A 57,671-nucleotide genomic window follows, 5' to 3' on the forward strand; every position below is an offset into this window, starting at 1 on the left:
TGTGGCAATGCGATCCCCTGTGGCAATGGAATCCTCAGTGGCAATGGGAACCTCTGTGGCGAGGGGATTTATCCCCGCTGGGCTGCGCAGCAGACCCAAACCTTGAGGACCGGTTTCTACAAGCAAATCGCGTGTACCGGTTTTACGACTGCTGCGCAGCCGAGCGGGGATGAATCCCCTCGCCACAGTCATCATCTCAGTCAAAACCGAGTGCTCCCTTTGATCCGCACCGTGGCAATGGGATTCCCTGTGGCAATGGAGTCCTCAGTGGCAATGGGAACCCCTGTGGCGAGGGGATTTATCCCCGTTGGGCTGCGAAGCAGACCCAAAACCTGAGAACCGGTTTCTACAGGCAAATCGTGTGTACCGGTTTCACGACTGCTGCGCAGCCGAGCGGGGATGAATCCCCTCACCACAGTCATCATCTCAGTCAAAACCGGGTGCTCCCTTCGATCGATGCCGTGGCAATGGGATCCCCTGTGGCAATGAGATTCCCTGTGGCGAGGGGATTTATCCCCGTTGGGCTGCGAAGCAGACCCAAACCTTGAGAACCGGTTTCTCCAGGAGAATCGCATGTGCCCGGTTTACGACTGCTTCGCAGCCGAGCGGGGATAAATCCCCTCGCCACAATCATCATTCCAGTCAAAACCGGGTGCTCCCTTCAATCGGTACGGCTTTGATCGTGGCGCGTGGGCCTGATGTCGGCCCCGGCGCTGGCACGCCTTGCGCGGCGCTTGGCAATTGCGGCGCCTGCATGTCGGGCATCGCCCAGCTGCGTTCCGGCTGCAAGCCGCCCTGGGCGCGGCGCATGAAGTCGTAGCGGTTGAGGGTGATGCTGCGCCCTGCTTCGCTGTCGCGGATGATGTACGGGCGCAGGAACACCATCAGGTTGGTCTTGGTGATCGCCCGGCGTTCGTTGCGAAACAGCGCGCCGATCCCCGGCAGGCTGCCCAGCCACGGCACCGCATCATTGCTCTGGCTGTAGCCGTCCTGAAGCAAACCACCGAGGACCATGATCTGCCCATCGTCGAGCAGAATGCTGGTATCAATCGCGCGCTTGTTGGTGACGATGCCCGCCGCAGTCACGCTGTTGGACGCGCGCTCATCAATGCTGCTGACTTCCTGATAGATATCCAGCTTCACCGTGCCACCCTCGGAAATCTGCGGGCGTACGTTGAGCTTGAGGCCGACCTCTTCGCGGGTCACGGTCTGGAACGGGTTGTTGCTGGTGCCCCCGCCGCCAGTGACGTAGCTACCACTGACAAACGGGATGGTCTGGCCGACAAAAATGCTCGCCGCTTCGTTGTCCAGGGTCAGCAGGTTCGGCGTCGACAGCACGTTGGTCCCGCCCTTGCTCTTCAATGCCCGGGCCAGCACTTTCAGGTCGAGAATCTTGCCGATGCCGGGAATGTCGACCGTGCCGTTGACGTAGCCAAGGTTCAAACCCTGCGGCAGCACGTCGATGCTGTTCTTCGCACCGGTGTTGAGCCCCGCGCCACCCAGATTGGCGCCGCCGATCACGCCCTTGCCGCCGAGATCACCGGTCTGCCACTGCACACCGAATTCACTGGCATCGTCCTCGCCGACCTCGACAATCAGGCTCTCGATCACCACTTGCGCACGGCGCTGGTCGAGCAAATCGATGACCTCACGCAGATTGCGATAAAGCGGCTCCGGCGCGGAAATCAGCAGCGTGTTGGTGGTGGCGTCAGCCTGAATCGTCACCCCGCCGGCGCTGAAGGCAACGTTCTGTTCGCTGCTCTGCGTACCGCCACTGCTGCTGCCGCCACCACTACCCTGCGCATAGCTGCCGCCGCTTGCGCCGCTGCCAGTCGTCGTTGAAGTGCCCGTGCTCGGCGTGCTGCTCTGGCCGTTCTGCCCGGCATTGCCGCCGGTGCTGCTGCCCATCGCGCTGAGCACCGACCGCGCCGCGTCGCTGCTGCCGCTGTCACTCTCGCCGGTGAGCAAACCGCGCAACGCCTGCGCCAGTTTCGCCGCTTGGGCGTTGCGCAGATAAACCACATGCAGATTGCTCGGATTGCTCTGCGCGTTGTCGAGTTTGTAAATCAGATTGCGCGCCAACTCCGTGCGCTCGGGGCTGCCGGCACGGATGATGATGGTGTTGGAACGTGGGTCGCCAATCACCGCGATTTTCTGCGTCGGATCATTGCCCGGCGCGTCGAGCAAGTCGGCCACCATCGGCGCGATGTCGGCAGCGATGCCGTTCTGGATCTGCACCACGTCGGTGTCGATCGCGCTCGGCGTGTCGATGCTCTCGATCAGTTGCGCAACGCGGGTGAGGTTCTCGGCGTAATCGGTGATGACCACGGTGTTGTTGCCCGGATAGGCATTGATCGGGTTGTTCGGCGAAACGATCGGGCGCAGCACCGGGATGAGGTTCACCGCGTTCTCGTATTGCAGGCGAAACGTGCGCGTGAGCATGCCGTTGCCGGCCGGTTTGTCGGCGCTGTAGATCGGCCCGCCGAGCAGTTTTGCATCGGCCTCGGGAACCACCTGCGCCACACCGCCGACATCGACCACGCTGAAGCCTTGCATGCGCAACGCCGCGAGCAGCATGTCGTAGGCCTGACGGGCCGGCACCTGACCTTCCGAGACCAAGGTCAGATTGCCCTTGACCCGTGGATCGACGAGAAACTGCTGCCCGGTGGCCCGCGACAATGCACGCACCACCGCCTGAATATCCGCCTCGACAAAATTCAGCGTCACCGGTTGCTCGCCCAACGGATTGCGCGGGCTCGCATTGCTCGGCGCAACACCAGCACTGCGCCCACGCTGACTGATGTTGTGCAACGGCTTGGGCACCGGCCGCGCCTGAGCCTGCGCCCGTTCGCGATCGGCCACCGCATCGCCGCTGCGCTGGGTGTTGGCCAGCGGCCGCCCGAGCTCGCTGTCGACCAACAGCGGCGGCTGATTCTGCGGCGCCGTGGTGCTGTTGCACGCGCTCAATGCCATCAGCAACAACGGCAGCGCCAGACGTGCCGGTTTGCAGCGTGACTCCTTCATGAAGCTTCCTTAGCGCCCTGCGCCTGATCCATGCGAACGGTGCCTGACAATGTGCCGGCGGTGACATCGGTCGAGGTTTCGTTTGCGCGTTGCAACTGCGCTTCGACCACCTGCAGAGAAAGTTGTGACGGCTGGCTGAGCAGCCAGTCGAGCAGCGCATCGGCCGGCGCGGCGTCGACATTCAACTGCCACGCGCCGTCCTCCGCCGCGTGTAATTGGTAATGCCCGGCGAGCCCCGCCGCTTGCAGACTTTGCTCCAGCGACTGGCCAACGTTCTGCCCCAGCGGCCTCACATTGACGCTGCGCAACAGCACTTCCAGTGCTTCGGTCTGCGCGCGCAACTTGGGCGTTTCGCTCTGCCAAAAAGTGATCCTGGCCAATGGCGGCTTGACCAGCATCAGCCAGATCAGCAGACCGACAAGCACCAGCGCCATGCCGCCGACCATGCGTTTCTCACGCAGCGCCAACGGCTGCCAACGCGCCTGCAACTGGCTGCTGAAGCGCTGCCAGCGCGCACGGTAAATCGCCAGCGTCGCCCTACTCATCGTCTGCTCCGCTGTCGTCGTCTTCGTTGGTGTTGGCGCTGGACTCATCGCTCGGGCGCAGTGTCCAGCCTGCGTCATCGGCAGTTACGCTGATGCCGGCCTGGGCCAAGGTGCTTTGCCAGTCCTTGTCGTTGCCGCCACGGTTTGCATCGCTGAGCAGCGCCAGCTGCAAGACGCCGTCGCGATAGGTCAGGCGCTCGACACTGCCGGCCATGAACGGCATGCCCGTGCCGGCCTGCAACACCAGCCGATTGAAGTTCTGCGCCGGGTCATCGACCGCGCCTTTTTGCCGCTCCTCCAGTTGCTGACGCGCCTGTTGCAGCGGGTTGAGAATCACCGGCAATTCGGGAAAGGCCTGCTTCACCCGCTGACTCATCTGCGCCTTGAGCTGCTGGCCCTGCCGCGCTTCGCGGGCGGCGTACAGATTCAGGCCGACCACCCAGACTGCCACGGCCAAAGCCACACACCCGACAGCGCGACCCCAGCCACGTTGCTCGCCGCCGCTTTGCTGCAGCCCCCCGTGCAAACCCCAACCGGGCAATGGACCGATCCAGCGTTGTGTCGCGTCAGCTTCAAACGATGCCTCATCAACTTCGTCACCGAGCAACGGCTCAACCTGCGCACTGTTCAAACTCTCGCGACGGAGCAAATGCCCGTCCGCCACACAAGCGACAACCCCCGGCAGCACTGGCAGGCTGTACGGCGCCGGATACAAACCGCGCAGACTCAAACCCGCCTGCTTGAGTACCGCAGCCAGACGCTGCAAGTGCTGCCGCGAGACCCAGGCAATCTGCACCTGCCCGCTCGCATCGCGAGAGCTGTGGCCGATATGCATCTGGCTGCTGTCACCAAGCATCAGCGCCTGCGCCGCACACTGCACAGCTGCCGCCGTTTTGTTCGCGGGCAGTGGCGGCAGATCAATGCTGGCGAGCAGGCTGTCGGCCGGATGCAGAAAACAGAGCAGCGGTGGTTGCTTCGGCCGTTGCCCCAGCTGACTCAAAGTGAGCCGCTCCTCACGGATGACCTGCCCCTGACGATCCAGCCAGGCGCAGCTCACTTCGCTGTGCAACTCCAGCTCCGCCAATGGCGGCAACGCGACGCGCAACTGGCTCATGCGCCCACCCGCGACCAGATCACCTGCGGCAGCCGATCCTCGCTGCGGTGCAGCAAAGCATCGAGGCTGACCCGGCGCTGATCACGCCGCGCTTCACCGCGCAAACGAAACCAGTCACTGGTGATGCCGACCTTGACGCTGCTCATTTCCAGCTGCGGCATGCGCAAGCGGTTCACGAAATCGCCGCGATTGATAAACCAGCGCCCCGCGTCACGCTCGGCAATCAACGCCGTCGCCCGCTCCAGCGAAAGCCCCGGCACATAAGCCGCCAGCACCTGCGCCGTGGCGGTGTTGCCGTTGATCCACGTCGTCGCCGGAATCACCGTCACGTACGGCGCCAGTTGGCCGATCAGCGCATCGGTCAAGCCTTCGACGCTGCGCAAATCATCCAGCGTGCGCAGCATCGGCACCTTCGGCGGTGGCGGTTTGTGATCGGCATCGGGCGAAGTGGCGCGGCCGCTGTCGAGACCTGCTTTGCCCGTCGCGCCAATCTGTGCATTCAGTAGATGCGGATAACCGGCAATCACGCGCTGACGAATGCGCTGCCCGACAACGGCGCTCACACCGATCAACTCGCACAAGCGCTCGAACGCCTGCACTTGCGCCTCATCAATGCGCTCATTGGCGACCAGATTGCGCAGGTTGAACTTGCCCTGCTCGTCCTCCAGTCGCCCGGCAAAACCCGCCGCCAACAACGGCTGCGCCCAAGGCTGATCGCGCCGGGTCAACGGATCACGCAGCCGCGCATCCCAGAGCAACTGCCGGCTGATCTCCAGACCACCCTGCGCGACCCAACGCCCCTGCACCCGCTGCTGATCGGCCTCCAGCGCCCGGGTCGCCACGCTCTGACGCGTCAACATCCCCGCCGCAATCACCGCCACCACGGCGGCAATCAACAACGCGCTGATAATCGCCATGCCCCGTTGCTTCGCCCCGTTGAGCGAACCTGTGTTCACGGCTGGCCTTACAACTGCCAGGAACCGATATCGGCATTCACGCCATCGCCGTCCGGCTGGCCATCGGCGCCGAGGGAAAAGATATCGACCTCACCGTTCGCGCCCGGGTTGAGGTACTGATAAGGCCGGCCCCACGGGTCATTGGGCAAACGCTCCAGGTACGAACGCCAGTTGCTGTTCTTCGCATCCGCCGGCCGCTCGACCAGCACCTTCAGCCCCTGATTCATGCTCGGATACGTGCCGTGATCGAGGCGATACAACTTCAACGCCTGCATCAACCCACCAATATCCTGCTTCGCCGCCGTCGCCCGCGCCTGATCCGGCCGGTCGAGCACCTTGGGCACCACCATCGCCGCCAGAATCCCCAGAATCACCACCACCACCATGATCTCAATCAAGGTAAAACCCTGCTGCCCACGCGGCATGCGCGGCGACTGACTGAGCGTGTTCAAAGGTGCGATATCCATCTCGACATTCCCTGGCTTGATCCGAATTCGACGCGCAGTGTTGCAAGAAGATATGTCAGGGATGTTGAAAATCCTCGGGTGTTTCCGTCGTCAAGCCGTCAAGGACGGGGGTTAGCGTCGAGGGCTGGGTTTTGGTTTTGGGCCATGTATGCGCGCGCGAACGCGAGAGGAAGGATTCACCCTGATTGAAGTGCTGGTGGCACTGGCAATCATCGCCGTCGCCATGTCAGCCGCCGTGCGCGTCGCGGGGTTGATGACGCAGAGCAGTGGGGTTTTAAGGGATCGGTCGGTGGCGATGATTGCCGCGCAGAGCCGGATGGCTGAGCTACGGCTGGAAGGTCGATTGCCGAATGGGGTGAAGGCTGTTGAATGTGATCAAGGACGGCTTATGTTGCGCTGTGAACAGGTGATCGCCAGCGCAGAGAATGGACGGTTGCTCAAGGTTGGAATCCAAGTATTTGATCGCAATCAGGATGCGCCGCCGTTGGCCAGACTGGAGACCCTGTTGTCACGGCCAGGAAGCCCCTCACCCTAGCCCTCTCCCGAGGGAGAGGGAACCGATTCGGGGATGTTCGAGAAATACGCCGACCTGAACGCATCGCTCTGAATCCATAATCAACGCGGTCGCTCAGGTCGATGTAAAACGCAAGACACCTCGGTCGGCCCCCTCTCCCTCCGGGAGAGGGCTGGGGTGAGGGGCTCTTTTACTCGAGTGTCTACAGGTCTCAGGCATACGCAGCTATGCAGCAATGGAAACTCCGGCAATACACCAGAATCACACCGACCAGAACGCAGCATCACAAATCCATAATCAACGCGCACGCTCAGGTCGATGTAAAACGCAAAACACCTCGGTCGGCTCCCTCTCCCTCCGGGAGAGGGCTGGGGTGAGGGGCTTTTCTGCCGCACCTAAAATCCCAAGGCCCAGCGCCGGACCAAGGCCAACAACATCACCCCGCCACCTCCAAATTATCCATCACCCGATTCACCGCCAGCTCCCCCAACATGATCAGTTGAGCTACCCCCAAAAACGCCCGCCGCTGCGGCGCTGGCAGCAAACTGGAAATGTCCTGAGCAATCGTCTTCGCCGAAGCAAGCGTTTCACTCGCATCAGCCAGCAGTTCTTCATTCTTGGTATCCGCCGTCACCGCATACATCCCACGCGCCTTGCGCGGCGGAGGCAGGAGATTGTTTGGCGACAGGTAATGGTCAAGCGCGCGGTCAGCGGCTTCGTGGAGTTTGTTGGAATCGAGGGATTCGTAGGGAGACGTGGGGTCGGTTTCGGGCGGGTTGGGTGTGGGTTTGATCATGGTGAAGCTCCTTGATTATTGGAGCCGCCACGTTTCGCTGCGAAACGAAGAGAGGTGGCAGCTGTACGCAGGTTCGCAGACCGGGAATCAAGGAACCCGGCATACCCGAAGGTATCCCGCGCACAGCCGCCATAAAGCATCACTGCCAAAAATGACAACGAACTGGAGCGCTGTGCGCCTTGATTGACCCGGGCTGCGAAACCCGATCGCTGATTCGTCAGCGACCGCACCACGATAGAACTCGCTCCCTAGGCGCACAAGCCGGCGGATTCTGGCGTAGCTGTAGGCAAAGGCGCAAGGATATGTAGCCTGGGTGCGTGACTGGAGATGTCTTTTTAAACGTTGGTGTTCAACACGTCCTATCGCGCTCCGATTTCTAAAAACGATCCGTCATCCGTTGCCAGGGATTACCTTAGCTCGCCCGGTCTTTATGACGCCAAACAGTCAACTAATAATTTGTAAGTAGATATTGAGCGCATCGCCTGCCTCGGGCATGCTGCGCGCAGCACATTTACATGGACAGTAAAAACGTTATGCACCCCTCCAAGGATATGCCCATTCTTCTCACGTACACGCTGGACACCACCGCACTATTTTGGCAGCCGATATCCATCGCCCCCTTATCGACTCCATTCAGGCCAAGGAAAACTGAAACTTTGAAAAGGAATTATTCATGAGTGGCAAACCCGCTGCGCGAGTCACAGATCCAACCAGTTGCCCGCTTCCTGGGCATGGCACAAACCCTATTGTCAGCGGTTCGCCCAATGTGAATTTCGATGGCCTTGCTGCCGCTCGAATGACAGATAAGTCCGCGTGCGGTAGCCCAATCACGGGCGCCGTCAGCAGTACGGTATTCATCAATGGGCTGAACGCTGCGACTAAAGACAGTATCGGCGGCCACGGCAACGTGGTTATCGGCGGATCCGGCACGGTCATTATTGGCGACACCGTCGTATCAGCGCCCTTCAGCGGTCTGCTGCCAATGCCGGTGCACTTTAGTGACAAGTTCAGACTGGTTGACCAAGAGTCTGGAAAACCGTTAGCCAATTTTGAATACGCCATTCAACGCGCTGACGGCAGCATGGAGCACGGCGTAAGTGATCCGATGGGATACACGCACATAGTGAGTTCGCACCTGCCTGAAACCATCAAGCTGTTTCTTGAGGATTAAGGCATGGCTGAAGTGATTAGCAAAAGTGGCAGGAAGATGTCTCCCGTCGCCACGCGAGAAGTGACGGCCGTCAAAGACACCACCCCAAAAACTGTAGCGCTGGACGCTAAAAAACAGATAAGACGGGCAGAGAATGAAGAGTATTTGAAGGATAAGAACGTAAAGGCCTTTTTGGCTGCCATCGCCAAAGCCGAAGGCGGTGACTACCACGCGAAATATGGATACGGCTGGGCAAAGGGCTTTCAGACCGGGAAATGGACGTTCACTGATGAATCAACCCATCCTGGCGCCGGCTTCGGCGGATCCACAACGGCATCGGGCTTGTATCAGATAACCATTGCCACTTGGCGCGAGTATGGCGGAAAGATGGGGTTGACCGATTTTACGCCTCATACGCAAGACCTTATCGCGGTCGACATGCTGCGCACCCTGGGTGTGATCGACAAGATCAAGGCCGGCGACATTCCAGGCGCGATGCCGAAAGCAGCAACAAGGTGGGCGGCACTTCCCGAAGGTCCCGGCAAAAAGAATCACTACCCCCCGCAACATTACGTCGAGTATCCGGAGTTTTTGTCCAGCTACAAAGCCGCTGGAGGAACAACCAAATGAAGGCTTCAACCCTCGTATTTGTGGCACTTTATTGCATGGGTGTCAGCGCAACGTTTGCCGATGACTCACAGGCGTCAAACGACAAGCGCGGGCCAGCAGGCATCGTCGTCGGTGAGCGTTTGGCTGCGGCCAAGTCCAAGCTCGTCAAACAAGGATGGAAGCCAACGCCGATGCACACCACCGACGGGTATGAATACAGTGGCGTGGAGAAGGAGCTGGCTACACGCAAGTACTTCGAACTGGACACCTGCTCGTTTGATAGCTCGCGCTGCATCTTGTACTACTCAAAGAAAGGCGCTTGCCTGCGCGTCGATACCATCGGTGAGCAGTTCAACGACATGACGGTGACGCGATGGACCCGTGAATGTCCTGAAGCGGCTCAATAATCACGCAAAAATAAACCGACCCGCTCCCACAGGTTTCAGCGACGAACACAATATCCGGGACCAACGCAGAACCCTGTGGGAGCCAGCCTGCTGGCGAAAGCGGATTATCAGGCAGCACAAACAGTGCATCAGCCATCGCTGCCTGCCCTACTCCACATCAACCCGGCAATTCCAAATTATCTAGCGCCCGATTCACCGCCAGCTCCCCCAACATGATCAGTTGAGCAACCCCCAACAACGCCCGCCGCTGCGGTGCCGGCAACAGACTGGAAATGTCCTGAGCAATCGTCTTCGCCGAAGCAAGCGTTTCACTCGCATCAGCCAGCAGTTCTTCATTCTTGGTATCCGCCGTCACCGCATACATTCCACGCGCCTTACGCGGCGGAGGGAGGAGATTGTTTGGAGACAGGTAATGATCAAGCGCGCGATCAGCGGCTTCGTGGAGCTTGCTGGAATCGAGGGATTCGTAGGGAGACGTGGGATCGGTTTCGGGTGGGTTGGGCGTGGGTTTTGATCACGAGTGAACCATGGCACTTCGACAATCCGAAATTAGTTCATCCAGATAAGGGGATATTTTCTCCGCGTCTACGAAAGCTAGAGCCTGATTAGCGGCTTCCCGTAGAGGCTGCCATTCACATTGATCAAATATCGACCGATCATCGCAATGGATAGCCGACTCAGGCAAGGAACTGCACAAGTCCCAGACATGCTGCAGTCCACTCCGAACATCCTTTTGCATCGCGGCCCCACACACTGTTAGTGCTTCATGCAAAGGCAGCATTGTTTTCGACCAAACCTCACAGGCTGGGCAATCAGGAATCGTTTGTCGCTGCTCATCAGCATTCATAGCCAAGAAGGTAAGCCCCCGAATTGCCAAGCAAACAGCAAGAACTCGTCGGTACTCGCTGTGCCCGTACCAGTTCCAAATCGTAGTTGAAAACTCCATCACCAACTCCGCGAGGTCGGTTGACCATTCAAATGTGAGTCCATCGAGTGAATTCCTTTAACGTTCTAAAGACAGCAACCGACCCACTATCATGAACTTCAGCGCCGGCCACAGAACCAGCGATCCACACCAACCCCCGCGGGAGCGAGCCTGCTCGCGAAGGCGCCAAAGCTTACTCCAATCAAGCCTTGGCCCCGTCTTCTAAATCACCCCGCCACCTCCAAATTATCCATCACCCGATTCACTGCCAACTCCCCCAGCATGATCAGTTGAGCAACCCCCAACAACGCCCGCCGCTGCGGTGCTGGCAGCAAACTGGAAATGTCCTGTGCAATCGTCTTCGCCGAAGCAAGCGTTTCACTCGCATCGGCCAGCAGTTCTTCATTCTTGGTATCCGCCGTCACCGCATACATCCCCCGCGCCTTACGTGGCGGCGGCAGGAGATTGTTTGGCGACAGGTAATGATCGAGAGCGCGGTCAGCGGCTTCGTGAAGTTTGTTGGAATCGAGGGATTCGTAGGGAGACGTGGGATCGGTTTCGGGCGGGTTGGGTGTTGGTTTGATCATGAGTGAATCTCCAAATCATAGAAAAGGAGCCATCATCTTTTCGCTACCAAACGAAGGGGGTGGTGGCCATACGAAGGTTGGTAGACCGGTGACTTGGAAAACCGGCGCGCCCGAAGACGCCCTGCGCATGGCCACCATAAAGACACAACCCCAAAAAGGACTGAATCGGGTGACGCTATGCGCCAAGTCTAAACCGGGCTACCAAACCCGATCGCTGATTCGTCAGCGACCCGACCACAATAGAACCCGCCCCCAAGGCGCACAAGCCGGCGGATTCTGGCGCAGCTGTAGGCAAAGGCGCAAGGATGTGTAGCTTGAGAGAGTGACTAGAGATGTCTTTTTAAACATTGTCGTTTATCGAGACTTCATACTCATCACGTATCTTTAAATCGGTCCGCCCCCCATGTCTCTGCCTTACCCCTAGCGAAATGCTCAACAACCTCGCCCCCCTTCTAGATACTGCTGACCGAAGATTGCCTATCGGATGCTCGATCTTTTCCAGCGTCTGGTATAGGCCGAGCACCTGGAAGTAGGAGTCAGTCCTTGCCCAGCAGATTTTGGTTTTATCCAAAAAGCCAAGGGTGATTAATTGACATAAGCATTAATGCTGCTTAGCTATTGAATGATGCGTGAAAAATCCAAGGGGAAGCCATGACCGACCAGGGAGTTGAAATCGCACACATATCATTTTTTCTCGCAAGAGAAGATAAAAAAATCGGTTCCATACTTGATCAAAAAAAAGACATTTTAAAGAACTTATCCGCAAGCGAATTTAGATTCAAAGTTCAAGATATCGATTGTCACTTTATATACTTTGAAACCACAAGCGTAAAATCAAATCCGCCATGGCTAAATTTTATTAATGAAAAACTCCCTCTGAACGATGCGCCACTCTTCAGTTCAAAAAATAGGAATCCAAATGGGATTTTATTTTTAACCATCAATCGCCGAGTGTTTGCAGCTACATTTGGACGGAGTGCCGTAAGCTATCTTGATCGCCATGCCTTTGAGCCGGACTTCGGAATTAAAACAGCCATGAACATGTGTGGCAACGAAGAAATACGCCAGACAAAAAGTGAGAGCCACGCAATTACACCAACACATATTGATAGGCAGGTAAATAAACCGGCTGACGCTTTCGCTTTTGGCCTTAGCGAAGCGGAAGACCTGCGTTATATTTCGGCTCACATGAAGAACCATAAAAACATAACCCTTCAAGGCCGAAACAACTTAACAATAAAAATCGTTGGAAAAGAGAAGCTTAACTGGCACATATTAATCGACTATTGCGAAGATTTTCTAGTGGCTTATGCAAGCAGAGAGTACACCAAACTATTCCCAAATTACAAACATTTCGACGAGGCAACGGAGTCAGACAGCAATACTCTAAATGAGTATCTAATCAACCAACTCCGTTTGAAAAACACAAGCAATATTAGCCTCGGAATCCCAGAAGTACTAATTGACTCAGACTACGGGTTCGCATACTCAAACAACAAAAAAACGGGCGATAAAACTTATGCATATTTAGAAATTCGCCAAATATACGAACATATAAGTGCAGAAAAAATAACCGCTAAAAACCTAAAATCAAAACATATTTATGCGTACTCATATGAAGAGGACCAAGTGCTTGGCTATAAGAAATGGCCGCTATATAACTGCCTATCTTTTGAGCATGCTCTAGGAGAGAGATATTTTGTATTGAGTGATGGGAAATGGCTGGAGGTAGATAACGATTTCTACAGCGAAATAACCAACTTCACTCAAATCACGCTCCACGAAGAGGCTTGCGAGGAGATTTATAGGGGGATCGATATCAGCGACGATGAAAAAATGCAGAATAGAGAGAGCATCTTTAACAAGACAATCTGCGAAATACGCCCCTCATGCGTTTTGTTTGACCAAGCAAAACTTCAAATCGGTTCTGGTCGCAAAGACAAAGAATTTTGTGACATCCTAGATCTCACGAATGACAATAAAATTAGAATCATTCATTGCAAACCATACAAAAATGCCTCTTCAACAAACTATTTATTTTCACAAGCTCAATTCTATTGCCATGCATTCATTAACGATCAACCTTTCCTCGGAGAGATCAGGAAACATATAGATTTATCCACCAGTACAAAAAAAACAGAATACTTAGATTACATCAAACCCAACATAGCGGACATACACGGCAAAGACTATGTTGTTTGCCTATGGCTACTGTGCGATCAGCACGCAGCGACTCCGGTTAAAACTGAAATACCATTGATGGCTCAATATGAATTGAAACTGATGCACGAACATTTGCGAAACACATGCAAGTTTCAGGATGTCATAATACGATTTATCCCGGTCATCAAGAAGAATTACATCAAAGCTATTTCCAATTGACAAATTGGAAAAAATTTTCACATTACTTAACCATGATTCAAAAGGAGTGACATGGCTATTGACCTGGTAAAGATTGCTCAATCAATTTCGAAAACTGGTTTCAAACTGGAGTATGAAATCGGACAAACCTTGAGAAAAAACGGATGGCACCTGATTAGCAACCGTTGTTATATTGATGACCTAGAGGGAACGGTAAGGGAGATTGATCTACTAGCCTATAAAGTTACAAACCTAAAAGACTTAAGCATTTACACCGTAATAATTATAAGCTGCAAAAAAAACGAAGCTAACTCATGGGCTCTTCTATCTCGCCCGGTGGACGACAAAGACCCCAACTATAATTGGCGCCCTTTTAAAGGCTGGACTAACCATCCTGCAATACATCACTACATGTCAAAAATGACATGGTCTCCGTCTTATCACGAAAAACTATCAAAAGCATGCCCAATGTTATTTTCCGCACCAAATGTAGACGTATTCGCCTTCCAAGAAATGAGCAAAGCAAATTCGTCCCCTCAAAACGACAAAAATATATTTTCCTCAATCACATCACTAATGAAGGCGCAGTCTTATGAGATGAGTATTTTGAAGGAACGCCAAAAAAACAAAAAACGAATTTATCAATTTAATCTAGCATCAATCATTGAAAGCGAATTAGTGAGAGTCTTATTTCAAGATGATGACATCTCAGCAGAATCAGTGAACGCCGAGGACTACCTTTGCCGATACATACTAAACCAAAAAGAGGAAGTAGCCAGAATTAAATTTATCACTGCAAGCGCATTCCCAGACATTTTACGACAATATTCTATAGTACACGCAAGCAATTGCGAATTCATTCAGGAAAGTTATGATAAATTTTATCGCGACGCATACAAGGACTGGTCAAAAACCCAAGTACTATTACCAGATTTTAACACCTTAGCTAAACCTGCTTTACGGATGGCTCTTTACCGACACACTCGTAAATTCGCCACAACTTCAGATCTTTCTTTAAGCTGGAGTGAAAAAAAAGAAGCATTGTCAGTAGATATCGATGCGGACGATATTGATCTTGATATGGTTGCCAAATTGAACCAAGACAAGCAGTTTAAAAAAGAGATAGCGACCGCTATGGCAAATGTGTTCCATTACGAAGGTGATTTCTCATTCGATATAGGAATTCCATTCTAACAGTTTTACATTTCTGCTTTAATTCGTTACGAAACAGATGTCTTATATCAAGACAACGATTTGGATACCTATTGCTCAACAATGACCTTAGGAGTCGGCATTTAAAGAAATCAGACAAGGATGCGCTTTTCCTGTTCTCCCTCTACTTCTTCTTAGACTTAAGCAGTTTGCTATAAGAGTAGTAAAACAACCTAACTTCTACTATAGAACTCACGGCCTCACCAACCTCGGCATCTCCACCCCCTCCCCCAACCTCTCAACCCCCAGCCTCACCCTCTCCCCACCCCGCTCAATCACCACCCCATCCCCCTCAACCCCCACCAACTTCACCCCTACCCCAACCTTCTCCCCCACCAAAAAACTCCTCGGCGCTCCATCATTCAAACTCAATATCGCCACCGTCCCGCTCCCGCCTGCGATCACTCCACTCACCTTGATATCCAACGGCGCGGTCTCATTGGAAAACCACTGCAACGCCGGGCTGTCACTTTTCGCCGCAAGCACTTGCGGGGCGGCTGCGGGGGTGTGGGATTCCGCCGAGGTCAGCAGCAGCGACGACCATGTCGCGACGCCCACCAGGGCGGCGAGCAGTGCCAGGGCCTGGACGGTTTGCGCCGGGGTAATCCGTGCGGTGAGTTTCATGGGTTGTCGCTCCTTGTTGTCCCTGTTGCCAGCCTACGCGGCAATTCTCTCCGTTTTATTTCACATGCCTTACATGTTCGCCGGGCACGATGGGGTGGGACGCCAAGGAGCGCGTGGGTGATGAGCAGGCAGCAAGGTTTTACGTTGATCGAGTTGATGGTGGTGCTGGTGATCATCGGGATTGCCAGTGCGGCGATCAGTTTGAGTATCAAGCCCGATCCGTTGCAGTTGTTGCGCAAGGATGCCGAGCGGGTTGCGCAGTTGTTGCAGGTGGCACAGGCCGAGGCTCGCGCGGATGGCCGGCCGATTGTGTGGGTGGCGGATGCCAAGGGGTTTCGCTTTGGGCGGCGTGGGGATAATAGCGTGGGGTTTGAGTCGTTCAAGGAGGATGCGCAGTTGCGGCCGCGTGCGTGGCAGAGCCCGAAGGTCGAGGTGCGTGTGGAGCCGCGGCAGACGGTGGTGCTGAATGCCGAGTGGATCAATCCGCCGTTGCGGCTGATTTTGTCTGATGGGGCCAATCGGCTGAGTGTGCTGCGCGATGGCAGTGGGCGGATCAGTATTCAATGAAGACTCAGCAAGGGTTCACTCTGATTGAGGTGATGGTCGCGATTCTGTTGATGGCGGTGGTGAGTCTGATTGCCTGGCGCGGGCTGGACAGTGTCACGCGGGCGGACAGTCATTTGCAGGCGAGCAGTGAGCAGAGCGACGGATTGTTGCGGGTGTTGAATCAGTTGCAGCGGGATGTGGACATGCGCGCGGGGGTGGAGTTGAGCGAGCCGCGCAAGGTCGGGGCTGAGGATGAGGCGCCGACCGCGCCGCCGGCGGTGACGGTGCGTAGTAGTGATAGCAAGGGGTTTCGGCTGGACATTATTCGTAGCGCGGCGGATCAGCCGGGGGCGTTGCAGCGGGTTCGCTGGTGGGTCAAGGGGGATACGTTGTATCGGGCGGTGGCTGAGGCGCGCAGTCGCTATCCGTTGCCGGCGCCTGGGAATGGGGTTGCAGTGTTGAGTGAGGTGAGTGATGTGCAGGTGCGGGTTTGGGAGGTGGACAAGGGCTGGCGGCAGTTGAGCGGAAATCGGCGGGAGGATCCGTTGGGGTTGGAGATTAGTTTGAGTCGGCAGACGGCGCAGGGGGTTGAGCGGTATCGGCAGGTGATTGGGTTGTTGCAATAGCCGGGATCACCGCAGTTTTTGTAGGAGTGAGCCTGCTCGCGATTGCGGTGGGTCAGTCAATGTTGTTGTTACTGGTAGACCGCTTTCGCGAGCAGGCTCGCTCCCACAATTGAATTGGGGGCAGTCAGCTTTAGGTTGGGTGGCTGTTAGGCCGTTATCGCTGGCAAGCCAGCTCCCACAGGGATCGAGTGCGACCGGAAGATATTGGTCAGCTGGTAGACCGCTTTCGCGAGCAGGCTCGCTCCCACAATTGGGTTGGGGGCGGTCAGTTGCAGGTTGGGTGGCTGTTAGACCGTCATCGCTGGCAGCCAGCTCCCACAGGGATCGAGTGCGACCGGAAAATATTGGTCAGCTGGGCAACCGCTTTCGCGAGCAGGCTCGCTCCCACAATTGAATTAGGGGCAGTCAGCTTTAGCTTGGTTGGCTGTTAGGCCGTCATCGCTGGCAAGCCAGCTCCCACAGGGATCGAGTGCGACCGGAAGATATTGGTCAGCTGGTAGACCGCTTTCGCGAGCAGGCTCGCTCCCACAATTGGGTTGGGGGCGGTCAGTTGCAGGTTGGGTGGCTGTTAGACCGTCATCGCTGGCAAGCCAGCTCCCACAGGGATCGAGTGCGACCGGAAGATATTGGTCAGTTGAGCAACCGCCTTCGCGAGCAGGCTCGCTCCCACAGGGGAGCTGTGTGTGGCAGGCAGTTAGCTGAGCACTACGACGCCGCCCGGCAGTTCGGTGCATTTGACGCCGTAGGCGTCGCGGATCAGCAGGGCGACGCCGGCGAGTTGGTCGAGGTTGAAGCGAGCCTGGACGCGGCGTTGGCCGAGTTCGCGGTTGAGCAGCAGGAGCATGCCGGGGCGGTAGCGGTTGATTTCGTCGATCATCTGGCTGAGGGTGGCGCCGTTGAACACCAGCACTTGTTGGCGCCAGTTCATCACGGCGGCGGTGTCGACGGTTTGTACGTTGCCGATTTGCCGTGCGTCGTAGGTGACTTGCTGGCCCGCTTCGAGACGCAGGTTGCGGCCGTCGATAGCGACGTCGACCGCGCCGTCGAGGCAGGTCACGCAGACTTGCTGGTCGGTGTTGCGCAGGTTGAAGCGGGCCTGACTGGCGCGCAACCACCCTGCTCCGGCCTGCATCGCCAGTGGCAGGCGTGCGGTCTGCACTTCGACTTCGCCGCTGACCAGTTCAAAGCCCTGCACACCGTGTTCGACGCTGCGCTGGTTGATGCGGGTCTGGGTGTTGAGTTCGAGGCTGACGCCTTGCGCCGGTTCGACCCGACGTTGCTGGCCGACTTCGGTGATGTAGTCGGCGCCCAGTCCTTCGAAGCCACCGGGAATGGTGCCGCGCACCAGCAAGAAAGCGGCTGACGCGGCAATCGCACCGCCGAGAAATGCCCGTCGACCGAAGCTGCGTCGGCCCTGCACGGCTTCGGCGGCCGGTTGCAGGTGATGCCATAGCCGCTTGGCTTCTTCGAAGGCCCGGGCGTGTTCGCCACTTTGCGCGCACCATTCGCGCAGGGCGCGGGCGTCGGCGACAGTGGCGCGGCCCGAGGTCAGCAGGATCAGCCAGTCGTGGGCTTCGCTGTGCAGAGACTCGGTGGCCGAGGGCTCGGCGGGTTTCAGTCGAAAGATGTTCAAACGCGCAAATTCTCAACGGATTAATCGGGTCACTATTCGCTAGACGGTTTTCCGGCCCCGCGACCGAACCGCTGAAACACTTTTCTTTCCAGTTTCGCTGCGCAGAAGCCCAGCGCGGCTTTGATTTCCTTCTCGACCATGCGCGTGGAAATGCCGAAACGCTGGGAGATTTCCAAGTGCGGCGCCTCTTCCAGCCGCGCGGCGATGAAGATCCGTCGACGCCGTGCGGGCAGTTCGTACAAGGCGCTGAGCAGGGCCTGCATCTCTTTTTGCCCGCCGACCACCCGCGCCGGGTCGAGGGCTTCGTCGCCCAGTTGCAGCAGTTCCTCGACTTCGGTGCCGGTGAGCAGGCGCGCATCGGCCTGACGACGGTCGGCGGCAATGTTGAGGGCCATGCGATACAGATAGGCGTTGGGCTTGAGCAGGTTTGGCGGGGTCTCCATGCGATCGACCCGCAGCCAGGTTTCGTGCAGCACGTCATTGGCCAGGTCCTCGGAACCGAGGCGGCGGCGCAGGCGCACGCGAAAATCCTCGTAGGAGCTGAGGAACAGCTGGCCCATCACGCTTTGTCCGGCGTCTTTCATCCCCCGGAAACTCCTTCCCATCTCGTGCATTCCATGCGTTTCCCTGACGACTCCGGTAACAACAGCAACGTGACCGGCTGGCGCAAGGCGCTGGGCGTCGGCCGATCGATTGTGAGGTTGCGAAAACTTTCCACCAGCGCGCTATCGCGCCGTACATCGCCGGTCGAAGTGACCAACCGGTTGTGCTGCACCACGCCGTCGCGCCCGACCCACACCTGCAACACCGCGCGATAACTGCCCGGCCGGGTCAGCGGCGAAAGGCACAGCTTGCGCTCGATCGCCGCTTGCACCGCCGTCGCATAACTGCGGTTGACCGCGACAGCGGCCGGCGTGGGTTTGTCCGTCGGCACTGGCAGGTCTTCCACCTGCGCCGCTTGCAGAGTGAACGCGTCGGCGCGGGCGTAGCGCGCCATCAACCCGGTGCCGCCGAGCAGATGGCGCAAGGCGTGGGCGGCGGTGAATTCGCCATCCACGGCGAGGGAGCGACGGCCCCGGCTCAACTGACTGTCGACCAACACCGCGACGCCCGTGGCGCGGCTGTATTGATCCAGCGCCCGGGCGAGTTCCTGCGCCGGGATGTGCAAGGTCATGCGCATGTCCGCCGCTGCCGGATCTGCGTTGGCCGCGTTGGCCAGCAGACCGAGCAGCCACCCCAGACCCGCACGACGCACAAGCGTCGCCGAGCGCTGAAGACTGATCCGCGAACTGCCTCGCTGCACGACTGGCGCACCCCTGAAAATCGCTATCCTGCGGGGCATTTATGACTCTGGTATGACGGGCGGTGCAAAAAAACCATCACGGGTTTTGCGCCGCGCTTGCACTAGACTCAAACCCAGAGCGGCCCAATCGGGCGGGCCAGGAGGCGGACATGAAAACACGGTGGATGTGGGTCTTGCTGATGACGGTGGGCGCGGCGCAGGCGGAGGAGCCGCTGGGTTGTGTCGAGGTCACGGTCGGCGGTTACAAGGCGCCGAATTACGATTGCCTGAGCCAGCAGATGGGCAACAACCCCGACGGCGCGGCGGCGGCGCAGAAGAACATGGAAGCGTTGAATGTGCCGGTGCACAAGCGCGCGCCGAATCAGGTCGGACTGGCGACCCCGGCCGCGACCAGTACGCGGATGGGGAATACGTTTGGCACATCAGTGAAACCGCAGCGACCGCCGCAGTGAAGGACTGATCGTTCCCACGCTCCTGCGTGGGAATGCAGCCTGGGACGCTCTGCTTCCCATTGGAACGCGGAGCGTCCCTTGAGGCATTCCCACGCTGAGCGTGGGAACGATCGGCGTGTACCTCTTCTTTCTCTCGTTTTGTTTTTACGACGCAACTCAATCACTCGGGGTCTGGCGGAAGCTCACGGCCAGGCGGTTCCAGCTGTTGATGGTGCTGACCGCAACCGTCAGGTCCACCAGTTCACCTTCATCAAATTGCTCGCGCGACTGTTGGTAAACGTCATCCGGCACGTGGCTTTCGGCCAACAGCGTCACCGCCTCGGCCCAGGCTAGCGCCGCGCGTTCGCGGGGGTTGAAGAAGTTGCTGTCGCGCCACACCGCGATCGCGTAAAGGCGCCGATCGCTCTCCCCGGCTCGCCGCGCGTCCACCGAATGCATGTCAGTGCAGAATGCGCAGCCGTTGAGTTGCGAGGCGCGGATCCGGATCAATTGCAGCAGCGGCGCTTCGATACTCAGGTTGGCGGTCAGTGCCTCCATGGCAAGCATCGCTTTCATCGCCTTGGGCGACGCGCTGTAGTAATCCAGACGCAGGGACATGGCGCGGCTCTCGGCAGGCGGAATGATGAGTTCACGGTAAGGGTTGTGCGGGCTGTGTTACAGCCCCAATTCCACGAATTTCGGCTACACCACTGCCCCCCTACCTTTACGCGCTGATCGTTCCCACGCTCCGCGTGGTAACGCCTCCAGTGACGCTCTGCGTCACAGTGGACGCGGAGCGTCCATGGCTGCATTCCCACGCGGAGCGTGGGAACGATCAGGTAACTGACACACCGCCTTCGCGAGCAAGCTCGCTCCCACAGGGACTTGCGCCAATTTGCGGTTTTTACTCCACGCAACTACTGCCAAAAGTCCAACAACGCTAATCTGACCGACACTTCACTCAACACCCGGGAGCCTCGTCGGTATGGAACTTCATGTCGTGATCAACGGCCGCAAGGATCTTGCCGGTCAGTTGTATCAGCAGTTGCGCGCGGCGATTGAATCCGGGCGACTGGCGGCGGGTACGCAGTTGCCGCCGAGTCGCTTGCTGGCCGAGCAATTGGGCATCTCGCGCAAGACCATTTCCGACACCTATGCGCAGCTGACCTACGAAAATTTCCTCACCGGCGTCATCGGCAAAGGCACCTACGTCAACGCCCGCCCGGCACAGGTGCAGCGCAAGCAGAGCCACACCGAGCTGGCCAGTGCCGAAGTGATCGAGAGCTGGCGCAATCTGCCGGTGTTCCTCCGTCACCCGACGCTGGAAGGTTCGCTGCGCTACGACTTCATCGGTGGCGCCACCAGCAAAGGCCAGTTCCCGCACGACGACTGGCGCCGCTGCGTCGCCCATGCGATGCGGCAGATGGCGCAGTCGAAAGGTTTCTACAGCGTCGCCGAAGGCTTGCCGTCGCTGCGCAATGCGATCGCCCGGCACATCGCCTTTTCTCGCGGCATCAACTGTCAGGACGAGGACATCGTGGTGTGCAACGGCGCGCAGCAGGCGCTGGACCTGATTGCCCGGGTACTGACCCGCCCGGGCGACCTGGTGGCGATGGAAGATCCGGGCTATCCACCCGCGCGCTTGCTGTTCGGCACCCACGGCGCCGAAGTGGTCGGCGTGCCGGTGGATGCCGAGGGTATTCAGGTCGAGCAGATTCCCGATGGCACGCGGCTCATTTACGTCACCCCCTCGCACCAGTTTCCGCTGGGCATGGCCATGAGTCAGGCGCGCCGCGAGGCCCTGCTCGCCCGTGCCCACGAGCTCGGCGCGATCATCATCGAAGACGACTACGACAGCGAATTCCGCTACGAAGGCCGGCCTACCGACTCGCTGTACAACCTCGATCAGCGCGGCATCGTCGCCTACGTCGGCACCTTCTCGAAGACCCTGCTGCCAGAGTTGCGCCTGGGCTACGCGATCCTGCCGCCGTCGATCATCGAGGCGGTCATTCGCGCCAAGCAGTTGACCGATCTGCACGCCTCGACCCTGCCGCAGTGGGCGCTGGCCAAGTTCATCGCCGAAGGTTGCCTGCTCAAGCACATCCGCCGCTGCCACACGATCTACGCGCAACGCCGCGAGCGCATCCTGGAGCGCATGGCCACCGATCTTGCGCCATGGCTGCAAGCCGTGCCGGCCAGTGCCGGGTTTCACATGGCGGTGTTCTGCAAGGTGCCGATCGATTTGCCGTTGGTCATCGAGCTGGCGAAAAAGGTCGAGGTCGGTCTCTATGCGATCAGTGGTTTCTACTACCAGCAGCCGGCGAAAGAAGGCCTGTATTTCGGCTTCGGCGCCATCGAAACCCTGGACATCGACATCGCCCTCGATCGCCTGCGCGACATCCTCGAACAGCTGTCATGAGCCGTTGGTATAAGGCTTTTACCGCCGATTGGTTATTGGTGATTCAGGGCAGCAGGCCTATTCTGCACAGGCGTTATCCCTCAGTGAGCAGGATTCGTCCGGCCTGATTCAGGAGTGTGAGCAATGTCCAACGAAGTGATCAACACGGTTGAGGTCAAGGCGGTTGCGGGCCGCTCGGAAGAGCTTGGCAAGCAATTGCAGAAGATCGTCGATACCCTGCGCGAAACCCCGGGCTGCGATTCCTACCTGGTCGACCGCTGCCCCGAGGACAGCCACCGCTGGACGGTCAGCGCGCGCTGGCAGTCGGAAGCGGCGATGCAGGCGCATTTCAACCGGCCCGAGGCGCAGGGGTTTATCGACCTGATCGATAGCCGCCTGGCCAATAGCGTGGATTTCAACAGCTTTCCCATCGTCTAAAAGCAAGATCAAAAGATCGCAGCCTTCGGCAGCTCCTACTCTGGAATGCGTTCCCCTGTAGGAGCTGCCGAAGGCTGCGATCTTTGCTTTTGAACCAGAATTGGTCACCTGATCTTTGCGAATATTGGCCGTTTGAACCGGCCCCATTGCGGCCTACTGTGAGCACACCCCAACCATCACAGGTAACCCGCCATGAAAGCCCTGCCCCTCTTCGCCGCCGCCCTCGCCTTCACCCTCTCCGCCTCGGCAATGGCTCACGATCCGTCCGAAAAAATCACCGTTCTGCAGGACCAACTGCTGAAAAACGTCCCCGGCAAGAAAGCCATGATGATCGAAGTCGACTACAAGCCCGGGCAATCCTCGATCGCCCATAAGCACGAAGGCACTGCGATGGCTTACGTGCTCGACGGTGAAGTGATTTCCCAAGTCAAAGGCGAACAGGCCATCACTTACAAGAAGGGCCAGTTCTGGTACGAGCCGGCCGGTTCCGAGCATCTGGTGTCGAAAAACGCCAGTTCGACCAAGCCGGCCAAGTTGCTGGTGTTCATGGTCCTGGCCCCGGATGAGCAGGTGCTGATCCCGCTGGAAAACTGATGGCTGCGTGACCAGCCATAAACGAAAGGCGCGAATCGAGCATTTGCGCCTGTTTTATTGCCTTGGGGCATTACCTGCAAACGCTTAAAGCCAATAAAACTAACCGCGCAAAGGTTATTCAGCCAACGGTCAGGCCGGCAGGTTTACCCTGAATATCCGCCGATATCTTCGGCCCGTGCACACTCCTCGACAGACCTTGTTTCACGGGAGAAACACCATGAAACCTGCGCTTCCCGCCCTGCTGGCGATCTCCGTTTTGCTGCTCTCTGCCTGCTCTGTTCCCACTGCCCCGCAAGCGGTGTCATCCCTCGACACGCTCCTGCCGCACCCGACCGGTCGCAGCAGTGCTACTCAGGTCAACAGCGGTCCCGGCGTCTCGCTGGGGGTGATTTACAGCCCCGGCACCCAGGCCAATCGCCAATACCTGCGCGAGTATCAGGCCAAGGCCGGCACCGGTTTTGGTCAGAGCCTGCTGGTGCAACCGATCCACGATGCCTACGTCGCCAGCTCCAGCCCGGATCGGGCGGTGGAGTGGGTCAACGCTTCGCTGCAACGCCAGTTCGGCTCGGTGACGGTGTACCCGGACATGCAAAGCCTGCGTGCCGCCAGGCCGGATGTGGTGGCGATCGTCGATACCCACAGCCAGTTGATCACCTCGCGCAGCTCGGATATCCGCGCGGATGTCAGTGCCGATTTTTACGATGCGCAATTGAACTACATCGGCACAGCGAAGGGCTCGCAGGCGCGGGAACTGACGCCGGTGTGGGCGGACTTCAAGCGCTCGGAAGAGATCGTCGCGGATATCAATCAGCAGGAGGAATTGCAGCTGGCGGCGTTGCGCGAGTTTGACCGTTCGCTGAGTAATCTGGTCGTGCGGCCGGGGGAGAAAGTGTCGATGCTCGAGGGTAAACCAGCTCAAAAGTTGTATTGAATGTAAATACCTCTTCGCGAGCAGGCTCGCTCCCACATTTGGAATGCGAATCCCTGTGGGAGCGAGCCTGCTCGCGAAGGCGCCAGACCAGACACCACAAAAACCCTCAGACATTAAATCCCCGCCAAGACTGGCCATCCCTTCCAGATCCACAATCATCCCCCGCTGTCCACTGTCAGGTCTGACAGTGGACAGCGCGATCGAAAGCTTCCCAAATACCAGCACTGCGTTGATGTGCCGGTCTCTATCGACTGATCGCTTTACGCAAAAACAGCGTATTCGAGGAGCTGACCATGACTGAAGTCAAAGACACCGCCGTGCATAACCTGGACCCCACTTTCGGCCCCAACAAAAATGGCCTCACCTGGTTTGAATATCCCGATCAGGAAAACGGCTTCGCCAACGCAGTTACCGTCGCGGCGGACGGCAAGCTGCTGATCGCCGCCAGCGCGGGCAACAAGTTCGCCATTGTGCGGTTGAAGCCTGATGGCACACAGGACACTTCGTTTGCCCGGGATGGCGTGGCCAGCGGGGTTTTCGCGCAGGGCTATAAATCCACGGGTGGCAGCATCAGCATCCTCAAGAACAACAATCTGTTGCTTCAGGGTGCCTTTGTCCTACACGAATACGCACGACCACAGCGCTGCTTGGCAATGTTTCGCAATGACGGAACGCCCGAGAGCGGATTTGGCGACAACGGCGTGGTCATCGTTAGCCAGATTCCGTTGCCCGCCCTCGCGTCGTCCGAGGTAGCACCGGAGCAAAAACGCACTACGGCATCCGATTACAGTGGCCATGCCATTGAACTGGCCGACGGAAAACTGATGGTCCTGAGCAATCATCAATATTCCCCCAATGACCAATACGGTCTTTTGATCAGGCTGCATAGCGACGGGGCTCGGGACACTTCCTTTGGCCAAGGACAGGGTTACATCACGATTCGATACCTGGACAATTCCACGTGGGCTGGCTCACTGATCCGGCTGCAGGACGGCAAATTCGCCATCGCAGGTTACGTTTCACGTAAAGACCGCTACGGCGCAATGATCGCCCTCTTCGACGCCGCAGGTAAGCCTGTCAGCAGCTTTGGCGATAACGGTTTTGCCCTGTTCGAGCGCCTGGACAAGCTCAGTCAGATCAACCAACTGGTGGAAATGCCTGATGGCAACATCCTCGGCATCGGTAGCGCCACCTCGGAGGATCTTGTTCACCGGGGCGTTCTGGTTTGTGTCGACAGAAATGGCAAATACGCCAGCGACTTCAATGAAGGGAGGCCAGTCCTGACGTCTTATTCCGATGCGCCTTTCGGCATCCAATGGACTGCTGGCACGCTGCGAGAAGGCGTACGCATCGTGTTGCTTTCCAGCACCCACGGCGAAGAAGACTCCGAAATCGTCATTGCCCAGTTCAAATCGGACGGCGCTCCGGATCGCGGTTTTGCCGACGACGGTGTGCTGGTGATCAATCTGACCGACGTGCTCGACATGGCGGGAGGCCTTGCTATTCAGAACAATCAGATTGTCGTAGCCGGAACATCCCTGCCCCGTGCGGACGGCGTCGCTAGCTTCGCCTTCCGCTGCGCCGATACGCTCTGAATCACAGACAAGAAAAAGCCCCGCCTCTTTCGAGAGCGGGGCTTCTTCATTCAGCCACTACTTACGCCAGTTCAAGCTCGGCATTCGCAGTGATCGCAGGCACGATCGCTTGCCCGCTCAACGCCAGATCCAGCAGTTCGCGGTTGGCCACCGCGTACATGGCGTAGTCCGTACCGCTCGCAGCACGGATTTCCACCAGCATGGCGCGCCAGCGTTCGATCATGCTTTCGTGCTGGGCCATCCACAGCGCCAGGCGTGCTTCCACGTCCTGGGAACCGTCGCCCTGTTGCAGGACGGAGATGGTGATCGCCCGTTGCTGCCAGTCGACGTCATCACGGAACGCTTCACGGGCCAGAGCCTGCCAGTTGTTTTCCACCGGCAAGGCGCTGATCTGTTGCAGGTACCAAGTGATGTCCAGCGCAGAGCCGACGGCGAAGTAAGCCTTGGCCACTTCGGCCGGGTCCTGCCCGGTGACGTCGGCGGCTTCGATGATCGGCAGCAGCGTGTACAGGTGCGAGGTGCCCGCAACCATACGCGCCAGCAATTCCGGCACACCGGCTTCGACGTACGCCTGATAGCGCGACTGCCAGTTCTCGCGGATTTCGCCGCTGAGCAGTTCGTCGAGTTTCAGGCCCAGCTCTTTCAGGTGCGGACCGAAATGCGCGACGTCACGGGCAGCGTTCTGCTCGTTGCGGCGGGCACGCAGGAACCAGCGCGTGGCACGACGGCCCAGACGCATCAGCTCGTCCATCAGCTCCAGCTGCACATCAGCGGAAACCTGATAGTCCAGCGCTTCGATCTGACGGAACCAGTGCGGGAGGTGGAAGATGTCGCGCACGATCACGTAAGCGCCAGCCACGTTCGCCGGGCTCATGCCGGTCGACTCTTTGAGTCGCTGCACGAAGGTGATGCCCATGTGGTTGACCAGATCGTTGGCGATCTGGGTGCTGACGATCTCGCGCTTCAGACGGTGACGACGCATGGCTTCGGAGAACTTGCTGACCAGGGTCGGCGGGAACGCCGTTTCCATGTCGCGGGTCAGGTAATCGTCGTCCGGCACCAGCGAGCCCAGCAGCTGTTCCTTGAGGTCGATCTTGCTGTAGGAGATCAGCACCGACAGCTCAGGACGGGTCAGGCCGTGGCCCTCAGCGACGCGCTCGGTCAGTTGCTCTTCGGTCGGCAGGAATTCGATGGCACGGTCCAGCTTGCCACGGCCTTCCAGATCGCTCATCAGACGCTTGTACTCAGCGATGCGCGCGTAGGCACGGCGCGCCGCCAGGGACAGGGCCTGAGTCTGCTTGTAGTTGTTGCCCAGCACCAGATTGCCGACTTCGTCGGTCATGCTCGCCAGCAACTGGTTGCGTTGCTTGTCGGTCATGTCACCGGCCTGAACCACTTCGTTCAGCAGGATCTTGATGTTCACTTCGTGGTCGGAGCAGTCCACGCCACCGGCGTTGTCGATGAAGTCGGTGTTGGAACCGCCGCCATTCAAGCCGAATTCCACACGACCCAGTTGGGTCATGCCGAGGTTACCGCCCTCGCCCACGACTTTGCAGCGCAGCTCGTTACCGTTGACGCGCAGTGCATCGTTGGCCTTGTCGCCGACATCGGCGTGGCTTTCGGTGCTGGCCTTGACGTAGGTGCCGATACCGCCGTTCCACAACAGATCCACCGGCGCCTTGAGCAAGGCGTTGAGCAGTTCGGTCGGGGTCAGCTTGTCAGCCTGGATGTCGAAGCGTTCTTTCATCTGCGGCGAGATCGCGATGCTCTTCGCGCTGCGCGAGAAGATACCGCCACCTTCGGACATGATGCTGGTGTCGTAATCGGTCCAGGCCGAACGCGGCAGGTCGAACAGACGCTGACGCTCGACGAAGCTGGTCGCCGGGTTCGGGTTCGGGTCGATGAAGATGTGCATATGGTTGAACGCAGCGACCAGTTGCAGCTTGTCGGACATCAACAGGCCGTTACCGAACACGTCGCCGGCCATGTCGCCGACGCCAACCACGGTGATGCTGTCTTCCTGAACATTGATGCCGCGCTCGCGGAAGTGGCGCTGTACGCCGACCCACGCGCCCTTGGCAGTGATGCCCATTTTCTTGTGGTCGTAACCGGCCGAACCACCGGAGGCAAACGCGTCACCCAGCCAGAAGCCGTAGTCGATGGCGATGCCGTTGGCGATGTCGGAGAAGGTTGCAGTGCCCTTGTCCGCCGCGACCACCAGGTACGGGTCATCGTCGTCATGACGCACGACGTTGACCGGCGGTACCAGGGCGCCGTCCTTCAGATTGTCGGTGATGTCCAACAGGCCGGAAATGAAGATGCGGTAGCAGGCGATGCCCTCGGCCGCGATCTCGTCACGGCTGCCGCCCAGTGGCAGACGACGCGGCAGGAAGCCGCCCTTCGCACCCACCGGCACGATGACCGAGTTTTTCACTTGCTGGGCTTTTACCAGGCCGAGCACTTCGGTACGGAAGTCTTCTTCACGATCGGACCAGCGCAGACCACCACGGGCAACGTTGCCGAAGCGCAGGTGCACGCCTTCGACGCGTGGCGAGTAGACGAAGATTTCAAACTTCGGCACTGGCTTCGGCAGCTCAGGGATCGCATGCGGGTTGAACTTGAAGCTGAAGTACGACTTGTTCTGGCCGTTGGCGTCAGTCTGATAGAAGTTGGTACGCAGGGTGGCTTTGATCAGGTCGAGGTAACGACGCAGGATGCGGTCTTCGTTGAGCACCTGAACATCGTCCAGCGCGGTCAGAATCGCTTGTTCCAGACGCAGTTGCTTGTCTTCCAGATCATCGCTGCCGAGCTTGCGCGCCAGGTAGAAGCGGGTCTTGAACAACCGGGTCAGTTCACGAGCGATGTCGGTGTGGTTGTTCAAAGTGCTGGCGATGTAACCCAGGTCGAAGCCCAGACGAATCTGCTTCAGGTAACGCGCGTAAGCACGCAGCAGCGCCACGTCGCGCCATGGCAGACCGGCGGTCAGCACCAGACGGTTGAACGCATCGTTCTCGGCATCGCCACGCACGATGTGCACGAACGCATCCTGCAGGGTGTCGTTGAGTTGCTGGATGTCGAGGTCCAGACCTTCAGCGGCGGTGAAGGCGAAATCGTGAATCCAGAATTCGCGGCCGTTGGTGTGGCGCAGACGGTACGGGAATTCACCCAGCACGCGCAGGCCGAGGTTTTCCAGAATCGGCAGGACGTCGGACAGCGCCAGCGGCGTGTCGGCGTGATACAGCTTGCAATGCAGCTCGCGCTGGCCGGAGACCTGACCGAGCGGCTGATAGAAGCTCATCACCAGCGGATTTTTTTCGTTGAGGCTCAGCAGGTGCTGCATGTCGACCACGGCCGAATGCGCGGCAAAACGCTCGCGGTAACCGGCCGGGAAGCCTTTCGGGAAGTCGGCCAGCACGTTGGTGCCGTGGGCTTCGCCGAAGCTTTCGACGGTCAGTGCGGCGTAGTCGTCCTGCCAGCTGCGGCAGGCCTGGACCACTTCTTTTTCCAGCAGTACCGGGTCGATGTCGAGGCGGTTCTTCGGATCGACGCGCAGAATCAGCTGCACGCGGGCCAGCACGGATTCCGAGAAGAAGGTCCAGAATTCGCAATCGGACGCCTTCAGGCGCTCCATCAGCACTTGCTGGATCTTCTGGCGGACTTCGGTGGAATAGATGTCGCGCGGCACGTAGGCCAGGCAGTAGCAGAAGCGACCGTACGGGTCTTTACGCAGGAACACGCGGATCTTGTTGCGTTCCTGGATCTGCACGATCGACATCACGGTGGTGAACAGTTCGTCGACCGGGGTCTGGAACAGGTCGTCACGCGGCAGCACTTCGAGGACCTGCGCCAGTTCCTTGCCCAGGTGAGCCTTGGACTGGAAGCCGGAGCGGCGCTCGATTTCTTCGACCTTGCGGCGGATGAACGGGATGACCCGCACGCTCTCGCCATACACCGAGGAGGTGTACAGGCCCATGAAACGGTGTTCCTTGATGACTTTGCCGTCGGCGTCGATTTCACGGATCGACACGTAGTCCGGGTAAGCCGGACGGTGTACGCGGCTCGGGTGCGCAGCCTTGGCGAACGACAGCAGGGTCGGTTCGCGCAGGTAGGACACGGCGTAGTCTTCGATGCGCAGGTCTTCGTAGGTCAGGCCGGTGCGCAGCAGTTTGGTCAGGCCGAGGAAGGAATTCTGGTCGTACTCGATGTGGCCGCCATCGGCCTGATCGGTAACCACGAACTCTTCGTAGCCGAGGAAGGTGAAGTGGTTGCCCACCAGCCATTCCAGGAAGCTCTTGATTTCGTTCTTTTCGTCGGCATCGACCGGATAGGCGCTGTTGTCCAGCTGGGTGAGGATGTCCTGCACCTTGGCTTTCATCGGCTCGAAGTCAGCGACGGCGACGCGCACTTCACCGAGCACCTGCTCAAGCTCTTTGCTCAGCACATTCAGCTCGGCCGCGTTGGCGCAACGGTCGATTTCCAGGTACATCAGCGATTCGTGCAGCACGCCTTCGCCGGTGCTGCCTTTTGGCAGGACTTCCAGCAATTCGCCCTTGCTGCCACGACGTACGCTGAGCACGGTGGTCTGCAGGGTGTGAATGCTGTAGCCGCGACGGTTCAGCTCGGTACGCACCGAGTCGACCAGAAATGGCAGGTCGTGGTGCAGCACTTCGACCGCGGTGTGGGTCGACTGCCAGCCGTGGCGTTCGTAATCGGGGTTATAGACACGCACTTGCGGTTGCGCGTGATCGAAGCGCTCAAGCAGGCGCCACGCAGAGAGAGTACAGCCAGCGAGGTCGGAGAGACGACGTTGAGTCAGCTCGTCCAGGGAAATGATGCCGAAGAATTGTTCAGCGAACAGCGCCACTTGTGGCAGTGCCTGTTCACTGATGTGCTGCGCCAGTGCCGCTTGCAGTTGGTGCTGGAAGTCGGCTTTGCTGGCTGCGGTGAAGAACGCCATCTGTGGTACTCCGCTTAAGCTTGTTATTGATGGAAAGCGTCGCGTGCAACACCCCTTTCGGGGCTGGTGTCGCCCTGTTCCTGATTCTCGGGCAGAGGAAACAGGGAGACAGGTGGGTGAAGCTGGACGGGACACTCAGGTCACATTCACCTTCCATGAATGAGCATCTGCAAAAGCGACTGCCAACGCTGCCAGCAATGCCTTTACGGGTGCTCATCCGTTGCGCAGCTTAATGGGTGCGACAATGTGTCTGCTTGCGGTGCTGCGACATATTCGGTCATTGGCACGTAAATGCAGGGTTTGGCCTGCATCAACACTAGCAGGCGTGCGCCGAAATGCAGGTTCGAAACCCCGGTTTCACGGGACTTTCGTGCCAGGTCGGTCGCCGAGGACGTTACATATCCGGAAACGAAAACGCCCAAGGCCCTGTTATCGACCCTGAGCGTGGCATCCGGTTCAGCGCCAGCGGTTGACGCGGATCAGTCCGGCAGTTCCTCAAAGGCTCTGAATTTGCTCACCGTGGCGCAGTCGTAGCACATCGTCTGCAGGATCTGCTTGTCCATGCTGGCGTCAATGTTGCTCGAATCGCATTCGCGGCAGAACAGCCGCAGATGGCTGAGCAAGTCGCTGTCGAACGCCACGGCGGAAAAGAACTGCGGGACCAGTTCGTCACGCCAGTACATGCCCGGCGATTTGGAAAATCCGGCGCCGCTGTCCTTGAGCACCACGTCGTAGAGCAAGCGCTGCAAGGCCGTTTGCGGTACTCGCGCATCGCGATGGGCGTTCTTGCGCCAGTTGCGCGCGAGCGCGTCCTGCGCCGTGCTCAGCATGTTGCGCGGAATGGTGTTGGAGGCGTGGCTGCGCCCTTTGGAATTGCCGGTGGCATAAAAGTGCGCGGCGTTTCGTACCGCCAGGCGGGCGAAGTAATACAACTGACTCACCGAGAAGTCCTGCAGCAACTGCCCGACCACCTCCTCGGCACGGGCTTCGGCCGTGAAGGCAAAATCCACTTCAGCGGCCAGCACACGGATGTATTGAATGGACGCTTCGCGGGCGAGACTGAAGACCAGCGAATAGATTTCGCTCTTCCAGGCGGCTTTGACGCTGCCTGACAACTCCTGATACAGCACCTGATACAAATTCTCGCGGGCACAGCGCGTTACGCCGTCGAGCGTGACGCTGGGCAGCCAGCGCACCGCGCTGTACTCGCGGATATTGCAGCCCTCGCTGCGATCGAAGGCGTTGATGTCGGAATCGGTGGAAACTGCCAGCACCCCGGCTTCGTGCAGGCTTTTGAGCAACTCTTCACGGGCCTCGAACGTCAGTGCGAGCAGCTCTTCTCTGGATGGCGCATTCAACGGCGCAATCCATTCAACGGTCGCGCCATAACCATCATCCAGCAAAGCGAGCAACGTCAGCTTCTGCACAAACCCCAGATTGGCGTAAGGCACTGCGGGGCATCGCGCGCCATACCGAGCTTCCAATTCCAGGCGATCACGCGTGGCCCGGGCGGCAAGCTGCTGCTGGCGCACCTTGAAACATTCTGTGCAGCTGCAAGTCGTGTGGCGGGTATTGGTGCCGGGTAGGCTTTGCTGGTGCTCACAGCGTACGCATTTGAAGGTACTGCGCAGCGAAAGCGGAGTACCCCTGGCGTGTCGGCGCACCCACATCGGCAGTTTGCAGTAAGGACAACTGAGGTCGGCACTGATAACCGGGGGCAAAACCTTGAGCAGACTGCGCACCGTTGCAGGGATCTGAAATTCCGCCATCAGCGCGGCAGTTTTCTCGCCTTCGAGATAGCGCTTGTAGATTTCCTCGATCTGTTCATCGGACAGGTGGCGGATTTCTTCGGCGCGGTCGAAATATTGGGTCATGGCAAAGTTCCCTTTTTGGGGTTGTCGTAACGCACTCCATTGCGCAAGAGCGGCGAAACTAACGGTAAAAAGGCGGCGATCACAAGCGAAAAATCGCACTTTCGGGTGGATTTTGCCCATCCGGTAATTGCCTTACGCCGGCGTCGGATTTTCCCTTCTTGCCGCTCGGAACCGGGCGACAGAAATGTCCTGCTTTGCCACTTTTTACCGATGCAGGCAGCGCAAACCGGTTGAGACTGGCAAAATCGCGCCTTCGAACAGATTCACCGCCGCCACTGCCCAGGATTTCCCCCAATGCAAATGACCACCGCCCTACTGATCGTCAACCCGTGCGACGACGAAGAAGACAACATGGCCATGCTCTGCTGCCACAGCGACAAGGGCGAGATGTTCCTGATGAGCCGTTATCCGGATGAGGATGAGCTGGAGATCACGCTGGATGGCGAGCCTTCGACGCTTGACGGGGTGAAGGTGACGCTGACGTCGAAACTGCTGAAGATCGAGATTGCTGCGGCGGATGCCGATGCGTTGAATGGCGATGATGTGCTGGAGATCAGTTTTAATCCGGATATGGTGGATATGGATGAGGTTGTTGAGACTTTGAAGAATATTCTCGATGGGACCGGGACCTTTATCAGCGAGGTTTGATGTTGACCGGGCTGGCCCTTTCGCGAGCAGGCTCGCTCCCACATTGGAATGCGTACATCAGACCCTGTGGGAGCGAGCCTGCTCGTGAAGAGGCCGGAACCAGCGCCCAATCTTTTGCTCTTTTGCACAAAATGCCGTTAGTCGCCGCCCCCCGCGATGGATTAAAGTAACGCCCCCAGCCCCGGCGTTATCCGAACGCCCCGGCCACCCCCTTTCCAGGAACAGTCACCGATGGAACATCGTGAAGCGCTGCTGGCGCTGCGAACCTTTCTTTCAACGCAGATTCTCGGCCAGGAAAAACTCATCGAGCGTTTGCTCATCGCCCTGCTCGCCGACGGCCATATGCTGGTCGAGGGCGCTCCCGGTCTGGCCAAGACCAAAGCGATCAAAGAACTCGCCGAGGGCATCGAAGCCCAGTTCCATCGTATTCAGTTCACCCCCGACCTGCTGCCGGCCGACATCACCGGCACCGAAATCTACCGTCCGGAAACCGGCAGTTTCGTCTTCCAGCAAGGGCCGATCTTCCACAACCTGGTGCTGGCCGACGAAATCAACCGCGCGCCGGCCAAGGTGCAATCGGCCTTGCTCGAAGCGATGGCCGAGCGTCAGGTCAGCGTCGGGCGCAGCACTTATGAGCTGTCGCCGCTGTTTCTGGTGATGGCCACGCAGAACCCGATCGAACAGGAAGGCACCTATCCGTTGCCGGAAGCCCAGCTCGACCGTTTCCTCATGCACGTCAAGATCGGCTTCCCCGACGCCGCTGTTGAACGGCGCATCCTCCAGCAGGCCCGTGGCGAGGCGTTGAACGGCGAGACCAAGCCCGAGCGCCGGGTCAGCCAGCAGGCGATCTTCGCCGCGCGCAAGGAAATCCTTGGTTTGTACATGGCCGACGCCGTGGAGGAATACCTGGTGCAACTGGTCATGGCCACGCGCAACCCGGCCAAGTTCGACCCGGAAATGGCCGAGTGGATCGCCTACGGCGCCAGTCCGCGCGGCTCGATCGCCCTCGATCGCTGCGCCCGCGCTCATGCCTGGCTGGCCGGTCGCGATTTCGTCAGCCCGGAAGACATTCAGGCCGTACTGTTCGACGTGTTGCGCCATCGCATCATTCTGTCGTTCGAAGCCGAAGCCGCTGGCATCGATCAGGATCGCGTGGTGCAGCGGATTCTCGACGTCGTCGCCGTCGCTTGACCCCCATGAACGCCGCCCTGCCCTCCGAACCCGGTATCCGCATCAGCCTCGCCGAGCTGATCGAAATGCGTCACCGCGTGCGCGAGGTGCAACTGTTTTCCACGCCGAGTCAGCGCAGCCCGCTGATCGGCCTGCATCACTCGAAATTCCGTGGCCGTGGCGTCGACTTCGATCAGGTGCGGGTGTATCAGGCCGGTGACGATGTGCGCACCATCGACTGGCGCGTCACTGCGCGCACGCAGGAACCGCACACCAAGCTGTTCCACGAAGAGCGCGAGCGACCGATTTTCATCATGGTCGAGCAAAGCACCCGGCTGTTTTTCGGCTCGGGGCTGATGTTCAAGTCGGTACTGGCGGCGCAGGTCGCGGCGTTGATTGGCTGGGCCGCGCTGGGGCACAACGACCGCGTTGGCGGGCTGGTGTTCGGTGATAACGAGCACTACGAAATCAAGCCTCGCCGGAGCAAGCAGAGCCTGCTGCAATTGCTCAACCGCCTGGTCAAGGTTAATCAGTCGCTGCACAGCGAGCGCGAGCCGGATCGCGATGCCTTCGGCGTGGCCCTGCGCCGCGCGAGGGAAGTGCTGCGCCCGGGCAGTCTGGCCATCGTCATTTGCGACGAACGCGCGCTGTCCGACAGCGCCGAACAACAACTGAGTTTGCTGGCGCGGCATTGTGATCTGCTGATGTTGCCGCTGTCCGATCCGCTGGATCATGCTCTGCCCGCCGCCGGCCTGCTGCGCTTTGCCGAGCGTGGCGCGCAGCTGGAAATCGACACGCTGAACTTCGACCTGCGCCAGACCTACCGCGCCCAGGCCGAAGCGCGCATAGCTCGCTGGGAATTGCTCGCACAAAAGCTGCGGGTGTTGCTGATGCCGTTGAGCACGCAGAGCGAAATGGTCGAGCAGATGCGCGAGTTCCTCAACCCGCAGCGTCCGGGGAAGGGTCGATGAACGGCCTCGAACAACTGCAACCGCTGATCTCGCCGCCGCCGATCGCCTTCTGGCCACCGGCGCCGGGCTGGTGGCTGCTGCTTCTGCTGTTGCCGTTGCTGGGTTTTGCCGTGTGGAAGCTGCGCCGTTTCATTCCGATGAAGAAACGCCCGGTGGTGCGCGCCGAGCAACCGCTGGACCCGGTGCGCATCGCCGCGCTCGCCGAACTGGCGCTAATGCCCAAGCCTTACGACGGCGCTCCGGCCGGTGCCTGGCTGCAACAACTCAACGGCCTGCTCAAACGCCTGTGCCGCAACCACTATCCGTACAGCCAGAGCCACACCCTCAACGGTCGCAAATGGCTGGCCTTCCTCGATAACCGCTGCCCCGCTGCCGGCCTGACGCGCTGGATGGTGCTGGTCGAAGGCGCGTACAAACCGGAATGCAAACTTGATGACAAAGCCATCGCCGGCCTGACCCAAGCGGTCGATACGTGGATTCGCAAACATGTTTGAGTTCGCCTGGCCGTGGATCTTCGTGCTGTTGCCGCTGCCGTGGCTGATGCGTCTTGTCCTGCCGGTGGCCGACAGCGGCGAGCCGGCGCTCAAAGTGAGTTTCCTCGCCGACCTCGAAGGCCTCGCCCGCCGCCGCGCCCGCGCCAACTTGCCGGCGTGGCGGCAGCAGGCGCCGTTTATCTTGTTGTGGCTGATTTTGCTGACCGCCGCCGCGCGCCCGCAATGGCTCGGCGAACCGCTGCCGATTGCCGCCAGCGGTCGCGATCTGCTGGTGGCGGTAGACGTGTCCGGCTCGATGGATTTCCCCGACATGCAGTGGCAGGACGAAGAAGTCAGTCGCCTGTCGCTGGTGCAGCACTTGCTCGGCGATTTCCTTGAAAGCCGTGATGGCGACCGCGTCGGCCTGATCCTGTTTGGCAGTCAGGCCTACCTGCAAGCACCGCTGACCTTTGACCGGCGCACCGTGCGCGTCTGGCTCGATGAAGCGCGGATCGGCATCGCCGGCAAGAACACCGCGATCGGCGATGCCATCGGCCTGGCCCTGAAACGCCTGCGTCTGCGCCCGGCGCAAAGTCGCGTGCTGATTCTGGTCACCGACGGCGCCAACAACGGCGGCGAAATCAATCCGCTGACGGCCGCAAAACTCGCCGCCAGCGAGGGCGTCAGAATCTATCCGATCGGCATCGGCGCCAATCCCGAGGACAGCGGCTCGACCGGCCTGCTCGGGGTCAATCCGAGCCTTGATCTGGATGAGCCGGCGCTCAAGGCCATCGCCGCAATCACCGGCGGCCAGTACTTCCGCGCCCACGACGGCCTGGAGCTGCAAGCGATCAAGGACACCCTCGACCAGCTTGAACCGGTGACCCAGCAACCGACTCAGGCACGCCCGGCGCAAGCCTTGTATCACTGGCCGCTGGCGTTGGCGCTGTGGTTGAGCCTGTTGCTGGTCGTTCGCGAACTGTGGCCGGACAATCCGCTGCAACGCCTGTTTACCAAGCAACTGTATTTGCAAAGTCCGCTGCCGGACTGGCGTGAGCGCTTGCAGCGTTTGCGCCTGCGGAGGCGCCGATGATCGCGCTCTGGCCGCACTGGTTCCGACCTTGGTGGCTGCTGCTGTTGCCGCTGCTCGGCTGGCTGCTCTGGCAACTCTGGCACCGACAGAAACGTGCCGGTCGCTGGCAGATGATTCTGCCGCCGGCATTCCACGCTGCGCTGCTCAGTGGCGGCAGCGGTCGGCAGAGCAAACTGCCGTGGATCGCCCTTGGCGTGGCGTGGTTGCTGACCATTCTGGCCTTGCTCGGGCCGAGCTGGGAGCGCGTCGAACAGACCAGCCAGAAACCCGCCGATCCGCTGGTAGTCGTGCTCGAACTGACCCCGGAGATGCTCGCCACCGACTCGCCGCCGACGCGTCTCGAACAGGCGCGGCGCAAGCTGTTCGACCTGTTGCAGGCGCGCAGCGATGCGCAGACCGCCATCGTCGTTTATGCCGGCAGCGCGCACACGCTGGTGCCGCTGTCGGATGATCTGGCCACCAGCCGCAACCTGCTCGACGCGCTGAAGCCGTCGCTGATGCCGGAAGCCGGCCACCGCGCCGATCTGGCCGTGGACAAGGCGCTAGCGTTGCTCAAGCAAGGTGCGCTGGGACAGGGACGGATTCTGCTGATCGGTTCGTCGCTCAATGAGGAAGAACGGCGAGGCATTCGCCGTGCGCTCAATGGCGAGTCGACGCAACTGCTGATGCTCGGCATCGGCACCGCCGAAGGTGCGCCGATTGCCCAGGAGGACGGCAGCTTCCTCAAGGACGAGCAAGGCGCGATCCGCGTGCCGCAACTCGACAGTCCTGGTCTGGCGACATTCCTAAACAGCGTCGGCGGTGAGTATCACCCGGCGCGACTCGACGAAGCTGACCTCGGCGCTCTTGGCCTGCTCAACGGCCCGCGCAGCCTGCGCGACGACGGCCAGACCGTGCGCCTCGATACGTGGGCCGATCAGGGTTACTGGCTGCTGTTGCCGCTGCTGTTGCTGGCGGCGTGTGCCGGGCGCCGTGGCTGGTTGTTCTGCCTGCCGCTGCTGTGGTGCCTGCCGCAACCGAGCTACGCTTTCGATTTCGAAGACTTGTGGCTGCGCCCCGACCAGCAAGGTTTGCACTTGCTCAAGCAGAAACGCCCGGCCGAAGCCGCGCAGCATTTTGACGATCATCAATGGCAAGGGGTGGCGTTGTACGAGGCCGGCGACTACAGTGGCGCCGCTCAGCGTTTTGCCGAGGGCAGCGATGCCCGCGCCCACTACAATCGTGGCAACGCTTTGGCAAAAAGTGGCGAGCTGGAAGCGGCGATCGATGCCTACGAACAGGCGCTCGAGCTGCAACCGGATCTGCGTCCGGCGCAGACCAACAAGGCGCTGGTGGAAAACCTGCTGAAGCAGAAAAACGCCCCGCCGCCGCCCGAACCGGATAACCAGCCGAACGAACAAAGTCTGCCCGGCGATGAGCCCTCGCCCACCACCGCGCCCCCTCCGGCGGTGAGCAGTGAAACCCAGAGCGAGGCGCAACCGGCCGAGTCGGCCAGCGAACCGCCGCCGACCGCCCCGCCGCTGCCCGGCCCCAATGAAATCCCCGGCAGCAACGAGGAAGAGGAAACCGACACGGTGCCGACCCTGCGCCCGAGTGAGAACAACCTCGAAGGCGAGCAGCGTCAGGCGCTCGAACAATGGCTGGGCAAGATCCCGGACGACCCGGGCGAACTGCTCAGGCGCAAATTCTGGTACGAACAGCAACAACATCAGGATCAGGAAAACAATCGATGACCCGCTTCACCGCTCTCTTGCTGCCCCTGCTGATCTGCACGGCCACCGCTCAGGCGGCCGAGCTGACCGCCAGCGTGGATCGCAGTCGCCTGAACTCCGGCGAGACGGTCGAGCTCACCCTCGAAACTGACGACGTCACCCAGTTCGGCAAGCCCGATCTGTCGGCGCTGGAAGCGCTGTTCGAAGTGCGCGGCACGCGCCAGGTCAACCAGCTCAACACCCTCAACGGCGACAACCGCGCGACCACACGCTGGATCATCACCCTGCTGCCGAAAGAGAACGGCAGCGTAGTGATTCCGCCGCTGCAACTGGGCGACGCACAGAGCCAGCCGATCACCGTGCAGGTGATCGCCAGCGACAACCGCGAAGACAACAACAGCCTCGATCCGGTGTTCATCGAAGCCAGCCTCGATCAGACCAGCGTCTATGTGCAGGCCCAAGCCATCCTGACCTTGCGCATTTATCACTCGGTTTCGCTGTACGACGACAGCAGCCTGAGCCCGCTGCAAATCGCCGATGCGCGCATCGAACAGCTCGGCGACACGCGCACCTACGAGAAAGACATCAACGGCCTGCGCCACGGCGTGATCGAGATGCGCTACGCGATCTATCCGCAGCACAGCGGCCTGCTGACGATCGCCCCGCAGACGTTCAGCGCCACGCTGGTCGATACCGCGCCATCGGCAGACGCCTCGGGGCCGAAGCCCGGCAAACTGATGCGCGTCAGCTCGGCGTCGATTCCGCTGACGGTCAAACCGAAACCGCTGACCTACCCGGTCGATGCACCCTGGCTGCCGGCGCGCAACCTCAGCCTCAGCGAAAGCTGGAGCCCGGAACCGGATCACACCCAGGTCGGCGATTCCCTGACCCGCAGCCTGACCCTGAAAGTCGAAGGCCTCGCCAGCTCGCAACTGCCAGCCCTTCCCGCCACCGACGTCAACGGCCTGCGCCGCTACCCCGACCAACCGGTGCTGAGCAACCAGAGCAGCGACCGCGGCATCATCGGCAGCCGCGAAGAACGCGAAGCCCTGGTGCCAAGCCGCAGCGGCGCGATCGACCTGCCGACCGTCGACGTGGTCTGGTGGAACACCTTCGAAGACCACCTCGAACACAGCAGCCTGCCCGCGCGCACCCTGCAAGTGGCGAACAACCCCAGCCTGCAAATCGACACCCCGGCCGGCACCCTGCAACCGAGTACGCCCGACAACGACACCCTGTGGTGGTGGAAACTCAGCACCCTGATCCTCGCCTGCACCACCCTGCTCGGCTTCGGCCTCTGGTGGCGCGCCCGCTGGCAACCGGCAATCCACCGCGCCGCCCAGACCGGCCCGAGCCCACGCACCCTGCTCGACGACATCAAACGCGCCAGCCAGGCCAACGACCCCCACGCCACCCGCCAGGCACTGGACGCCTGGGCGCGGCAGCAGCCGGAGACACTGGCAGACATGGCCGCGCGGTTTGTACCGTTGTCGGACGCGTTGGACGGGTTGAATGGTGCGCTGTACAGCGAGACGGGGCAGCATTGGCAGGGTGAGGATTTGTGGCGGGCGATCCGAACTATTCCCGCCGCCGAGCGCGTGCAGGATCCGGTGAGTGAGAGTGGATTGCCGCCGCTTTATCCGAAGTGAAAAGCGAAAGATCGCAGCCTTTGGCAGGCCCTACGGATTGAGTGTAGGAGCTGCCGAAGGCTGCGATCTTTTGGTCTGAAAGTCTGGAATCAATATGCGAATTTTGTTTGGACTTGTTCGCCTTCTCGATAGGAGAGGACAAATGACTTCCATGGCTCGCCACGCTTGACTGCGCTGTCCTGTAATTCGCGGACCAGACGTAGAATTATCGCGCCGTTGATGTCTTCCTCGACGTTCCAGTCCTCGACGCCGTCTTTCTCAACGCATAGCTCCGTCTCGATGTAGCCCTCCCCCAACTCCACGCCATAACGGAACGCGTCATAGCCATGGACGATGCCGGCTTCGACCACCTGAAAGATCTCTTGGACGATCTTTATGTCTTCGGTAATCACTGTAAAACCTCCGGATTGCGTCGGATGCAGAGTTCTCTCAGAGTGGCGGCACAGATGCAGAGATCGTGGGTTGCGCAGTTTGATCCGCTGTATGAGTCTGGTGAGAGGTCAATAGCTGAAATTCGTTTTCACCTGTTCGCCCTCGCGGTATGACATGACAAAAGATTTCCAAGGCTCTCCACGTTGCACGGCGTTGGCTTTTAGTTCTTTTGCCAGAAAATACACGTCGGAAATATCAAAATCGATCTCGGCATCCGTCACTTCAATGCCGTTCTTTTCGACAGTCAACTCGGCCTCCATAAACCCCTCTCCCATCTCGATCTCGTAACGAAAAGAGTCGTAGCCGTGGACGATGCCGCCATGAACGATTCGGAAAATGCTTTTAATGACTTCTAATCTTCGATGACCATGCCTGTCCGTTCGACGTCCCGTGGTTCAATAACCAAATTTCGTTCGCACTTGTTCGCCATCGCGATACGAGAGCACGAAGGATTTCCATGGTTCGCCCCTTACTGCTGCATTTTCGTGAAGCTTCTCCACGAGCATGTAGATTTTTGAATTATTGAAATCCGTTTCGGCATCCCATCTCTCAACACCATCTTTCTCAACGGCAAGTTCAGCTTCCATATAGTTACCGCCCCATTCGACGCTATAGCTGAATGCGTCGTATCCCTTGACAATCCCGGCTTCAACCAATTGAAAAATCTGGTTGACGATTTCAAAATCCTGAGTAATCACGCTTTTACCTCTGGAACATGCTTGGCTTCGTTTTTAAACGTCACCGTTTTTGGCTTGCCATCTATGGTGTACGTCAATATTAGTGAATCGGGTCTTGGATTGCCTGGATCTGCTCTCTCAAACTTGATCGTCGTCTGCCCTACAGTTTTAGAAGGATCATTGAGCGCCTCCTTGATTCTATTTTCATAGAAAACCTTGTAGGCCGAATTGTTGAAATTCTTATCCTGTGGAAACAGATTGTACCCATCGCACGTGCCGCCCTGGCTACACGCTTGCGCATGCCCGCCCACATCCGTGTCTCTGCCTTCCTTGCCTGCTTCAGTTTGCCTCGGATCCCGAGGAACCTTCTCTTTGGTCGGTGTAAATGTCAATTCCTCGACCATGCCTTTGCTGTTGGTGGTGAAGCTTGTGCCGTTATCAAGCTCATAACGGGTGTTCGGGCTTCTGGCAGCAGGATTGTTGAGCAATTCATATTCATGGCTACCCTTGACGGACTTGGTGGTATCGACTTTAACAACCGTCTCGACGTGAGTCTTGGGCGCATCGCCATGGAACGGGGAAACAGGTGGATTGGTCTTTGGTCCGTCAACCCAGCCTTTGCCTGGGGAGTCGCCAAGTTCATCTGCCCAACCCGGATGCTTGGGATCTATAGGATCCGTCAGCTTCCCGCCGCCGGTTCCCTTGTTTCCGGCGATACTGAAAACCTTGCCAGTGATGCTACCTGCCATGTTGGTTGCGGTGCCTAGTGCGATGTTCAGCAGCGTAGTGGCCCCGCGCACATAAACGTCGCCCTTTTGATCGCTTACACCGAGTCCAAACATCTTCTTGAAGGCGTTATCGCTGGCTTCCAGGCGTTTCTTGTCTTCACCGCTGAGCTCGCTGGCGATGCCCTTCGCAATTGCATCCTTGGCGGCATCAATCTTGTCGCCGAATAGCTTGGCGATCAGGACATTTCCTGCCAGACCAACAGCTGCTTTTGCTGGCCCCATCGCTGCCTGGATGGCGAGGCCAAGCAGCTGAACTTGCTCCTTGGGTAGCGTATCCATGTAGCTTTGTAGCTTTTCAGCCTCAAACAGGAGCTTGTCGCCCGGAGAATCGGGAACGAGCTTTACGGTTCCGATGGCGCGATTTTCGCCATCCGTGTCCCGGAAGTGGGTATAAACCGGATCCGATGCCTGACTTTTATCACCACATCCGGTTGAATCACTGCAGCCCTGTTGCTGCTGTGCGAATGTGACGAATACCTGCGCGAATTTGCGAATGACTATTACGTCTTCAGGCTTCAGATCATTTATATCCCCCGGCTTCCCTCCATTGCGCACCAGATTTTTGGCAATGCTAAGTGCTAGTTCGTCCCCCAGATCCTGACGCGCCGAGGCTGGCACTTCATCCAGCGATACTCGCTGTGCCTGAAGATTGTTCCAGGCCTGACCAACCAGGTTGACAGGCCCTGTGACGAGGGACAGCGCAGCTTCGATAGAGCCCTGAGTGGCGTCACCGTAGTTCTCTATTTTTTCTGCCCAGTCCTTCAATGTGCCCGAAGGATCGGCGACGGCCTCAAGTGACGATTTGCTCACGTACAGATCGGTGCGAGACTCCTTGTCCTTGGTGATCTCGTAACCTTTGTCTACGTCGCGATTCAAACCGGCAGCCGAATCCTTGCCCGTTTCGGCGTCCTGGCGTACCACGATCTCGCCGGCGCCGACGGTGCCGCGCACGATCTGTTCACGGTCTTTGTCGTACTTCCAGCCGTTGACGCTCCAGCCAGTTTCGCCCTCCTTGCCTTTACCAACCTGGCTGCCGTCCTGAGCACCGCTGCCTTTGCCAGCGGTGTAACTGCCACCGACGTTCAGGTAATAACCGTGCTCTTTGTCTGTACCGGCGATGTCACTGAAGCCCAGCGTGCCGGTATCCAGTTTCAAATTGCCGTTGTCGGCGGCGATCAGTGCACCGTCCAGTTGGGTGTGATTTTCGGTACGAATATCGACTTTGTTTTTACCGGTAATGCTGGTTTGCTGTTCGATCCAGTTCGTCTTGCCGGTGGTCTGGCCGTAACCGACTGAACCGCTGACACCAGCGCCCGGACCAAATGTGGCGGTTACACTGATATCGAACTCTTTACCCTTCACTTTCCCGGTGTCAGGGACCGAAGACACATTCAGATCACCGCCCACGCGCCCATTGACCTCATCACCACGCAACGTAGCGCCAGCGATATTGGTGTCCTTGCCGCTGGTGAAGCCCAGCCGGTCGCCCGCATAGAGGTAAGCCTCCTGCTGACGCTCGCCCTCACGCTCCAGATTGCCCTTGCCCAGGTTGACGCTGGCGTACACGCCAACACCCTCGGAACCAAACACCAGCCCCATCTCCCCGCCGCCGTTGTGGCGGTTGCGGTCACTGCTGCTGTCGTTCTGTGTCGAGCGGATATTGAGGTCATTGAAAGCGTTGAGCTCGATATCACGGCGAGCAGTGACCTGAGTACCGATCAGGTTGAGATCGTGTTCGGCTTGCAGATTGACGTCCCGGCCAGCACCCAGTTGAGTCGGCGTGGAAGTGCCATGTGAACCATCTTCAGTGGCGACCCCGTAGCTGCCGCCGACACCGATCTTGAAGCCACCACTGGTTCCGCCATGGATGCCGCCCCAGCTTTCGCGCTGGGTACTGTCTTGGCTGACATTGCCTTTGGCGACGTCGAAGGTGACATCGCGTCCGACAACATTGATGTCGCGCCCCGCCTGGAACTTCGCACCCTTTACCGTCACATCATTTTTGGCATTCAGGTTCAGGTCGTGGCCGGCATTCAAGGTTGACGACCGATTGCTCTGCTCGATGCTCTGCTGACTGCTGCTTTGCTTGCTGTTGCCGAACTTGACGTCCGCAGTCGGGCCCGAAACAAATTGGCCGACTGCATCCACCGCCTTGAGGGTGCTCGAGCCTTTGCTGACGTTGTCCTCACCTTTACCGGCGCCATTTACAGCGTCTTTGGTCTGGCCGTAGTTATGGTTCAGGCTCACGCCCAAGCCATTGCGTTCGGCCTCGCGCTGCTGTTCCACCAAAAGCGTTTCGCGAGCCGCGTCAATGTTGATATTGCGCCCGGCGGTCAGGTTGATGTCGTTATTCGCCACCAGATCCGAGCCGGTCTGGTTGATATCGCGTTTGGCGTTGATGCTCAGATCCTGGCCGGCACTGATCTGGCTGGCGGCACCGGTCTGCTGTTCGCGCCGGTCCTTTTCCTTGAGCCCATCGGCACCGGCAAAGAAACTCACGCCATTAGCGTCACTGGAAACGCCGATACCGGCTTTTTTCGATTTCGACCAAGCCTGCTCGGCACTCTCGTCGGAAGCGGCGACTATGCTGACGTCTCGACCCGCGTCCATGCTGACGTGGCGTCCGGCATCGATTCCGCTGCCTAGAACGTTGATATCGCGCTCGGCGCTCAGGATCGTGTCCCGCCCGGCGCTGACCATGCTGCCAACGCTCGTGCTGCCTTCACCCAGCCGTCCCGCCTCTTTGGCTGAAGAAAGGGAAAGGAAACCGCCGGAAACAGAAAGCCCGGTTTTCTTTTTGTAGGCTTCACTTCGGCTGTAGTCGGTTTCGTCCGCCGAAATCAGGTTTATGTCACCGCTGTCATCGACCAGACCGGCGCGGAACTCGACGTCGTTGGCCGCTGAAACGGTGCTGGCCTGCAACAGGAAATCCTTGCCTGAAGCAACGACTACGTCATTGCCAGCCTGGAACTCGCTGGCGATCTGACTGGTGCTCGTGTTGACTGCGTTTTTACCGCTCTTAGAGAGACCGAAAGATCCCTTCTTGGTGGTTTTGCTGTAGTCACTGTGCTCGTCAACACTGGAGAGCACCGAGATATCGTTCAACGCGCCCAGGACAAGATTATTACCAGCCTTCATTTGGCTGCCAATGACAGTAACGTCGCGGCCTCCATTCAAAGAGACGCCGCCTTCGGCCGACTGGGTGGTGTTGACCGTCAGATCATGGCCAGCCTCAATTACAGAGGCCACGTTGGTGCTGTCGTAGCTTCCTCGCTCTGTGGTTTTACTTTTACCGAATGAACCCTTTTTCTTCTTGTAGTAATAAGACGAACTCTCATCCTTCGCCGAAGCTACGGTGATGTCCTGCTCGGCATCTAGGCTGATGTCCTCGGTCGCTTTGATGCGGCTGGCAATGATGCCCAGGTCGTTGCCGGCGTTCAGCGCGATGTCGCGGCCGGCGTTCAACACTGATGATTGCTGCGTGATGCTGTGCGTTTCGTTCGCGCGTTTTTTGCTGCGTGAAACGTAGTCGCTTTCATCGGCGGCCGAGGTGATGACGATGTCGTTACCTGAGTCGACGCTGAGATCCCGCTTGGCATCCAGTCGACTGGCCACAACCGCCACATCTCGATCGGCACTGATCGACAGATCCCGCCCGGACGTCACTTCAGCGCCGTGCTGGGTGATGGTCTGGTTGAGGAAGTTGCTGCCGCGTGAGTCGGTGCGGCGATCCTGGACCGAGGTGATGTTGACGTCGCGTCCTGCGTCGAGCGCCATGTCCTGACCGCTGCTCAGGACGCCACCGATGTTGCTGATGTCGCGACCTGCGCCAACGTTCAGATCATTGGCGGCTTCGATCCGCGCGGCGTTGTTCAGTACGTCGCGATGCTGCAGCGTGCCGCCGTAACTGGAGTCGTAGCCGTACACGTCGCGCTGGTTGATCACATCGCCGCGAGTAGCGGTCAGGCTGACATCGCGCCCGGAGATAATGCCGCCACCGCTGTTGACGATGTTATTGCCGGCCTTGAGCGTCAGGCGCTCGCCCGCCTCGATCAATCCTGTATTGGAGAGGTTGTTGCCGGCCTCGGCCGACAGGTTATTGGAGGCGCGAAGCGTGCCGGCGTTGGTCAGGTCCGTACCGGCAATCAGGGTTACGTCGCCGCCCTGGATCAGCGCACCGTTGGGTGCCAGTCGGTTATTGGCCTGGGCCAGATACAGCACCGGCACCAGCACTTTCTCGCCATTCACTTCGTGCTCTTCGAGCCAGACGATGTCGTGGGTCAGGGCTGCCACTTGCTGAGCAGTCAGAGTTACGCCAACGGACAGGTTCAGTTCATTCTTGCTGGCGACGGCGTTATTCATCAGGTACTTGAACATGGCCTCGTCGGAGGTCTGCCCATCGATGAAACGCTGGCCGGTACGGGCGACAATGGCTTGCTGCACCAGGCGCTGTTCGAACAAGCCATCGCCCAGACGCTTGGCGCTGTTGTCGGGGTCATAGCCGAGTTTATCGAGCAGGTAGTCCGAGCTCATGAACTGTTTGAGCTCAGTGAGCGCCGGGTTGGTCTCGATCAGGTATTTGTGTGGATTGGAACGCACGCTGGTGTCGGGCAGGCCCTGTACCCGCGGCACGTCGAACGAAACGTTGCCACGATTGGGCGGCAACACGCCGACCGGGCCATCCCCGGCGGCCGTGCCGACATTGATCAGCGCCGCCTGATCGTTGAGATTGAGCGATGGCCGGGCCGCCAGAGCGAGCTCGCGGTTCTTGACCGATACAGGATCGCTACCGTCGAACTGAATATCCGTGGCCTTCCTCACCGGCATGCCGCCCGCATGACTCGACGGAGCAGCGTTGATAGATCCGATCGTCCTCGACGGGCCAGATGCTAGTGTCGGATCGCTGCCGCCTTTACCGCTGAGTCGGAACAGACCGTTGTCGCCGGTTGGCAGCGTGAAGCCAGGCAGTGCCAGCGGGTTGACTTGTTGTTGAGCCAGATCTGGTGGCAACTGCGGGTTCAGAAAAACCACGGTAGGTTTGGCGGAGTTTTTCACCCCGGTGTCCGCGGTGCCTTTGACGGTACCGCCGAAGTTTGTGTACGGGTTCAGATTGCCGTTGTTGATCGTGGTTTTAGCGTTGATCTCTACGGCCTGGCCGGCCTGGACAATAGAGGAAACGCTTGAGCCGCCGTTGGTGAAAATGCGGTCGTCTCGTTGTTTTGTACCGGCGAGGATAGGCGAAGGAACTGCTACCTCTGGACCAATGCCAAATTTCGCATTGATCTTGTTCATCATTTGCTTGTTCAGCGCCTGATAATCCCAATGCGTCCCACCCTTATCGGGTTCGTGCCAGGAATCGATGTAGTCATACTGGTTTTTTGAGTTTCGATCTGCATACGCTTGAAGTTCAGTGCTGATCCAACTCGACTGGGGCTTGCCGGGAAGTCCTCCGATTTTGTAAACACGCATCCGCGTGAAATTACCCGACTGCAGACCAAAGTTATCGAACGTATCGACATCAAGCTTTATGTTTTTGCCGGCCGAGATCAGCGACGCGGTATTGGTGAAGGCGCCAACATTGGCGGTCAGATTGCCGGCTACTGAAAGCGACGCTTGCGGCCCGGTAATTGTCGATGTCGATTCAAAATTTTCATTAACGTAGAAAGTCGTACCGCTGAAGGTGATGTCCCCGGAGATAAATTTTTCCTCGCCAATCACTCCCTCGGTCTTGTTATTGAAGCTATTGGCCGACAACGAAAAATCACCGTCGACATTGATCGAAGCCGCGAGGTTATTCACGCTGTTCGCGCGGCCACCGCTCATGCCGGCAATGGTCAGATTGCCGATGCTGTAAACATCGCCCGTCTGGTTGGTGAAGTCATTGACCAGCAGGTTCATGTTGCCACCGCTGAACAACAAGCCGTGATCGTTCACTAGACTTGCCGTCTTGACTGTCAGATCCTGAGCGGCTCCCAGCGTACCGGTGTTGCTGACGCTGCCCGCGTTTATCGTCATGCCGTAATTGGAAGTCAGTCTTCCGCCAGCATTGTTCAGCGACCCGCTGATGTTGTACGTACCCTGTCCGCCACTGCTGATGCTCGCGAGACTGGTCAGGCCCAGTTGCGCAGCATTGAAGGTCATATCGCCCAGACTGCTCACCCGCCCATTGCCGCCGTAAGTCCCGCTCAACTGAATATCAAGCCCGCCATCACTGGCAATCAACCCCTCGTTCGTCCAGTTCCCGCCACGTCCCACCAACTGATTCGAGGCCAGCAATTGCCCACTGGCCGTCTGCACAAAATTGCCGACATTCACCGTCAACCGCCCGGCCTGAATCACGCTGCTGTTGGTCCAGCTGTCTGCATTCAGAGTCAAACCACCACGCGTCACCAATGAGCCGCCGGCGTTCATTACGTTGGTAGTGGAGATGCCGAATTCACCGAGGCCGACATGGGTCACCGTGCCGCCAGCGTTGAGCAAGCTCGGTGCGGCGAGGGTGAAGTCGGTGTTGGCGGTTTCCACCAGGCCGTTGCGGTTGTCGAACTGGCTGCCGATCTGGAAAAGGGTTTTGCCGCTGCTGCCGAGGGCGCGCAGTTTGCCGCTCTGGTTGTTGAGATTGGCGGCGCGAATCGCCAGGGTGCTGGCGCTTTCGATCAGGCCACTGTTGTTGGCGAGATTGCCGCCAAGGCCAATGTCGATGAGGCTGCCGCTGACTTGGCCGGCCGTGTTGTTCATCGAGCCGGCGATGACGTTCACCTGGCCGCGGGCATAGATGCCGCCGCCGCTGTTGTCGAAGGCGTTGCCGCCGGCGTTGAGCAGGATGTCGCCGCTGTTGGCGGCAATGCGCCCGCCGTCGCTGTAGATGCCGCCCAGTGCGCGCAGGTCGAGGCGACTGCCTTCGATCTTGCCTGACTGGCCGTTGCGCAGGACACCGGTCAGACGGGTTTGCAGCAGACCTTTGAGGCTCGACAGCACGCCGCCTCGGCTGTCGAGGCTGGCGGCGGTGAGGTTCAGGTCGCCGTTCTGCGCAATGATCTTGCCGCCCTGGTTGTCGATTGCGCCGTTGCCCGTGTTGACGGTCAGCGCGGTCATGCTTTGCACCGCACCGTTAGCGTTGTTCAGTGCGGCTGCGGTGAGGGTGGCGTCGGCGGCGCCGCTGGAAATCAGGCCATCGCCGTCGTTGCGCAGCAGGCCGCCGGCGGTGAGATTCAGTTGGCCGCTGCCGGCGATGGTGCCGCGCTGGCTGTTGTTCAGATCGCCGCTGGTGAGCAGGCTCAGCAGACTCTGGCTGATCATCTGGCCGCCACGGTTGTCGATGCTGGTCGAACGCGTCAGCACCAGCGGCCCGCTGCTTCCGAGCGCGCCGTTGACGTTGGTCAGCGCGCCGAGCAGGTCGAGTGTGACGCGATCATCGCCGACCAGACTGCCGCCGCTGTTGTTCAACGCACCGCCGGTGAAGGTCAGGGCGTTTTTCGCATTCAGGTTACCCGAGGCATTGTTCAGGCTCGCCGCCCGGATATCGAGGGCGTCGGCACTTTTGATCAAACCACCGGAGGCGTTGTTGAGTTCGCCGCCGAGCACGGTCAGGGTTTGCTTGCCGTCGCTGGTCAGCGTGCCGGCGCTGTTGTTCAGGCTGGCGGCCTTGATGAAAAGCTCGCCCTTGCTGCCGACGCCTCCTTGGGTGTGGTTGATCAGCGCGCCGCTGAGGTCAATGCTGACATTGCCGAGCTGGCTGGAGATCGCGCCAACGAGGCTGTTATCGATAGTGCCGCCGGCCAGGGTCACGCCGGTCCAGCCTGAGATCAGGCCGCCGTTGTTCTTCAGCTCGGCTGCGGTGAGGGACAGTTGCTGATTGCTGATCAGGTTGCCGCCGCGATTGTCCAGACTATTGGCGTTGAGGCTGAAGCTGTTGACGCTGGAAACCTCACCTTTCTGGTTGTTCAGGTCACGCAGGGTGGCGATGCTCAGCACGCCTTTGCTGTTGATCACGCCGTCCTGGTTATTGAGGTCACGCAGATGCGCAATGCTCAGCGCGCCTTTGCTGCTGATCACCCCGCCCTGGTTGTTGAGGTCCTGCGCGGTGGCGCCGAGGTCGATGGCAAGGCCAGCGGCACCCACCAGCGTGCCCTCCTCGTTGTTCAGGCCGGTGCTGTTGAGGGTCAGTTGTTGCGCGGCGCGGATGCTGCCCTTGTTGTGGTTGTCGAGCAGGCCATCGACGGTCACCGAGATATCGCTGTCACTGAGCAATACGCCGCCATCGCTGTTGTCGAGACTGGCCGCGCGAACCTGCAACGCTGCTGCCGCGATCGTGCCTTTGATCGAGGTCAGGGCCTTGTCGAGGATCAGGCTCAGTTTCTGATTGCTCAGCACTTGGCCGCCGCTGTTGTCCAGCGATTTGGCGATCAGTTCAAAGGCCTGCTCGCTGGAAATCTCGCCACCACGGTTGTTCACCTCAGCGAGATTCTTCAGCAGCAACTGCCCTGGCGCATTGATCACCCCACTCTGGTTGTTCAGCGCACCACCGTGCAGATCGACGCTGACGCTGGCGTGGCTGCTGAACAGTTTGCCGCCCTGCTGATCGAGGCCCTGAATATCGGCAGTCAACGCATTGCCAGCGCCGAGGCTGCCAGCCGTATTGGTCACTTTGCCGGCGCTCAACTCAAGCTGATCGGCGGCGTAAATGCTCGCCTGACTGTTATTGAGTTCGCCGGTAGTGATGTGCAGATTGCTTTTGCTGCTGATCACGCCTTTCTGCTGGTTGTCCAGCGCGCTGCTGGTGAGCGTCAACGCTGCATCGGTCAACAACTGGCCGCCCCGGTTGCTGACCGCACCGCGTGTGTCGACGCTGAGCGCTTTGGCGCTGGACAGCGTACCGCCATCGTTATTGAGGCTTTGCGCATCGATCGCCAGCGCCCCTTCGCTGAGCAGACTGCCCTGCGCGTTGTTCAGCTCGCCAGAGAGGGTAATCGCGAGGTCTTGTTGCGTGGTCAGGCGAGCGCTGTTTTCCAGACTCTTGCCGACCAGCGTCAGCCCGGTAACGCCGGACAGCACGCCGTTATTGCGGTTGATCACCTCGTTGACGGTCAACGCCAGATTGCCGCCCGCCAGCATGTAGCCGCTGTCGCTGTTGTCGAGCCAGGCGCCGATCAGGCTCACGCCGGCCTTGCTCGACAGTTCACCGCTGCGGTTATCGACATGGTCGACGACCAGTTGCAGCGCCTGGGTCGAACCGACCAGGCCCTCGCGGCGGTTATCCAGACGCGCCGCCGTGAGCGTCAGGCCCTCGTCGGCGATGACCACGCCAGCCTGGTTGTCGAACAGATCGCTGACGGTGAAATCGACCTCGCCACGCCCGCGAATCTCACCGCCGCTGTTGTCGAGGCTGGCGCTGCGCGCTTGGAGGCCAGCAGAGGCGATCAGGCCTTTCACGTTGCTCAGCGCACGGTCGATGACCAGGGTGAGTTTTTCATTGCTGAGCAGCTTGCCGCCGTCGTTGTTCAGGCTTTGCGCGCTTAGATTCCAGGCTTTGGCAGCGGAGATTTCCCCGGCGCTGTTGTTCACATCCTTGAGGTTTTTTAGCAGCAGTTGCCCCGGCGTATGAATATTGCCGCGCTGGTTATCGAGCAGGCCATTGTTGAGGTCCAGGGTCAGGTCGCCGTTGCTGAACAGCTCGCCGCCGTCCTGCTGCAGCGAGGTGACGGAAGCCTGCAGGGTTTTCTGGCTGCCGATGATGCCGCCGGAGTTATCCAGATGCGCGGTGGTCAGCAACAGCGTGCCGTCCGTGGCGAGGCTGCCGCCCTGCCGGTTCTTGAACTCACCGGTGGTCAGGGTCGAATCGGCCTTGGCACTGAGGATGCCGTTGTCGCTGTTATCGAGACTGCCGCTGGTGAAGGTCAGGCCCTTTTGCGAGGCGAGCAGCCCGCCCTGATTCTGTACCCCGGCGACGCTGGTCAGTGCCATCGCTTCCAGGCTCGACAGCTTGCCCAGGCGATTGTCGAGGCTGCCGAGATTCAGGGTCATCTGCCCTTCACTGCTGATCAGGCCTTGCTGGTTATCGAGGGCATTGTCGAGGGTCAGGTTCAGTGTGTTCTGGCTGACGATCCGCCCGCCCACATTGCTCAAACCGATGCCGCTGAGCGTCGCCGCGCCTTTGCTGAAAATCAGGCCATTGGTGGCGTTGATGATCTGCGCGACTTTCAGGCCCAGCGTGGTGTCGGACAGCACCTTGCCGCCCTCGCTGTTATCCAGGCGTGCGCCATTGATATGCAGGTCGAGTTGGCTGGAAAGCGTACTGGCGCGGTTGTCGATCTGGTCGACATTGACGGTCAGGGTCTTGAGCGACCCGACCAGGCTGTCCTGGCGGCTGTTGAGAGTCTTGCCGGTGAGTTTCAGATTGCCTTCGGCAACCAGTTCGCCGGTTTGCTGAGTCAGGTTGTCGATGCTGGCGTCGATATCGCCCTTGCCGGAAATCCGTCCGGCATCGTTGGTGACATCCCGGGCTTTGAGGCTCAACAGTCCGGTCGAGGTCAGCAAGCCGCCATTGCTGTTGTTCAGCGTGCTGCCTTCGAAGGTCAGCGCTGCCTTGCTCTCGGCGCGGCCCTTGTCGCGGTTATCCAGATTATCGATCAGCAGCGTCGTCGCTTTGTCGGCGCGCAAAACACCCGCACGGTTGTCGGTGGTCGCGCTGCTGACGGTCAGGGTGTCGAGACCGGAAATCTTGCCGGCGCGGTTATCCAGGCGCGTGGCCTGCACGTCCATCGCACCGTTGGCCTGGATCAGGCCCTTGCTCTGGTTGTTCAATTGATCGCTGATGCGCGTGGTCAGCGTGCCTTCGCTGGTCAACTGGCCTTGCTGGCTGTTGTCCAGTTGTTGCGCTTTTATCGCTACGGCCTGTTTCGCGCCGATGCGCCCGGTGCGATTGTTGATGGCGCCGAGGGCGGTGATGTCGAGCAAACGGCCAGCGGTGATCAGGCCGGCGACGTTGTCCAGCGAGGTGACCGTGAGTACTACGTCGCTCTGGCTGCCAAGTTCACCGTTGCTGTTGATCAACTGACCGATGTTGCCGGTGAGTCTGCCATTGCTGGTGAGCGTGCCTTGATTGTTCAGCACCTGATTGGCTGTGAGGGTCAGGCTGTTGTTGCCCAGCACTTTGCCGGCGTTGCGGTTGTCCAGCGTGCCGGCGGTGATGCTCGTGGTCTGGCCGCTGAGCAGACCATTCTGGTTGTTGAGGGTTTGCGCGGCGTTGACGGTCAGGTTGCGGCTGGCGCTGAGGCTCTTGCCACTGTTGTTCAAATTCTGTGCGCGAAGGCTCAAATCACCGTTGCTGTTACGGCCGCCGTCAGCATTAACGCCGGCTTCGATGGCGCCGGCGTTGGTCAGTTGCCCACCGGCGCTGAGCACCACGCTGTCGCGGGCGGCCAAGGTCTGGCGGTTGGTCAGGTTGCCTTGGGTCTGTACGTTGAGCGACGTGCCGGCGTAAACCGGAGCTTGCGCGTCGAGGCTGGCTGCCTTGACGTTGACCGCGCCGGTAGCCGAGGTGTCGGCCAGGCTCAGTTGCCCGTTCGCATCCAGCTGAATATCGCCGCCGCTGGCGATCAGTTTGCCGTCGAGTTTCACCCCGACCCCGGCCTCGGTGCCGACCAGTTTGATCGCCCCGGCGTACATGCCGCCGAGTGCCGAGGAGTCGATGGCCAGTTGCGGTTTGGCGCTACCGTCGTCGGCGCGGGCGGTGGCATTGAGGGTGTCGGCGTTGACGTCGTTGCGACCGGCGACGATGGTCAGGTTCTGTGCCTGGATCTGCGCATTGATTTTGGCGCTGCGGGTGATGATTTCGAAGCGGTCGATATTGGTTGCGTTGATGCCCGCGCCTTCGATAGCCACGCTGCCCTGATCGACCTGAAAGCGATCCAGCCGACCGTTTTCCAACACTGGTTTACCGGTAGTCAGCGTCACCCGTGGTGCGTTGATGAAACCGCAGCCATTGCAGGTGATGCCGTACGGGTTGGCGACAATCACTCGCGCAGACTGCCCGGCCACTTCGGTGTAGCCGCGCAACTGACTCGGGTTGCCGCTGATGACTTCGTTGAGAATCGCCTGGGCCGAACCGCTGTTTTTCAGGTTCGGGTTGCCGATGACGTGGCCGCCCAGTTGCGTGTTCGATGTTTGCGCTGCGCCGTTGTTGAGAATGACGCCCTGCGCACCGACGTTGTAGTCGTGGAACTGGTTGTGCGACAGGCCACTGGCGTTGGGCGTGGCGATGTTGACGATCGGCACGCCGTTGCCGGCACGGTCCAGCGTGGTATTCGGGTTGGCAACGACGATGCCATCGGCCTGCGCCCACAGCGGTTGCCAGAACATGACGTTGGCCAGCAGGAACGCCAGTCCGCGCTTGGGCATGCCGAGGAACTGCTCGCGTTTGGCCGTAGCGGCAGAAGGCTGGCGAGCGAGGAATGCGTACTGGCGAACGTCCATGTAGAAGATCCTGCAACGGGCAATAATCGGTCTGATCAGGTGCCATGCTCCGCAGGAAAGCGGCGCGGATGAGCGCAAAGAGTCGCTGGCATCCCTGCAATAGCGCACTAGTATCAAAATAGTGGCGCGATATTAGATGGCCACTATTTTGACGTCAATTAATGGATGCGTTGAAAAATCGATTTCGATGAGCGGTTGTGCCGGAATCCCCGTTGCACCGTTCACCGCCCGCCTGCGCGATAAGCCCCACCGGCGCAATAATCTGTAAACTCTCCCCTCTTTCGCCGCCCTCATTTCATCTGCGGCCATCACCTCTTTTCTGTAGCGGAGTCCACCTTGCGTCTGTTCCACACCTCCGACTGGCACCTTGGGCAAAACCTGCACGGCCAGGAGCGCGATTTCGAGCACGCGTGTTTTCTCGAATGGCTGCTGCGCCAGTTGCACTTGGCGCAGCCGGATGTGCTGCTGATCGCCGGAGACATCTTCGATACGGTCAATCCGCCGGTCAAAGCGCAGGAACGCCTCTACGATTTCATCGTCAGCGCTCACGAACAGCAGCCGCTGCTGACCATCGTGATGATTGCCGGCAACCATGATTCCGGCTCGCGGATCGAGCTGCCGGCGCCGTTGATGCGGCGTTTGCGTACTCACGCGTTGGGTCGGGTGCTGTGGCTGGATGACGGGCAGCTCGACGCCGAGCGCTTGTTGCTGCCGCTGCCGAATGCGCAGGGAGAAATCACCGCGTGGTGTCTGGCGCTGCCGTTCTTGCGCCCGGCGGAAGTCACCGGCGCGCATCTGGGCGACAACTATCTGCGTGGCATCGGTCAGGTGCATGAATGGCTGATCGCGGCGGCGAATGCCAAGCTTCAGCCCGGTCAGGCGTTGATTGCTATCAGCCACGCGCACATGGCCGGCGGTTCGGTGTCGGAGGATTCCGAGCGCAGCCTGATCATCGGCAATGCCGAAGCGCTGCCCGCCAGCCTGTTCGGCGAAAGCATCAGCTATGTCGCCCTCGGCCATTTGCACAAGCCGCAGAAGGTCAACGGCGAGGAGCGCATTCGCTACAGCGGCTCGCCGATTCCGCTGTCGTTCTCCGAAATCGGTTATCAGCATCAGATTCTCGATGTGGTCCTCGACGGTGAAACACTGGTCAGCGTCGAGCCGAAACTGATCCCGCGCTCGGTCAATCTGCAGCGCATCGGCCCGGCGCCGCTGGCCGAGATTCTGCTGCAACTGGCCGACCTGCCGAACATCGATCTGCTCGCCGAAACCCAGCGCCAGCCATGGCTCGAAGTGCGCGTGCGCCTCGATGAGCCGCAGCCGGATCTGCGCCATCAAGTGGAAACCGCACTGCAAGGCAAAGCCGTGCGACTGGTGCGCATCGCCGCTGAATACGCTGGTAATCGTGGCGCCGATGGCAGCGATGACGGCAGCACGCTGATCGAACTCGACCAGCTCACCCCGCAGGAACTGTTCAGCCGCGCCTGGCTCGACAACTACGGCAGCGAGGTCGACGAGCAGACGCTCAAGGACTTCGCTGAACTGCTGCAGGACGTGCAACTGGAGGGCGAGCAGCCATGAAGATTCTCGCCATTCGTTTGAAGAACCTGGCCTCGCTGGCCGGGCCGTTCGAGATTGATTTCACCGCTGAACCGCTGGCCAGCGCCGGTCTGTTCGCAATCACCGGCCCCACCGGCGCCGGCAAAAGCACGTTGCTCGATGCCTTGTGCCTGGCGCTATTTGGCGCTGTGCCGCGTCTGAACAACACCGGCCGTGATGCGAAAGTCCCGGATGCTGACGGTGAAATCGCCACTGGCGACCCGCGCACCTTGCTGCGTCGCGGTACCGGCGAAGGCTATGCCGAAGTGGATTTTGTCGGCGTCGATGGCCGCCGCTATCGCGCGCGCTGGGAAGCCAATCGTGCTCGCGAGAAGGCTGGCGGCAAGTTGCAAGCGAGCCGGCAGAGCCTGCGCGACATCGATCAGGATCAACTGCTCGCCAGCCAGAAAGGCGAATACAAAACCCAGCTGGAAGCCGCGCTGGGCCTGAACTTTGAACAGTTCACTCGCGCTGTGCTGCTGGCGCAGAGTGAGTTCAGTGCGTTCCTCAAGGCTGACGACAACGACCGCAGTGAACTGCTGGAAAAACTCACCGACACCGCGCTCTACACCCGCCTAGGCCGTCGCGCCTTCGACAAGACCAAAGAAGCCCGCGAAGCACACAAGCTGTTGCAGGATCAGGCCACCGGCGTGACGCCGCTGGCACCGGAAGCCCGCGCCGAACTCGACGAGCGTTTCAACACCGCGCAGCAACAGATGAGGGCGCAACAAGCGCAGCTCAAACAGCTTGAGCAACAGCATGCCTGGCTGAAGGATTTGCGTCTGTTGCAGGAAGCGCAGCAAGCGGCCAGCGAACAACTGCAAACCGCGCAACAGCAATGGCAGGCCCTGGCCGGCGAGCGGGTGAAGCTGACGCGTCTGGAACAGCTTGGCCCGCAACGCCATCAGTTCGCGCGCAAGGCCGAGCTCGATGCGCTGCTGACACCACTGGCGGCGCAGATTGCCGCGCACACGCAACAACACGTGGCACTCGGGGAACGCCAGACGCAGCTGGAACAGAACCTCGACGCAGCGAAAGTCGCCCTGAGCGCAGCGCAACAACGCCAGAGCGAAAATGCGCCGTTGCTGCGTCAGGCATTCGAAGAGCAAAGCACCCTCGCCCGCCTGATCAAGGACACCGCCAGCAGTGCCGAAGCCCGGCAAGCGGCCGAGCAAGCGTTCAAGGATGGCCAGAGCGCGATTCAGGCTTTGCAGGAAAAGCAGACTGAAGTCGCCGCGCGTTTGCAACGCATCGCCGCTGAGCTTGAGCAGAGTGCCCATCTGGCGCCGTTGAGCGATGCCTGGAGCGCCTATCGCGATCGTCTGCAACAGCTGATGCTGATCGGCAACCGCTTGAACAAGGGCCAGAGCG

42 protein-coding genes and 1 pseudogene (1 of these 43 only partly in view) are annotated in these 57,671 nt (G+C 59.3%); 23 read left to right on the top strand and 20 right to left on the bottom strand.

Annotated elements, in window-relative coordinates:
* From V8J63_RS23915 to gspG, 6 genes are all read right to left on the bottom strand, one after another.
* Positions 1 to 204: hypothetical protein (locus tag V8J63_RS23915; protein WP_336464708.1), on the bottom strand; the 204-nt coding region annotated here is incomplete at its 3' end.
* Between the two features lie 438 nt (positions 205 to 642).
* Complete coding sequence (gspD, locus tag V8J63_RS23920; RefSeq protein ID WP_336464709.1) at positions 643 to 3,024, bottom strand: type II secretion system secretin GspD; 2,382 nt, start codon at positions 3,022 to 3,024, stop codon at positions 643 to 645.
* Positions 3,021 to 3,569, bottom strand: a complete 549-nt coding sequence (gspM, locus tag V8J63_RS23925) for a type II secretion system protein GspM (protein WP_336464710.1) — start codon at positions 3,567 to 3,569, stop codon at positions 3,021 to 3,023. The genes gspD and gspM overlap by 4 nt, the downstream gene beginning before the upstream one ends.
* The gene (gene gspL, locus V8J63_RS23930; protein ID WP_336464711.1) at positions 3,562 to 4,683 is read right to left on the bottom strand and encodes a type II secretion system protein GspL; all 1,122 of its coding nucleotides are present in this window, start codon (positions 4,681 to 4,683) and stop codon (positions 3,562 to 3,564) included. Before gspL ends, gspM begins: the two co-directional genes overlap by 8 nt.
* A complete protein-coding gene (gspK, locus tag V8J63_RS23935; protein ID WP_336464712.1) occupies positions 4,680 to 5,600 on the bottom strand; it encodes a type II secretion system minor pseudopilin GspK in 921 nt (306 codons plus the stop codon). Before gspK ends, gspL begins: the two co-directional genes overlap by 4 nt.
* 47 nt (positions 5,601 to 5,647) lie before the next feature.
* Complete coding sequence (gene gspG / locus V8J63_RS23940) at positions 5,648 to 6,106, bottom strand: type II secretion system major pseudopilin GspG (RefSeq protein WP_076562599.1); 459 nt, start codon at positions 6,104 to 6,106, stop codon at positions 5,648 to 5,650.
* A 148-nt stretch (positions 6,107 to 6,254) separates the two neighbouring features.
* Here gspG and gspI point away from each other — a divergent pair, with 148 nt between their 5' ends.
* On the top strand, positions 6,255 to 6,641 hold the full coding sequence (gspI, locus tag V8J63_RS23945; RefSeq protein WP_110600310.1) for a type II secretion system minor pseudopilin GspI: 387 nt from the start codon (positions 6,255 to 6,257) through the stop codon (positions 6,639 to 6,641).
* Positions 6,642 to 7,056: 415 nt separating this feature from the next.
* On the opposite strand, the gene V8J63_RS23950 is transcribed toward gspI, so the two are convergent.
* Positions 7,057 to 7,416 (bottom strand): DUF6124 family protein, encoded by a 360-nt coding sequence (locus tag V8J63_RS23950; protein ID WP_125927374.1) that lies wholly within the window; start codon positions 7,414 to 7,416, stop codon positions 7,057 to 7,059.
* 673 nt (positions 7,417 to 8,089) lie between these two features.
* Between V8J63_RS23950 and V8J63_RS23955 the strand changes: the two genes are divergently transcribed.
* From V8J63_RS23955 to V8J63_RS23965, 3 genes are read left to right on the top strand one after another with little or no spacing between them, the layout of a single operon-like run.
* Complete coding sequence (locus V8J63_RS23955; protein ID WP_125927373.1) at positions 8,090 to 8,587, top strand: PAAR domain-containing protein; 498 nt, start codon at positions 8,090 to 8,092, stop codon at positions 8,585 to 8,587.
* A gap of 3 nt (positions 8,588 to 8,590) precedes the next feature.
* Positions 8,591 to 9,196 (top strand): hypothetical protein, encoded by a 606-nt coding sequence (locus V8J63_RS23960; RefSeq protein WP_201278865.1) that lies wholly within the window; start codon positions 8,591 to 8,593, stop codon positions 9,194 to 9,196.
* The gene (locus tag V8J63_RS23965; RefSeq protein ID WP_130888356.1) at positions 9,193 to 9,582 is read left to right on the top strand and encodes a hypothetical protein; all 390 of its coding nucleotides are present in this window, start codon (positions 9,193 to 9,195) and stop codon (positions 9,580 to 9,582) included. Before V8J63_RS23960 ends, V8J63_RS23965 begins: the two co-directional genes overlap by 4 nt.
* A 157-nt stretch (positions 9,583 to 9,739) precedes the next feature.
* Here the strand turns inward: V8J63_RS23965 and V8J63_RS23970 are convergent.
* Together V8J63_RS23970 and V8J63_RS23975 are read right to left on the bottom strand one after the other, a co-directional pair.
* Positions 9,740 to 10,093, bottom strand: a pseudogene (locus V8J63_RS23970) (DUF6124 family protein); the annotation flags it as partial.
* Between the two features lie 641 nt (positions 10,094 to 10,734).
* Positions 10,735 to 11,094, bottom strand: a complete 360-nt coding sequence (locus V8J63_RS23975; protein WP_016774969.1) for a DUF6124 family protein — start codon at positions 11,092 to 11,094, stop codon at positions 10,735 to 10,737.
* A 651-nt stretch (positions 11,095 to 11,745) separates the two neighbouring features.
* On the opposite strand from V8J63_RS23975, the gene V8J63_RS23980 reads away from it, so the two are divergent.
* Both V8J63_RS23980 and V8J63_RS23985 read left to right on the top strand, forming a co-directional pair.
* Positions 11,746 to 13,476, top strand: coding sequence for a DUF6119 family protein (locus V8J63_RS23980; protein WP_336464713.1), 1,731 nt, complete (start codon positions 11,746 to 11,748; stop codon positions 13,474 to 13,476).
* A 51-nt stretch (positions 13,477 to 13,527) separates the two neighbouring features.
* A complete protein-coding gene (locus V8J63_RS23985) occupies positions 13,528 to 14,649 on the top strand; it encodes a hypothetical protein (RefSeq protein WP_336464714.1) in 1,122 nt (373 codons plus the stop codon).
* A 210-nt stretch (positions 14,650 to 14,859) separates the two neighbouring features.
* On the opposite strand, the gene V8J63_RS23990 is transcribed toward V8J63_RS23985, so the two are convergent.
* On the bottom strand, positions 14,860 to 15,291 hold the full coding sequence (locus V8J63_RS23990; protein ID WP_336464715.1) for a type II secretion system protein N: 432 nt from the start codon (positions 15,289 to 15,291) through the stop codon (positions 14,860 to 14,862).
* A 120-nt stretch (positions 15,292 to 15,411) separates the two neighbouring features.
* Between V8J63_RS23990 and V8J63_RS23995 the strand changes: the two genes are divergently transcribed.
* Positions 15,412 to 15,858 (top strand): GspH/FimT family pseudopilin, encoded by a 447-nt coding sequence (locus tag V8J63_RS23995; protein WP_336464716.1) that lies wholly within the window; start codon positions 15,412 to 15,414, stop codon positions 15,856 to 15,858.
* Complete coding sequence (locus V8J63_RS24000) at positions 15,855 to 16,463, top strand: prepilin-type N-terminal cleavage/methylation domain-containing protein (protein ID WP_016774975.1); 609 nt, start codon at positions 15,855 to 15,857, stop codon at positions 16,461 to 16,463. Before V8J63_RS23995 ends, V8J63_RS24000 begins: the two co-directional genes overlap by 4 nt.
* 694 nt (positions 16,464 to 17,157) lie before the next feature.
* Here V8J63_RS24000 and V8J63_RS24005 read toward each other — a convergent pair.
* Genes V8J63_RS24005 through V8J63_RS24015 form a run of 3 tightly spaced genes read right to left on the bottom strand, consistent with a single transcriptional unit; the run spans position 17,158 to position 19,399 of the window.
* Entirely contained in the window at positions 17,158 to 18,096 is a 939-nt protein-coding gene (locus tag V8J63_RS24005) for a FecR family protein (protein ID WP_336464717.1), read from the bottom strand.
* 32 nt (positions 18,097 to 18,128) lie between these two features.
* Positions 18,129 to 18,680, bottom strand: coding sequence for an RNA polymerase sigma factor (locus V8J63_RS24010; protein WP_122698125.1), 552 nt, complete (start codon positions 18,678 to 18,680; stop codon positions 18,129 to 18,131).
* Positions 18,677 to 19,399, bottom strand: a complete 723-nt coding sequence (locus tag V8J63_RS24015; RefSeq protein WP_336464718.1) for an STN domain-containing protein — start codon at positions 19,397 to 19,399, stop codon at positions 18,677 to 18,679. Before V8J63_RS24015 ends, V8J63_RS24010 begins: the two co-directional genes overlap by 4 nt.
* Positions 19,400 to 19,548: 149 nt before the next feature.
* Here V8J63_RS24015 and V8J63_RS24020 point away from each other — a divergent pair, with 149 nt between their 5' ends.
* Positions 19,549 to 19,851: a hypothetical protein gene (locus tag V8J63_RS24020; RefSeq protein ID WP_016774979.1), complete on the top strand. Its 303-nt coding sequence runs from the start codon at positions 19,549 to 19,551 to the stop codon at positions 19,849 to 19,851.
* A gap of 156 nt (positions 19,852 to 20,007) precedes the next feature.
* Here V8J63_RS24020 and V8J63_RS24025 read toward each other — a convergent pair whose 3' ends face one another.
* Positions 20,008 to 20,448, bottom strand: coding sequence for a carboxymuconolactone decarboxylase family protein (locus V8J63_RS24025; protein WP_336464719.1), 441 nt, complete (start codon positions 20,446 to 20,448; stop codon positions 20,008 to 20,010).
* A gap of 367 nt (positions 20,449 to 20,815) precedes the next feature.
* On the opposite strand from V8J63_RS24025, the gene pdxR reads away from it, so the two are divergent.
* From pdxR to V8J63_RS24050, 5 genes are all read left to right on the top strand, one after another.
* A complete protein-coding gene (pdxR, locus tag V8J63_RS24030) occupies positions 20,816 to 22,249 on the top strand; it encodes a MocR-like pyridoxine biosynthesis transcription factor PdxR (protein ID WP_336464720.1) in 1,434 nt (477 codons plus the stop codon).
* Positions 22,250 to 22,372: 123 nt separating this feature from the next.
* Positions 22,373 to 22,666, top strand: a complete 294-nt coding sequence (locus tag V8J63_RS24035) for a putative quinol monooxygenase (protein ID WP_016774982.1) — start codon at positions 22,373 to 22,375, stop codon at positions 22,664 to 22,666.
* Positions 22,667 to 22,858: 192 nt separating this feature from the next.
* The gene (locus tag V8J63_RS24040; protein ID WP_336464721.1) at positions 22,859 to 23,260 is read left to right on the top strand and encodes a cupin domain-containing protein; all 402 of its coding nucleotides are present in this window, start codon (positions 22,859 to 22,861) and stop codon (positions 23,258 to 23,260) included.
* 217 nt (positions 23,261 to 23,477) lie between these two features.
* Positions 23,478 to 24,191, top strand: coding sequence for an ATPase (locus V8J63_RS24045; protein WP_197892697.1), 714 nt, complete (start codon positions 23,478 to 23,480; stop codon positions 24,189 to 24,191).
* Positions 24,192 to 24,484: 293 nt separating this feature from the next.
* A complete protein-coding gene (locus tag V8J63_RS24050; protein WP_336464722.1) occupies positions 24,485 to 25,786 on the top strand; it encodes a hypothetical protein in 1,302 nt (433 codons plus the stop codon).
* A 61-nt stretch (positions 25,787 to 25,847) separates the two neighbouring features.
* Here the strand turns inward: V8J63_RS24050 and V8J63_RS24055 are convergent, their stop codons facing one another.
* Both V8J63_RS24055 and V8J63_RS24060 read right to left on the bottom strand, forming a co-directional pair.
* Entirely contained in the window at positions 25,848 to 30,743 is a 4,896-nt protein-coding gene (locus V8J63_RS24055) for an NAD-glutamate dehydrogenase (protein WP_125927361.1), read from the bottom strand.
* Positions 30,744 to 31,222: 479 nt separating this feature from the next.
* On the bottom strand, positions 31,223 to 32,617 hold the full coding sequence (locus tag V8J63_RS24060; protein WP_016774986.1) for a hypothetical protein: 1,395 nt from the start codon (positions 32,615 to 32,617) through the stop codon (positions 31,223 to 31,225).
* Positions 32,618 to 32,911: 294 nt separating this feature from the next.
* Between V8J63_RS24060 and V8J63_RS24065 the strand changes: the two genes are divergently transcribed.
* The 7 genes from V8J63_RS24065 to V8J63_RS24095 all read left to right on the top strand — a co-directional run bounded on the left by V8J63_RS24065 (position 32,912) and on the right by V8J63_RS24095 (position 40,333).
* Positions 32,912 to 33,265, top strand: coding sequence for a hypothetical protein (locus tag V8J63_RS24065; RefSeq protein ID WP_016774987.1), 354 nt, complete (start codon positions 32,912 to 32,914; stop codon positions 33,263 to 33,265).
* A gap of 231 nt (positions 33,266 to 33,496) precedes the next feature.
* Positions 33,497 to 34,456 (top strand): AAA family ATPase, encoded by a 960-nt coding sequence (locus V8J63_RS24070; RefSeq protein ID WP_007913915.1) that lies wholly within the window; start codon positions 33,497 to 33,499, stop codon positions 34,454 to 34,456.
* A gap of 5 nt (positions 34,457 to 34,461) precedes the next feature.
* Positions 34,462 to 35,406 (top strand): DUF58 domain-containing protein, encoded by a 945-nt coding sequence (locus tag V8J63_RS24075; protein WP_016774988.1) that lies wholly within the window; start codon positions 34,462 to 34,464, stop codon positions 35,404 to 35,406.
* Complete coding sequence (locus V8J63_RS24080) at positions 35,403 to 35,900, top strand: DUF4381 domain-containing protein (RefSeq protein WP_336464723.1); 498 nt, start codon at positions 35,403 to 35,405, stop codon at positions 35,898 to 35,900. The genes V8J63_RS24075 and V8J63_RS24080 overlap by 4 nt, the downstream gene beginning before the upstream one ends.
* The gene (locus V8J63_RS24085) at positions 35,893 to 36,972 is read left to right on the top strand and encodes a vWA domain-containing protein (protein ID WP_336464724.1); all 1,080 of its coding nucleotides are present in this window, start codon (positions 35,893 to 35,895) and stop codon (positions 36,970 to 36,972) included. The genes V8J63_RS24080 and V8J63_RS24085 overlap by 8 nt, the downstream gene beginning before the upstream one ends.
* Complete coding sequence (locus V8J63_RS24090) at positions 36,969 to 38,705, top strand: vWA domain-containing protein (RefSeq protein WP_076562558.1); 1,737 nt, start codon at positions 36,969 to 36,971, stop codon at positions 38,703 to 38,705. Before V8J63_RS24085 ends, V8J63_RS24090 begins: the two co-directional genes overlap by 4 nt.
* Complete coding sequence (locus tag V8J63_RS24095; protein WP_039763946.1) at positions 38,702 to 40,333, top strand: BatD family protein; 1,632 nt, start codon at positions 38,702 to 38,704, stop codon at positions 40,331 to 40,333. Before V8J63_RS24090 ends, V8J63_RS24095 begins: the two co-directional genes overlap by 4 nt.
* Positions 40,334 to 40,422: 89 nt before the next feature.
* On the opposite strand, the gene V8J63_RS24100 is transcribed toward V8J63_RS24095, so the two are convergent.
* From V8J63_RS24100 to V8J63_RS24115, 4 genes are all read right to left on the bottom strand, one after another.
* Entirely contained in the window at positions 40,423 to 40,725 is a 303-nt protein-coding gene (locus V8J63_RS24100) for a hypothetical protein (protein ID WP_336464725.1), read from the bottom strand.
* 108 nt (positions 40,726 to 40,833) lie between these two features.
* Positions 40,834 to 41,025, bottom strand: coding sequence for a hypothetical protein (locus tag V8J63_RS24105; protein WP_309298313.1), 192 nt, complete (start codon positions 41,023 to 41,025; stop codon positions 40,834 to 40,836).
* A 135-nt stretch (positions 41,026 to 41,160) separates the two neighbouring features.
* Entirely contained in the window at positions 41,161 to 41,463 is a 303-nt protein-coding gene (locus V8J63_RS24110) for a hypothetical protein (RefSeq protein WP_281878674.1), read from the bottom strand.
* Positions 41,460 to 54,701: a hemagglutinin repeat-containing protein gene (locus V8J63_RS24115; protein WP_336464726.1), complete on the bottom strand. Its 13,242-nt coding sequence runs from the start codon at positions 54,699 to 54,701 to the stop codon at positions 41,460 to 41,462. The genes V8J63_RS24110 and V8J63_RS24115 overlap by 4 nt, the downstream gene beginning before the upstream one ends.
* 336 nt (positions 54,702 to 55,037) lie before the next feature.
* Between V8J63_RS24115 and V8J63_RS24120 the strand changes: the two genes are divergently transcribed.
* Both V8J63_RS24120 and V8J63_RS24125 read left to right on the top strand, forming a co-directional pair.
* Positions 55,038 to 56,282, top strand: a complete 1,245-nt coding sequence (locus tag V8J63_RS24120) for an exonuclease SbcCD subunit D C-terminal domain-containing protein (protein WP_336464727.1) — start codon at positions 55,038 to 55,040, stop codon at positions 56,280 to 56,282.
* Positions 56,279 to 57,671, top strand: partial view of an AAA family ATPase gene (locus V8J63_RS24125; protein ID WP_336464728.1) — the start only. Its footprint extends 2,249 nt past the window's final position; the window shows 1,393 of its 3,642 coding nt (coding positions 1-1,393); the start codon lies at positions 56,279 to 56,281; its stop codon lies beyond the right edge, outside the window. The genes V8J63_RS24120 and V8J63_RS24125 overlap by 4 nt, the downstream gene beginning before the upstream one ends.

This window comes from Pseudomonas sp. CCNWLW23 (assembly GCF_037095675.1).
GTDB lineage: Bacteria > Pseudomonadota > Gammaproteobacteria > Pseudomonadales > Pseudomonadaceae > Aquipseudomonas > Aquipseudomonas atacamensis.

Coding starts and splice junctions, on each gene's coding strand:
- V8J63_RS23975 (WP_016774969.1), bottom strand. CDS start 11,094: ATGATCAAACCAACACCCAACCCGCCCGAAACCGATCCCACGTCTCCC.
- pdxR (WP_336464720.1), top strand. CDS start 20,816: ATGGAACTTCATGTCGTGATCAACGGCCGCAAGGATCTTGCCGGTCAG.
- V8J63_RS23990 (WP_336464715.1), bottom strand. CDS start 15,291: ATGAAACTCACCGCACGGATTACCCCGGCGCAAACCGTCCAGGCCCTG.
- gspG (WP_076562599.1), bottom strand. CDS start 6,106: ATGGATATCGCACCTTTGAACACGCTCAGTCAGTCGCCGCGCATGCCG.
- V8J63_RS24115 (WP_336464726.1), bottom strand. CDS start 54,701: ATGGACGTTCGCCAGTACGCATTCCTCGCTCGCCAGCCTTCTGCCGCT.
- V8J63_RS24075 (WP_016774988.1), top strand. CDS start 34,462: ATGAACGCCGCCCTGCCCTCCGAACCCGGTATCCGCATCAGCCTCGCC.
- gspI (WP_110600310.1), top strand. CDS start 6,255: ATGCGCGCGCGAACGCGAGAGGAAGGATTCACCCTGATTGAAGTGCTG.
- V8J63_RS24055 (WP_125927361.1), bottom strand. CDS start 30,743: ATGGCGTTCTTCACCGCAGCCAGCAAAGCCGACTTCCAGCACCAACTG.
- V8J63_RS24085 (WP_336464724.1), top strand. CDS start 35,893: ATGTTTGAGTTCGCCTGGCCGTGGATCTTCGTGCTGTTGCCGCTGCCG.
- V8J63_RS24105 (WP_309298313.1), bottom strand. CDS start 41,025: ATGGAGGCCGAGTTGACTGTCGAAAAGAACGGCATTGAAGTGACGGAT.
- V8J63_RS24045 (WP_197892697.1), top strand. CDS start 23,478: ATGAAACCTGCGCTTCCCGCCCTGCTGGCGATCTCCGTTTTGCTGCTC.
- V8J63_RS24040 (WP_336464721.1), top strand. CDS start 22,859: ATGAAAGCCCTGCCCCTCTTCGCCGCCGCCCTCGCCTTCACCCTCTCC.
- V8J63_RS23980 (WP_336464713.1), top strand. CDS start 11,746: ATGACCGACCAGGGAGTTGAAATCGCACACATATCATTTTTTCTCGCA.
- V8J63_RS24000 (WP_016774975.1), top strand. CDS start 15,855: ATGAAGACTCAGCAAGGGTTCACTCTGATTGAGGTGATGGTCGCGATT.
- gspD (WP_336464709.1), bottom strand. CDS start 3,024: ATGAAGGAGTCACGCTGCAAACCGGCACGTCTGGCGCTGCCGTTGTTG.
- V8J63_RS24050 (WP_336464722.1), top strand. CDS start 24,485: ATGACTGAAGTCAAAGACACCGCCGTGCATAACCTGGACCCCACTTTC.
- V8J63_RS23955 (WP_125927373.1), top strand. CDS start 8,090: ATGAGTGGCAAACCCGCTGCGCGAGTCACAGATCCAACCAGTTGCCCG.
- V8J63_RS23950 (WP_125927374.1), bottom strand. CDS start 7,416: ATGATCAAACCCACACCCAACCCGCCCGAAACCGACCCCACGTCTCCC.
- V8J63_RS24025 (WP_336464719.1), bottom strand. CDS start 20,448: ATGTCCCTGCGTCTGGATTACTACAGCGCGTCGCCCAAGGCGATGAAA.
- V8J63_RS23995 (WP_336464716.1), top strand. CDS start 15,412: ATGAGCAGGCAGCAAGGTTTTACGTTGATCGAGTTGATGGTGGTGCTG.
- V8J63_RS24035 (WP_016774982.1), top strand. CDS start 22,373: ATGTCCAACGAAGTGATCAACACGGTTGAGGTCAAGGCGGTTGCGGGC.
- V8J63_RS24080 (WP_336464723.1), top strand. CDS start 35,403: ATGAACGGCCTCGAACAACTGCAACCGCTGATCTCGCCGCCGCCGATC.
- V8J63_RS24090 (WP_076562558.1), top strand. CDS start 36,969: ATGATCGCGCTCTGGCCGCACTGGTTCCGACCTTGGTGGCTGCTGCTG.
- V8J63_RS24010 (WP_122698125.1), bottom strand. CDS start 18,680: ATGAAAGACGCCGGACAAAGCGTGATGGGCCAGCTGTTCCTCAGCTCC.
- V8J63_RS24070 (WP_007913915.1), top strand. CDS start 33,497: ATGGAACATCGTGAAGCGCTGCTGGCGCTGCGAACCTTTCTTTCAACG.
- gspK (WP_336464712.1), bottom strand. CDS start 5,600: ATGGCGATTATCAGCGCGTTGTTGATTGCCGCCGTGGTGGCGGTGATT.
- gspL (WP_336464711.1), bottom strand. CDS start 4,683: ATGAGCCAGTTGCGCGTCGCGTTGCCGCCATTGGCGGAGCTGGAGTTG.
- V8J63_RS24060 (WP_016774986.1), bottom strand. CDS start 32,617: ATGACCCAATATTTCGACCGCGCCGAAGAAATCCGCCACCTGTCCGAT.
- V8J63_RS24095 (WP_039763946.1), top strand. CDS start 38,702: ATGACCCGCTTCACCGCTCTCTTGCTGCCCCTGCTGATCTGCACGGCC.
- V8J63_RS24065 (WP_016774987.1), top strand. CDS start 32,912: ATGCAAATGACCACCGCCCTACTGATCGTCAACCCGTGCGACGACGAA.
- V8J63_RS24020 (WP_016774979.1), top strand. CDS start 19,549: ATGAAAACACGGTGGATGTGGGTCTTGCTGATGACGGTGGGCGCGGCG.
- gspM (WP_336464710.1), bottom strand. CDS start 3,569: ATGAGTAGGGCGACGCTGGCGATTTACCGTGCGCGCTGGCAGCGCTTC.
- V8J63_RS23965 (WP_130888356.1), top strand. CDS start 9,193: ATGAAGGCTTCAACCCTCGTATTTGTGGCACTTTATTGCATGGGTGTC.
- V8J63_RS23985 (WP_336464714.1), top strand. CDS start 13,528: ATGGCTATTGACCTGGTAAAGATTGCTCAATCAATTTCGAAAACTGGT.
- V8J63_RS23960 (WP_201278865.1), top strand. CDS start 8,591: ATGGCTGAAGTGATTAGCAAAAGTGGCAGGAAGATGTCTCCCGTCGCC.